Source organism: Lachnospira sp. CLA-JM-H23, assembly GCF_040096425.1.
Lineage (GTDB): Bacteria > Bacillota > Clostridia > Lachnospirales > Lachnospiraceae > Lachnospira > Lachnospira rogosae.
Map to the genome: position 1 here is coordinate 1 of NZ_JBBMET010000007.1, position 57,671 is coordinate 57,671.

At 35.3% G+C, this 57,671-nt stretch carries 46 protein-coding genes and 4 tRNA genes (1 of these 50 running past the window's edge); 34 read left to right on the plus strand and 16 right to left on the minus strand.

From position 1 onward, the window contains the following. Nucleotides 1–388: 388 nt before the first annotated feature. The 9 genes from WMO42_RS09720 to dnaA form a co-directional block, all read right to left on the minus strand. Nucleotides 389–476, minus strand: a tRNA-Ser gene (locus tag WMO42_RS09720). Nucleotides 477–581: 105 nt separating this feature from the next. Continuing rightward, complete coding sequence (locus tag WMO42_RS09725) at nucleotides 582–1,145, minus strand: Fe-S-containing hydro-lyase (RefSeq protein WP_082421671.1); 564 nt, start codon at nucleotides 1,143–1,145, stop codon at nucleotides 582–584. 129 nt (nucleotides 1,146–1,274) lie between these two features. Continuing rightward, a complete protein-coding gene (locus WMO42_RS09730; protein ID WP_055307004.1) occupies nucleotides 1,275–2,117 on the minus strand; it encodes a fumarate hydratase in 843 nt (280 codons plus the stop codon). 121 nt (nucleotides 2,118–2,238) lie between these two features. Next, a complete protein-coding gene (gyrA, locus tag WMO42_RS09735) occupies nucleotides 2,239–4,833 on the minus strand; it encodes a DNA gyrase subunit A (protein ID WP_055307003.1) in 2,595 nt (864 codons plus the stop codon). A gap of 45 nt (nucleotides 4,834–4,878) precedes the next feature. Next, complete coding sequence (gene gyrB / locus WMO42_RS09740) at nucleotides 4,879–6,801, minus strand: DNA topoisomerase (ATP-hydrolyzing) subunit B (RefSeq protein ID WP_349192175.1); 1,923 nt, start codon at nucleotides 6,799–6,801, stop codon at nucleotides 4,879–4,881. Between the two features lies 1 nt (nucleotide 6,802). Next, nucleotides 6,803–7,921 carry a DNA replication/repair protein RecF gene (gene recF, locus WMO42_RS09745; RefSeq protein WP_022501175.1) on the minus strand — a complete coding sequence of 373 codons (1,119 nt, stop codon included), beginning with the start codon at nucleotides 7,919–7,921 and terminating at the stop codon, nucleotides 6,803–6,805. A gap of 17 nt (nucleotides 7,922–7,938) precedes the next feature. After that, complete coding sequence (locus WMO42_RS09750; RefSeq protein ID WP_022501176.1) at nucleotides 7,939–8,157, minus strand: RNA-binding S4 domain-containing protein; 219 nt, start codon at nucleotides 8,155–8,157, stop codon at nucleotides 7,939–7,941. 27 nt (nucleotides 8,158–8,184) lie between these two features. Beyond that, nucleotides 8,185–9,288: a DNA polymerase III subunit beta gene (gene dnaN, locus WMO42_RS09755; protein ID WP_055307002.1), complete on the minus strand. Its 1,104-nt coding sequence runs from the start codon at nucleotides 9,286–9,288 to the stop codon at nucleotides 8,185–8,187. A 361-nt stretch (nucleotides 9,289–9,649) separates the two neighbouring features. Further along, the gene (dnaA, locus tag WMO42_RS09760) at nucleotides 9,650–11,002 is read right to left on the minus strand and encodes a chromosomal replication initiator protein DnaA (RefSeq protein WP_022501178.1); all 1,353 of its coding nucleotides are present in this window, start codon (nucleotides 11,000–11,002) and stop codon (nucleotides 9,650–9,652) included. Nucleotides 11,003–11,441: 439 nt separating this feature from the next. On the opposite strand from dnaA, the gene rpmH reads away from it, so the two are divergent. From rpmH to rsmG, 8 genes are all read left to right on the plus strand, one after another. After that, nucleotides 11,442–11,576: a 50S ribosomal protein L34 gene (rpmH, locus tag WMO42_RS09765; protein WP_022203928.1), complete on the plus strand. Its 135-nt coding sequence runs from the start codon at nucleotides 11,442–11,444 to the stop codon at nucleotides 11,574–11,576. A gap of 164 nt (nucleotides 11,577–11,740) precedes the next feature. Next, nucleotides 11,741–12,082, plus strand: coding sequence for a ribonuclease P protein component (gene rnpA / locus WMO42_RS09770; protein WP_055177335.1), 342 nt, complete (start codon nucleotides 11,741–11,743; stop codon nucleotides 12,080–12,082). A gap of 6 nt (nucleotides 12,083–12,088) precedes the next feature. Then, on the plus strand, nucleotides 12,089–12,334 hold the full coding sequence (gene yidD, locus WMO42_RS09775; RefSeq protein ID WP_055177337.1) for a membrane protein insertion efficiency factor YidD: 246 nt from the start codon (nucleotides 12,089–12,091) through the stop codon (nucleotides 12,332–12,334). Nucleotides 12,335–12,351: 17 nt separating this feature from the next. Then, nucleotides 12,352–13,587, plus strand: coding sequence for a YidC/Oxa1 family membrane protein insertase (gene yidC, locus WMO42_RS09780; RefSeq protein ID WP_055177340.1), 1,236 nt, complete (start codon nucleotides 12,352–12,354; stop codon nucleotides 13,585–13,587). 65 nt (nucleotides 13,588–13,652) lie between these two features. Then, on the plus strand, nucleotides 13,653–14,600 hold the full coding sequence (jag, locus tag WMO42_RS09785) for an RNA-binding cell elongation regulator Jag/EloR (RefSeq protein WP_349192177.1): 948 nt from the start codon (nucleotides 13,653–13,655) through the stop codon (nucleotides 14,598–14,600). A 100-nt stretch (nucleotides 14,601–14,700) separates the two neighbouring features. Continuing rightward, nucleotides 14,701–16,074: a tRNA uridine-5-carboxymethylaminomethyl(34) synthesis GTPase MnmE gene (gene mnmE / locus WMO42_RS09790; protein ID WP_116444301.1), complete on the plus strand. Its 1,374-nt coding sequence runs from the start codon at nucleotides 14,701–14,703 to the stop codon at nucleotides 16,072–16,074. Nucleotides 16,075–16,208: 134 nt separating this feature from the next. Beyond that, entirely contained in the window at nucleotides 16,209–18,095 is a 1,887-nt protein-coding gene (gene mnmG / locus WMO42_RS09795) for a tRNA uridine-5-carboxymethylaminomethyl(34) synthesis enzyme MnmG (RefSeq protein WP_022501184.1), read from the plus strand. A gap of 139 nt (nucleotides 18,096–18,234) precedes the next feature. Continuing rightward, nucleotides 18,235–18,954, plus strand: a complete 720-nt coding sequence (gene rsmG / locus WMO42_RS09800) for a 16S rRNA (guanine(527)-N(7))-methyltransferase RsmG (RefSeq protein WP_349192179.1) — start codon at nucleotides 18,235–18,237, stop codon at nucleotides 18,952–18,954. A gap of 426 nt (nucleotides 18,955–19,380) precedes the next feature. Here rsmG and WMO42_RS09805 read toward each other — a convergent pair whose 3' ends face one another. After that, a complete protein-coding gene (locus WMO42_RS09805; protein WP_055177354.1) occupies nucleotides 19,381–20,334 on the minus strand; it encodes an alpha/beta fold hydrolase in 954 nt (317 codons plus the stop codon). Between the two features lie 205 nt (nucleotides 20,335–20,539). Here WMO42_RS09805 and WMO42_RS09810 point away from each other — a divergent pair, with 205 nt between their 5' ends. From WMO42_RS09810 to WMO42_RS09860, 11 genes are all read left to right on the plus strand, one after another. Next, nucleotides 20,540–21,529: a sensor histidine kinase gene (locus WMO42_RS09810; RefSeq protein ID WP_349192181.1), complete on the plus strand. Its 990-nt coding sequence runs from the start codon at nucleotides 20,540–20,542 to the stop codon at nucleotides 21,527–21,529. Nucleotides 21,530–21,555: 26 nt separating this feature from the next. Continuing rightward, nucleotides 21,556–22,200, plus strand: coding sequence for a response regulator transcription factor (locus WMO42_RS09815; protein ID WP_055177360.1), 645 nt, complete (start codon nucleotides 21,556–21,558; stop codon nucleotides 22,198–22,200). A 744-nt stretch (nucleotides 22,201–22,944) separates the two neighbouring features. Further along, the gene (locus WMO42_RS09820) at nucleotides 22,945–23,724 is read left to right on the plus strand and encodes an AAA family ATPase (protein ID WP_349192183.1); all 780 of its coding nucleotides are present in this window, start codon (nucleotides 22,945–22,947) and stop codon (nucleotides 23,722–23,724) included. 1 nt (nucleotide 23,725) lies between these two features. Next, nucleotides 23,726–24,658: a ParB/RepB/Spo0J family partition protein gene (locus WMO42_RS09825; RefSeq protein WP_055306997.1), complete on the plus strand. Its 933-nt coding sequence runs from the start codon at nucleotides 23,726–23,728 to the stop codon at nucleotides 24,656–24,658. 388 nt (nucleotides 24,659–25,046) lie between these two features. Then, nucleotides 25,047–25,595, plus strand: coding sequence for a DUF4446 family protein (locus WMO42_RS09830; protein ID WP_349192185.1), 549 nt, complete (start codon nucleotides 25,047–25,049; stop codon nucleotides 25,593–25,595). A 151-nt stretch (nucleotides 25,596–25,746) separates the two neighbouring features. After that, entirely contained in the window at nucleotides 25,747–27,030 is a 1,284-nt protein-coding gene (gene serS, locus WMO42_RS09835) for a serine--tRNA ligase (RefSeq protein WP_090141293.1), read from the plus strand. Nucleotides 27,031–27,342: 312 nt separating this feature from the next. Next, nucleotides 27,343–28,740 (plus strand): HD domain-containing phosphohydrolase, encoded by a 1,398-nt coding sequence (locus tag WMO42_RS09840; RefSeq protein WP_055306995.1) that lies wholly within the window; start codon nucleotides 27,343–27,345, stop codon nucleotides 28,738–28,740. 20 nt (nucleotides 28,741–28,760) lie between these two features. Further along, on the plus strand, nucleotides 28,761–29,687 hold the full coding sequence (locus tag WMO42_RS09845) for a DUF3881 family protein (protein WP_022501194.1): 927 nt from the start codon (nucleotides 28,761–28,763) through the stop codon (nucleotides 29,685–29,687). A gap of 111 nt (nucleotides 29,688–29,798) precedes the next feature. Then, nucleotides 29,799–29,870: transfer RNA gene (locus WMO42_RS09850), tRNA-Arg, on the plus strand. Nucleotides 29,871–30,202: 332 nt separating this feature from the next. Further along, on the plus strand, nucleotides 30,203–31,921 hold the full coding sequence (locus WMO42_RS09855; RefSeq protein ID WP_349192187.1) for a methyl-accepting chemotaxis protein: 1,719 nt from the start codon (nucleotides 30,203–30,205) through the stop codon (nucleotides 31,919–31,921). Between the two features lie 126 nt (nucleotides 31,922–32,047). Beyond that, entirely contained in the window at nucleotides 32,048–32,671 is a 624-nt protein-coding gene (locus tag WMO42_RS09860; RefSeq protein WP_055177378.1) for a 2-dehydropantoate 2-reductase, read from the plus strand. 84 nt (nucleotides 32,672–32,755) lie between these two features. Here WMO42_RS09860 and WMO42_RS09865 read toward each other — a convergent pair whose 3' ends face one another. Next, nucleotides 32,756–34,096: a threonine/serine exporter family protein gene (locus tag WMO42_RS09865; protein WP_055177381.1), complete on the minus strand. Its 1,341-nt coding sequence runs from the start codon at nucleotides 34,094–34,096 to the stop codon at nucleotides 32,756–32,758. Beyond that, a complete protein-coding gene (locus WMO42_RS09870) occupies nucleotides 34,083–34,844 on the minus strand; it encodes a DUF4866 domain-containing protein (RefSeq protein WP_055177384.1) in 762 nt (253 codons plus the stop codon). The genes WMO42_RS09865 and WMO42_RS09870 overlap by 14 nt, the downstream gene beginning before the upstream one ends. 341 nt (nucleotides 34,845–35,185) lie before the next feature. Here WMO42_RS09870 and WMO42_RS09875 point away from each other — a divergent pair, with 341 nt between their 5' ends. From WMO42_RS09875 to WMO42_RS09885, 3 genes are all read left to right on the plus strand, one after another. Beyond that, nucleotides 35,186–36,247: an FIST N-terminal domain-containing protein gene (locus WMO42_RS09875; RefSeq protein ID WP_055177386.1), complete on the plus strand. Its 1,062-nt coding sequence runs from the start codon at nucleotides 35,186–35,188 to the stop codon at nucleotides 36,245–36,247. An 87-nt stretch (nucleotides 36,248–36,334) separates the two neighbouring features. Next, nucleotides 36,335–37,291: a methyl-accepting chemotaxis protein gene (locus WMO42_RS09880; RefSeq protein WP_055177388.1), complete on the plus strand. Its 957-nt coding sequence runs from the start codon at nucleotides 36,335–36,337 to the stop codon at nucleotides 37,289–37,291. Nucleotides 37,292–37,313: 22 nt separating this feature from the next. After that, a complete protein-coding gene (locus tag WMO42_RS09885) occupies nucleotides 37,314–38,288 on the plus strand; it encodes a 3'-5' exonuclease (protein WP_022503131.1) in 975 nt (324 codons plus the stop codon). A 183-nt stretch (nucleotides 38,289–38,471) separates the two neighbouring features. On the opposite strand, the gene WMO42_RS09890 is transcribed toward WMO42_RS09885, so the two are convergent. Continuing rightward, nucleotides 38,472–39,434, minus strand: a complete 963-nt coding sequence (locus tag WMO42_RS09890; protein WP_022503130.1) for a hypothetical protein — start codon at nucleotides 39,432–39,434, stop codon at nucleotides 38,472–38,474. A gap of 234 nt (nucleotides 39,435–39,668) precedes the next feature. On the opposite strand from WMO42_RS09890, the gene glgB reads away from it, so the two are divergent. From glgB to WMO42_RS09910, 4 genes are all read left to right on the plus strand, one after another. Beyond that, nucleotides 39,669–41,600, plus strand: coding sequence for a 1,4-alpha-glucan branching protein GlgB (gene glgB / locus WMO42_RS09895; protein WP_090141291.1), 1,932 nt, complete (start codon nucleotides 39,669–39,671; stop codon nucleotides 41,598–41,600). A 302-nt stretch (nucleotides 41,601–41,902) separates the two neighbouring features. Next, nucleotides 41,903–45,112, plus strand: coding sequence for a DUF6240 domain-containing protein (locus WMO42_RS09900; RefSeq protein ID WP_022503128.1), 3,210 nt, complete (start codon nucleotides 41,903–41,905; stop codon nucleotides 45,110–45,112). Nucleotides 45,113–45,224: 112 nt separating this feature from the next. Continuing rightward, nucleotides 45,225–46,805, plus strand: a complete 1,581-nt coding sequence (locus WMO42_RS09905) for a flagellin (RefSeq protein WP_022503127.1) — start codon at nucleotides 45,225–45,227, stop codon at nucleotides 46,803–46,805. Nucleotides 46,806–46,838: 33 nt separating this feature from the next. After that, complete coding sequence (locus WMO42_RS09910) at nucleotides 46,839–47,309, plus strand: flagellar protein FliS (RefSeq protein ID WP_349192189.1); 471 nt, start codon at nucleotides 46,839–46,841, stop codon at nucleotides 47,307–47,309. Nucleotides 47,310–47,566: 257 nt separating this feature from the next. On the opposite strand, the gene WMO42_RS09915 is transcribed toward WMO42_RS09910, so the two are convergent. After that, on the minus strand, nucleotides 47,567–49,072 hold the full coding sequence (locus tag WMO42_RS09915) for a D-alanyl-D-alanine carboxypeptidase family protein (protein WP_055177395.1): 1,506 nt from the start codon (nucleotides 49,070–49,072) through the stop codon (nucleotides 47,567–47,569). A gap of 288 nt (nucleotides 49,073–49,360) precedes the next feature. Here WMO42_RS09915 and trmB point away from each other — a divergent pair, with 288 nt between their 5' ends. Next, nucleotides 49,361–49,999 carry a tRNA (guanosine(46)-N7)-methyltransferase TrmB gene (gene trmB, locus WMO42_RS09920; protein ID WP_022503124.1) on the plus strand — a complete coding sequence of 213 codons (639 nt, stop codon included), beginning with the start codon at nucleotides 49,361–49,363 and terminating at the stop codon, nucleotides 49,997–49,999. 395 nt (nucleotides 50,000–50,394) lie between these two features. Here trmB and WMO42_RS09925 read toward each other — a convergent pair whose 3' ends face one another. Continuing rightward, nucleotides 50,395–51,666 (minus strand): AI-2E family transporter, encoded by a 1,272-nt coding sequence (locus tag WMO42_RS09925; protein ID WP_349192190.1) that lies wholly within the window; start codon nucleotides 51,664–51,666, stop codon nucleotides 50,395–50,397. Nucleotides 51,667–51,879: 213 nt separating this feature from the next. Between WMO42_RS09925 and WMO42_RS09930 the strand changes: the two genes are divergently transcribed. The 6 genes from WMO42_RS09930 (at nucleotide 51,880) to WMO42_RS09955 (ending at nucleotide 55,573) form a co-directional block, all read left to right on the plus strand. Further along, nucleotides 51,880–51,952: transfer RNA gene (locus WMO42_RS09930), tRNA-Lys, on the plus strand. 35 nt (nucleotides 51,953–51,987) lie between these two features. Continuing rightward, nucleotides 51,988–52,060: transfer RNA gene (locus tag WMO42_RS09935), tRNA-Lys, on the plus strand. A 388-nt stretch (nucleotides 52,061–52,448) separates the two neighbouring features. Beyond that, nucleotides 52,449–53,270: a C39 family peptidase gene (locus WMO42_RS09940; protein ID WP_349172626.1), complete on the plus strand. Its 822-nt coding sequence runs from the start codon at nucleotides 52,449–52,451 to the stop codon at nucleotides 53,268–53,270. A 171-nt stretch (nucleotides 53,271–53,441) separates the two neighbouring features. Then, a complete protein-coding gene (locus WMO42_RS09945) occupies nucleotides 53,442–53,651 on the plus strand; it encodes a hypothetical protein (RefSeq protein ID WP_349153912.1) in 210 nt (69 codons plus the stop codon). A 297-nt stretch (nucleotides 53,652–53,948) separates the two neighbouring features. Continuing rightward, complete coding sequence (locus tag WMO42_RS09950) at nucleotides 53,949–54,785, plus strand: DUF5685 family protein (RefSeq protein ID WP_349192192.1); 837 nt, start codon at nucleotides 53,949–53,951, stop codon at nucleotides 54,783–54,785. Next, nucleotides 54,782–55,573: a DnaJ domain-containing protein gene (locus WMO42_RS09955; RefSeq protein ID WP_022503119.1), complete on the plus strand. Its 792-nt coding sequence runs from the start codon at nucleotides 54,782–54,784 to the stop codon at nucleotides 55,571–55,573. The genes WMO42_RS09950 and WMO42_RS09955 overlap by 4 nt, the downstream gene beginning before the upstream one ends. On the opposite strand, the gene WMO42_RS09960 is transcribed toward WMO42_RS09955, so the two are convergent. Beyond that, the gene (locus tag WMO42_RS09960; RefSeq protein WP_349153914.1) at nucleotides 55,547–57,397 is read right to left on the minus strand and encodes a DUF885 domain-containing protein; all 1,851 of its coding nucleotides are present in this window, start codon (nucleotides 57,395–57,397) and stop codon (nucleotides 55,547–55,549) included. The two genes, WMO42_RS09955 and WMO42_RS09960, sit on opposite strands and share 27 nt — an antisense overlap. Before the next feature lie 203 nt (nucleotides 57,398–57,600). Here WMO42_RS09960 and metG point away from each other — a divergent pair, with 203 nt between their 5' ends. Then, on the plus strand, nucleotides 57,601–57,671 hold the 5' portion of the coding sequence (gene metG / locus WMO42_RS09965; RefSeq protein WP_055306988.1) for a methionine--tRNA ligase. It continues 1,936 nt past the right edge of the window; the window shows 71 of its 2,007 coding nt (coding positions 1–71); its start codon is at nucleotides 57,601–57,603; its stop codon lies beyond the right edge, outside the window.

The following is a 57,671-nucleotide window of genomic DNA, read 5'->3' on the forward strand; positions in this document are numbered from 1 at the left end:
GTCTTTCTGTTCAGTTATCAAAGTTCATTGCTTTCAAACTCAGTATTTATCTATGTTTGAGAAGCTTTTGTGTCGCTCATCTCTCGTGGCGACTTGATTATAATATCACTTGTTATTTACTTTGTCAACACTTTTTTACATTTTTTTGAATTTTATTTTAAATTGTTGTAAAAATAATTTAAAACTCACTCATTCTTCATATCAATGCTCTGATTGCAAACAATCAAGTCCATCAAAAACATTCAATAAAGATAATGTAAACTGCATTAACGCTTCTGGTTAAATATTAACCTTGCGAAGCTTTAAGTAAATAACTTTTCATAACCAGCTTAAGAAATCCCATAGAAAAAGCTCGCAACCATATGGTTGTGAGCTTGATCCTGCCAAGCGGAGAAAGAGGGATTTGAACCCTCGCGCCGGTTGCCCGACCTACACCCTTAGCAGGGGCGCCTCTTCAGCCTCTTGAGTATTTCTCCAGATTCCATATATAAACGATTATGAAATTATGCTTTGACGTACTCACGCGTCAATCGCATAGCTGATTATAGCAGAGCATATTATTGTTGTCAATACATTTTTTATTATTCTTTTCTATATTCTTTAATTGCTGTTTCATATAAGTTATTACCTTCGCTGTCTATTACTACGACAACAGGGAAATTCTCAACCTCCAGTTCTCTTATTGCCTCTGTTCCAAGGTCATCATATGCAATAACTGTTGATTTCTTAATACATTTGGAAAGGATAGCACCCGCTCCGCCAACTGCCGCAAAGTATACTGCCCCATTTCTTACAATTGCATCTATTACTGCCTTGCTTCTTTTGCCTTTGCCTATCATTCCCTTAAGTCCAAGGTCTAAAAGGTCTGGTGCATATTTATCCATACGACTTGCAGTTGTTGGACCTGCTGAACCTATTGGTCTTTGTTCTCTGGCTGGTGATGGTCCCATATAATATATTATGTTATTCTTCATATCTATTGGAAGCTGCTCTTTTCTTTCAAGAGCCTCTGCCATTCTCTTATGAGCTGCATCTCTTGCTGTATAGATAGTTCCTGTTATATATACATAATCTCCCGATTTAAGACTTCTTGCATCTTCATCACTTATTGGTGCATTAATATATTTATCCATATTAATCCTCATTTCTGTTATATTAGTCTTTATATACGATGTAAGGCTCACAATGTCAAAATATGTCTATGCCTGCATAAAATAATACTTCTACCTTTTAGATGTGCCTTACATCTATTATATATATTGTTATATAAGCTATTATATTACCCTATGTGCGTGTCTGTTTACGTGACAGCACATATTAACTGCTACTGGAAGACCAGCTATATGTGTTGGGTATGTTTCTATATTTATGGCAAGTGCTGTCTGTGTGCCGCCAAGTCCACCCGGTCCTATTCCTAACTTGTTAATCTTTTCAAGCATTTCCTTCTCAAGTTCATTGACATATGGTACTGGTGAAGGTTCTTCTACATTTCTTGTAAGTGCTTTCTTTGCAAGAAGTGCACACTGTTCAAATGTACCACCAATTCCAACTCCTACTACCATAGGAGGACAAGCGTTAGGACCTGCATCTTTTACTGCTGTTAATATAGCTTCCTTAACACCTTCTATTCCGTCAGCAGGCTTTAACATAAATACCCTGCTCATATTCTCACTTCCAAAGCCCTTAGGTGCAACAGTAATATCTACCTTATCACCTTGTACAATATTGTAATGAATAACTGCCGGTGTGTTGTCTTTGGTATTCTCTCTTATAATAGGGTCTGATACTACTGACTTTCTTAAATATCCGTCAACATATCCCTGACGTACTCCTTCGTTAATGGCATCTGTTATATTACCATTAGTAAAATGTACTTCCTGTCCGACATTTATAAATATAACTGCCATTCCTGTATCCTGACATATAGGAATCATATCATTGCCTGCTATATCAAGATTCTCATTGAGCTGGTTAAGAACCTTCTTTCCTAATGGTGATTCTTCTGTGGCAACTGCATTTTTAAATACATTTTTCATATCATCTGTCAAAAAATGATTGGCTTCTATACACATTTCTTTAATGTTCTGTGTGATTATATCCACATTTAACTCTCTCATATCCACATTCTCCTCTTAATAATTGGTCTGAATAGGCAAAAGCCACCAATTGTAATTGTATACAACTGATGGCTCTTAATTATAATTAATATTATTTATAACTATATTATTTATAATTATATTATTGCTGCTGGTCTTTTTCTGCCGCGTCTAGTAATCTGTAAATTGATTTATCCTGTATGTCCACAGCATCTTCTTGTGTATCTGTTGCAATATTTTCTTCAGAATAACCATTTTCATCACTGGCTTCACTGCCATTCTCATCAGATGGGTTCTTTCTTACTTTGGAAACTGTAGCAACTTTTACACCCTCATCAAGATTAATAAGCTTAACTCCTGATGTTATTCTTCCTAATGTAGATATATCCCTGCATGCAAGTCTGATTATAATTCCCTCAGTTGTAATAAGCATTACTTCTCTTGTATCGTCTACAGCCTTAGCACCTATAACATTACCTGTCTTTTCTGTTATCTTGTAACATTTAACACCTTTGCCACCACGATGCTGTACTGCATACTCATTAATATCAGTCTTCTTACCCATACCATTCTCAGATACGATAAGCATAGTATTACCCTGATTATTAAGCTGTACTCCTACCACTTCATCTGTATCCATAAGATTCATACCTATGACACCCATAGCTGACCTTCCTGTAGGTCTTACGTCTGTTGCCTTAAATCTTATGCACATACCAAGCTTAGTTACCATCATAACTTCTGTTGTATCATCAGTAAGTTTAACTTCAATAAGCTCATCATCATCTCTTAAAGTCATTGCCTGAATTCCATTCTTTCTTATGTTGGCAAATTCTTTGCAAGGTGTCTTCTTAACTATACCATTTTTAGTCGCCATAAACAGATAATCGTCATCTTTGATGTCTTCTATCTTAACTGGAACGACTGCTGTTATAGTTTCGCCCGGTGCAAGCTGTAACAGGTTGATTATAGCTGTTCCTCTGGAGGTTCTTCCTGCTTCTGGGATTTCATAAGCCTTTAACTTATATGCTCGTCCTGTATTAGTGAAAAATGTAAGTACATAGTGTGATGTTGTCATAAACAAATCTTCAATGTAATCTTCTTCAAGTGTCTGCATACCTTTAATTCCCTTGCCACCTCTGTGCTGGCTCTTGAAATTATCCGGTGTCATTCTCTTTACATATCCCATATTAGTACGTGCAATAACACAAGGCTCATCTGGTATAAGATCCTCCATAGAAATATCATACTCATCAAATCCTATAGATGTTCTTCTGTCATCTCCGTATTTGTCTGCTATTATTGATATCTCTGTCTTAATAACTGTAAGAAGCTTATTCTTATCAGCAAGGATTGCCTTATACTCATCAATCTTCTTCTGTAATTCAGCAAGTTCTGCTTCTATCTTGCTTCTTTCCAGACCTGTCAGGGCACGGAGTCTCATATCTACGATAGCCTGTGACTGTGCCTCTGTGAGATTGAACTCTTTCATCAGGCTTTCCCTGGCTGTCTGGACATTTTCCGAACCTCTGATTATTGAGATTACCCTGTCGATATTATCAAGTGCAATTATTAAACCTTCTAATATGTGAGCTCTCTCCTCAGCTTTGTTAAGGTCGTATTTTGTTCTTCTTGTAACAACATCTTCCTGATGCATAAGGTAATATTTAAGCATCTCGTAAAGATTAAGCACCTTAGGCTGGTTATCTACCAGGGCAAGCATAATAACGCCAAATGTATCCTGAAGCTGTGTATGCTTATATAACTGATTAAGAATAATATTAGGATTAACATCTCTTCTTAACTCTATAGCTATTCTCATACCCTCTCTGTCTGACTCATCTCTTAAATCTGTAATTCCGTCAATTCTCTTATCTCTTACAAGCTCAGCAATCTTCTCAATAAGTCTTGCCTTATTAACCATATATGGAAGTTCTGTAACAACAATTCTGTTCTTTCCATTAGTCATAGGCTCAATGTTAGTAACCGCTCTTACCTTAATCTTGGCTCTTCCTGTTCTGTAAGCTTCCTCTATTGCTGTCTTTCCTATAATTGTTCCGCCAGTAGGGAAATCAGGACCTTTGACAATCTCTAATATCTCCTCTAGCGAAGTATCTCTGTTATTCTCTATCTTATTATCAATTATCTTAACTACTGCACCTATTACTTCCCTTAAGTTATGTGGTGGAATATTAGTAGCCATACCAACAGCTATACCTGATGTTCCATTAACTAAAAGGTTAGGATATCTTGATGGAAGAACTGTAGGTTCTTTCTCTGTTTCATCAAAGTTAGGTATAAAATCTACTGTGTCTTTGTTAAGATCTGCTGTCATCTCCATAGAAATTCTGCTAAGTCTAGCTTCTGTATATCGCATCGCAGCAGCTCCATCTCCATCGACAGAACCAAAGTTACCATGTCCATCAACAAGTGGATATCTTGTATTAAAATCCTGGGCAAGCTTAACAAGTGCTTCATATATTGATGAATCACCATGTGGGTGGTATTTACCCATTGTATCACCTACGATACGGGCACACTTTCTATGTGGCTTATCAGGACCATTGTTAAGTTCAACCATAGAATACAATATTCTTCTCTGAACCGGCTTAAGACCATCTCTTACATCAGGCAATGCTCTTGAAGCTATAACGCTCATCGCATAGTCTATGTAATAATCTTTCATAGTCTTTTGCATATCTACTTCCTGAACTTTATCAAAGATATGTTCATCCATTAATATATTTCCTTTCTTTAACACATATAGTAAATATTATTCTGCCTAAATATCGAGATTTTTAACATATTTGGCATTAGTTTCTATAAATTCTCGTCTTGGTTCTACCTTATCACCCATAAGTGTTGAGAATGTAACATCAAGGTCTGCCTCGTCATCCTCTTTCATATCTACTCTTAATAATATTCTCTTATGAGGATCCATAGTTGTATCCCAGAGCTGTTCAGCATCCATTTCACCTAATCCCTTGTAACGCTGAACCTTGTTGTTCTGGTCACGTCCGATTTCAAGCATAATATTATTAAGTTCTTCATCACTGTAGGCATACCATACCTTCTTGTTCTTCTCAACCTTGTAAAGTGGTGGCTGTGCAAGGTATACATGTCCCTGTCTTATAAGCTCAGGCATAAATCTGTAGAAGAATGTAAGAAGCAGTGTTGCGATATGAGCACCATCAACATCGGCATCTGTCATAATAATAATCTTATGATATCTTAATTTGCTTATATCAAAATCTTCGTGTATGCCTGTACCAAAGGCTGTTATCATAGCCTTTATCTCTTCGTTGCCTAATATTCTGTCAAGTCTTGCCTTCTCAACATTTAAAATCTTACCTCTAAGTGGAAGGATTGCCTGTGTTGCACGGCTTCTTGCTGTCTTAGCTGAACCACCGGCTGAATCACCCTCAACGATGTATATCTCGCAGTTCTCAGGGTTCTTATCTGTACAATCTGCAAGCTTTCCTGGAAGTGATGTACTCTCAAGTGCTGTCTTTCTTCTTGTAAGATCTCTTGCTTTTCTTGCAGCCTCTCTTGCTCTTTGTGCAAGAAGTGACTTCTCACATATAGACTTGGCTACTGATGGATTCTGCTCTAAGAATATGCCAAGCTGTTCTGAAACAATGCTGTCAACGGCACTTCTTGCTATAGTATTACCAAGCTTCTGCTTAGTCTGTCCTTCAAACTGAGGGTCTTCAATCTTGACACTTACAATTGCTGTAAGTCCCTCTCTTATATCATCACCTGAAAGGCTCTGGTCGCTGTCTTTTAATATCTTATTCTTTCTTGCATAATCGTTGAAAGTCTTAGTCATAGCATTTCTAAAACCAGCAAGATGTGTACCACCATCAGGTGTCTTTATATTATTAACAAATGTGTCTACAACCTCGTTAAAGCCGTCATTATGCTGGAATGCTACTTCTACCTGTACGTTATCCTTAACACCCTCACAGTATATAACCTGACTATAGAGAGGCTCTTTGCTCTTGTTGATATACTCAACAAATTCCTTGATACCACCCTCATAATGGAAAGTTTCTTCCTGTTCAATACCTTCTCTTAAGTCAGTAAGAACAATCTTAATTCCTTTAGTTAGGAATGCCATCTCTCTTAATCTGTGCTTTAACACATCGTATTCAAATATTGTTGTTTCCTGAAAGATTTCTTTATCAGGTAAAAATGTAACCTTTGTTCCTGTCTGCTCTGCTGGACAATCACCGACAACTCTTAAATCAAAGCATACATTGCCTCTTTCATAGCGCTGTTCATATATATGTCCATTTCTCTTAACTTCAACTTCCATCCATTCTGACAATGCGTTAACTACTGATGCACCAACACCGTGAAGACCACCAGATACCTTGTATCCTCCACCACCGAACTTACCACCGGCGTGAAGCATAGTGTATACAACTTCAATGGCAGGCTTTCCTGTTTCGTGGTTGATATCTACAGGTACTCCTCTGCCATTATCTGTAACCGTTATTGAATTGTCTTTATTAATAAATACCTTAATAACATTACAGTATCCTGCAAGTGCCTCATCTACCGCATTATCTACTATTTCATAAACAAGATGGTGTAATCCTCTTGCAGATGTACTTCCTATGTACATACCAGGTCTTTTTCTAACGGCTTCAAGACCCTTTAATATCTGAATCTGATCTCCACCATAATTCTGCTCTGCCATATTACCTCATTTCTGCAGCCTCATCGCCGCACATTATGTGACTTACTGTTCCATTAGTTACTTTAAATACTTTATTAATATTAATTCTATTATTAATAAATTCGTCCAATCCTGTACAGGTGACTATTGTCTGTATATCTCCTATGCTGTTAAGCAGAAAATTCTGCCTGTTACTGTCAAGCTCAGACAATACATCATCTAACAGTAATATAGGTTTGTCCTTAATAATCTTCTTGACAAGCTCTATCTCTGATAACTTAAGTGATAAAGCTGCTGTACGCTGTTGTCCCTGAGAACCGTATTTCCTGACATCTTTTCCGTTAATGTTAAATACAAGGTCATCTTTGTGCGGCCCTGCACAGGAACATTTATACTTAATATCCTTCTTGCGATACTCTGATAAAGCACTGCCTAATTCATCTTCATTGACAAATGGCACATACTCTACAACAAGCTTTTCACTTCCACCTGTAAGCTTTGAATGTATTTCGCTAATAATAAGATTAAGTTCCCTTATGAACTTTTTTCTGCCTTCTATGATACATTTACCATATCGCTCAAACTGCATATCCCATATATCAAGTGAGCTTATCATCTCCTCTGACGGATTAAATGCCAGTTCTTTTAATAATTTATTTCGCTGTCCAAGTACTTTATTAAAATTAACAAGATTACTAAGATATATTTTATTAAGCTGGCTTAACTCCATATCCATAAAACGTCTTCTCTGCGAAGGTCCGTCCTTAATAATGTTAAGATCCTCAGGCGAAAAAAGCACAACATTAATTATACCAAATAAATCAACAGCTTTCTTTATAGGTATTCCATTAACAGCTATACCTTTTGGCTTATTGCTCTTTAAGTGCATATCAATACGGTAACTTATATCATTCTTAATTACATTAGCTTTAATATGTGACTCAGACTCTCCGAATTTGACTATATCTTTATCTTTGCTTCCCCTGTGTGACTTAGAAGTCGCACAGAAATATATAGATTCTAAAATATTAGTCTTACCCTGTGCGTTATCGCCATATATAATATTGACATTTTTATCAAAATTCATATTCAAAATATCATAATTACGGTAATTTTTTAAATCAAGAGACTCTATTATCACAATTACACCTGCTGTTATTAATTATTTTTAATTAGAAGCTTATTGCCCTCAAATTCTACTATTTCGCCGCCAACAAGCTTTTTGCCTCTCTGTGTCTCGACCTTTCCGTTCACTTTAACAAGTCCGTCCTGAATGACTATCTTGGCTTCAACTCCAGACTCAACAAAGCCTGCGGCTTTAATTGCCTGTCCTAATTTGATGAATTCATCACCATTTCTGATTGTTATTTCTTCCATAATACGCTCCATTTCTAATATTTACCATTAAGCTGTAAAGTTTACTGGAAGTATTAAATATATATAAGACTGTTCTTTATCTCTTATAAAGCAAGGTGCTTTAGGATTAACAAGATAAATATCAACTGTTTCATCATCAATAACTCTTAAAGCATCTAAGAGGAACTTAGGATTAAATCCAATCATTAGATCCTTACCCTCTTTCTCAATATCAATATCTTCGTTAAGAGTACCGATTGCTGAATTAACATTAACCTCTAATGAGCCATCTGTAATATTAATGATAATAGGCTTCTTCTCGCCCTCCTTAATAAGAAGATTAGCTCTGTCTATTGAATCAATAAATTCTTTCTTATTGATAACGACCTTAGTACCATAATCGCTTGAAAGCATCTGGTTAATCTTAAAATATTCTCCTTCAATAAGACGTGATACAACAGTTGTATTATCGAATTCAAATAAAATGTGGTTATTAGTAAAGTATACATTTACCATATTTTCTGCATCAGTAGATAATATCTTACTAATTTCCTGTAAAGTCTTGCCAGGAACAACTACTTTAACGTCATCTGCACGTCCTTCAAGATTGAAGTTTCTAATAGCGATACGGTGTCCATCAAGACCTACAACTTTAAGTACATTATCAGATACTTCAAAAAGTTCACCTGTCATCATCTTGTTGTTGTCGTTAGGTGCAGTAGAGAAAATAGTCTGATTAATTACTTCTCTTAAATTAAACTGGGAAATAGTTATCATTTTATCTTTCTCTATGATAGGTAAATAAGAAAAATCATCTCCGGATTTACCGGCAATATTAAATTTACTCTTCTCACAGGTAATTAAAGATGTGTAATTAGCATCTGTAGTAATAGTAATCTCACTATCTGGAAGTTTTCTTACGATTTCAGAAAATAGCTTAGCATCAATAGCAACTTTACCTTTTTCTATAATCTCGCCTTCAACGATAGTTTCTATACCAAGTTCCATATCGTTACCAGTAAATTTAATAACGTTAGTAGTAGCATCAATAAGAATACATTCAAGAATGTTCATAGTTGTTCTTGTAGGAACGGCTTTCATTACAATACCAACTGCCTTATTCAAATCACTCTTAGAAAATACAAGTTTCATAATTGTTCAAAACTCCTTTCGGTGCCGTAAAGTTAATAACAGGCACATATATAAATATATATAATTCAGTAGTAGTTATAGTAGGGGCTGTGAATATGTTAAAAAGTCATACAAACCCAGTAAATATCAGCATTACACCATAGGATAACCAAGTTATTAGTAACTGTATTGCGTGTTAAAAACAATAAAAAAATGTTGATAAAAAATAAAATGAAAAATTCAAAAAAAAGTTATTAAATTTAATCAACATAAAAAGCACAGGCTATAAACAACATATCAATAATAATATGTGGATAAATCCACAATATGTTGATAACCATGTGGATAACTATGCAAATACAGGTGTACAACTGTTAATAACTCATGAAGGATTTATCTTTTTAATGATAATATCTATGGTATTGCGCATAGAATCATTCTTGACAACTTCCTGAGCTATCTTTTCAGCTCCGTGGATAACTGTTGTATGGTCACGGTTACCGAGAGCCTTACCAACTGCCTGAAGTGGAGCTGTGGTCATCTGACGGCACAGATACATAGCAATCTGGCGTGGATGAACAATGTCAGCTGTACGCTTAGATGATAAAAGGTCATCATATTTGACATTAAAATGGTCTGCAACCGTCTGGATAATAAGTTCAGGGGTTATCTCTTTTTTCGCATCAGGTGAGATAAGATCCTTTAATGTCTGTTCTGCAAATTCCACAGTTATAGGCGTATGTGAAAGCTTAGAAAATGCTGAAAGTTTAGTTAATGCACCTTCAAGCTCCCTGATACTTGACTTGATATGGGTAGCTACATAATCAGAAACTTCATATGGAATATCAAGTCCTGAAATCTCTGCTTTCCTATTAATAATAGCCATCTTAGTTTCATATGTAGGGATCTGTATATCGACAGGAAGTCCCATTTCAAATCGTGTTCTTAATCTTTCGGAGAGAGTTTCCATTTCCTTAGGTGGCTTATCAGAAGATATAACAATCTGCTTGCCGTCCTGATAAAGGGAATTAAAAGTATGGAAGAACTCCTCCTGAGTAGATTCCTTACCTATAATGAACTGTATATCATCAATAAGAAGAACATCTATATTACGGTAACGGTTTCTGAATGCAGCATTGCCTTTTTCTGCATTCTCTTTATTACGGATTGCATCAATAAGTTCGTTAGTAAATGTTTCACTTGTTACATACAACACCTTCTTGGAAGGATTGTTTTCTATTATAAAATGTGCTATTGCCTGCATAAGATGCGTCTTACCAAGTCCAACACCTCCATATATAAACAGAGGGTTATATACTTCCCCCGGTGATTCAGCAACAGCTAAAGACGCCGCATGGGCAAGGTTATTGTTATTACCTACTACGAATGTTTCAAATGTGTAGTTAGGATTAAGATTAAGAGAAATATTCTTATTAGGAGAACTCTCCTGTGCTGTCTTTTTAGCAGTTTCTTCATTTAAAGTATCTTCTGAAATAATTCTTAATTTATAATCTTTTTTCATAATCTCACTAATGGTTACTTCGAGAAATTTAAGATACCTTTTTTCAACATAGTTAGCAGACATCTGTGTGTCTGAAAGAAGAGTTATTTCATTATCACTGACTGAAATAACCTGAAGCGGCTTAATAAATGTTGTAAAAGAAAGGTTCTGTATATCACATTCGTTCTTAAAGGTGTTAAGAATTAAATCCCAGTTATTAATAATTTCGTTCATATTATTCGCCTTTCTGGCAGTATTAGAATGATTACAACATTCCTTTATAATCATAAAGCATTTAAGTGTTTTTTTCAACAGAATTGTGGATAACTTTTAAAAAATAAGGTATTGTAAACATGCTGTGTATAAGTTTATGCAGTTGAAAAATGTCGAAAATACGCAATTTGTCAAGAAAATTATAGAGTTAACCACAATATCCATGAGAGTTATGCACAAGTTTTGCACAATATGTTGATAACTCGGTATAAGCTGTTGATATCTGTGTATAAATCCACATGATTAAAAAAACGTCAAAAAAAGTTATGTTTTGCTTGACTTTGCTATATATTGCGAATATAATTAGAACGATGTTTTAAAAAAAAGTGCTTAAGCACATTGAAACTTGAAGAATATTCTTACCATATATAATAATGGTAGTGAAGGAGGTGCATAGATTATGAAGATGACATTTCAGCCTAAGACAAGACAGAGATCTAAGGTTCACGGTTTTAGATCAAGAATGAGTACTCCAGGTGGAAGAAAAGTTTTAGCAGCAAGAAGAGCAAAGGGAAGAAAGAGACTTTCAGCTTAATTGATTTTACAGCAGATGAGTACGTCAGTATTCATCTGCTTTTTTCTTTATTATTATATTTATTGTAAATGAATTGCTTAAATGAGTTATTTATTAGAAATAATTCATTTATTGAAGATTAACCAGAATTTAATTTAAACAAATAATTATATGGTGGAGTGTTTATGAAGTACAAAGATTTTGAAACATTGAAGAAAAATGAAGATTTTAAAAAGGTATACAACAAAAGAAACTCTTACGCAAACAGAGAGTTAATTATGTATATCAGCAAGAACGGAACGGATACGAAAAGACTCGGTGTATCTGTGAGCAAGAAAGTCGGGAATAGTATTGTCCGACACAGACTGGCCAGATTAGTAAGAGAAGCCTTCAGGCTTAACACTAATCATATACCTGATGGCATAGATGTAGTAGTTGTTGTCAAGGCTGGTCTTAAAGACAAGGGTTATACAGAAACTTGTAAATCAATGATTCATCTTTTAAAGCTTCATAATATGTATAGGTAGATTATAATGGGAAAGAAGATAGTTATTAAACTTATTAGATTTTATCAACTGGTGCTGTCGCCATATAAAGGAAGAAGTTACTGTAATTATGTTCCTTCGTGTTCCCAGTATGCAGTAGAAGCTATAGATATGTATGGAGTTATATTAGGTGGATGGTTGGCATTTAAAAGAATATTAAGATGTAATCCTTTTCATAAGGGAGGATTTGATCCTGTACCTATTGGTAAATATAAAAGAAAAAGATTACATTAATAACCAGGAGGTTCGATTTGTTTAATGCAATTATTATGCCAATAGCTAAGGTGTTAGGTTATATATTTAACCTTTTATTTGAAGCTTTGAGCTTTTTACACATTGGAAATGTAGCTGTTGCAATCGTATTATTTACAATTATTGTTAAGCTTTGTATGCTTCCACTTAGTATTAAACAGCAGAAGCTTACTAAGCTTAATGCAGTAATGAGTCCGGAAATTAAGGCAATTAATGCCAAATATAAGGACAAAAGAGATGATCAGAATGCAATGATGAAGATGCAGGAAGAGACTAAGGCTGTATATGAGAAGTATGGCGTTTCACAGATGGGTGGATGCGTACAGATGCTTATACAGATGCCTATCCTTTTGGCATTATACCAGGTATTCAGATTTATCCCTCTTTATATTTCACAGTTAAAGAACTTATTTATAGCATTTCTTAAAGATAACGGCGGTATTATGGCTGTTGATGGTTATGCAGATACTATGAAGCAGTTCGGTGAGAATATAGACTGGACTAATGTTGATACAGCAATCACAGAGATTAATAAGTTCAGTGCTGATAAGTGGGAAGCTTTAAGAAATGCTTTCCCTGCATTTAGCGATACAATAGCTAACAGCCACTCAAGTCTTGAACATATGAATACATTTTTGGGTATTAATATGTCACAGGAACCAGGATTTGGATTTACACTTGCAATCCTTATACCTATCCTTGCTGGTGTAACACAGTTCATAAGTGTAAAGGTTGCTCAGTCTGGACAGAATACAGAAGTTGATGACGATAACCCAATGGCAGCATCAATGAAGATGACAATGTACATTATGCCATTGATGTCAGCATTTATCGCAATTTCAGTACCAGCAGGTCTTGGTCTTTACTGGATAGCTACAGCAGTTGTTCAGACAATTATTACTGTATTTATCAATCGTTACTATGACAAGCTTGGTGCGGACGAGATTGTAAAACGTAATGTAGAAAAGCGTAATAAGAAGCGTGCGAAGAAGGGTCTTCCACCAGAAAAGATAGCTAAAAATGCTACAACAAGCACTAAGAATATGTCTGCCAGCAGAGAAAAGGCTGTAAAGTCTTTAGAGCAGATTAAGGCTGAGAATGAAAAGAAGGTTCAGGAAATAAAAGAATCATCTAAGTATTATAAGACAGCTAAGCCAGGAAGCCTTGCAGAAAAGGCTGGAATGGTTGCCAAGTATAATGAGAAGAATACTAAGAATGGCGGCAAGAAGAATTAGTGTATACAGAGCAGATTAAAAAAGTAACAGACAATATTTTATAATTAGATAGTGAGGGCAAAACAATGGAATATATTGAAGTTACAGGTAGGACAATAGATGACGCACTTACTAATGCGTGTCTTAAGCTTGAAACAACAAGCGATAACATTGAATATGAAGTTATTGAAAAAGGAAGCAACGGTTTATTCGGTATTTTTAATTCAAAGCCAACAAAGATTAAGGCAAGAGTTAAGGCTGGTGTAGGTTCAGTAGATGATGAATTTAGCAAGTTAGAAGCTAAAGAAAAGAAGTCAATTGATGACACAATCAAGAGTGAGATTAAGGTCGAATCTAAGAAAGAAGTTGTTAAAGAGACAGAAAAGGCTGTTAAGAAAGAAACAGCTCCTAAGGCAGATAATTCAAAGGTAAGTGCAACACAGGCAGTTAATGCCAGTGAAGAAGATTTAGAAGAAAAAGCTAACAACAATGAACCAAGACCAGTATTATCTAATGAAGAAATCGAATCAAGAATAAGAACATTTCTTGGTGATATGTTCAGTGCAATGGATATTCCGGTTGAAGTAAAGATAACATTCGATACAGAAGAAGAATGTGTCAATGTTGAACTTATTGGCGAGAATATGGGACTTCTTATCGGTAAGAGAGGACAGACACTTGACTCAATCCAGTATCTTACAAGTCTTGTACTTAACAAGGGTAAAGAAAAGTATGTAAGAATTAAGGTTGATACAGAGAATTACAGACAGAGAAGAAAAGATACTCTTGAATCACTTGCAAAGAATATTGCATACAAGGTTAAGAGAAGCAGACGCTCAGTTGCACTTGAGCCAATGAACCCATATGAGAGAAGAATAATTCACTCAGCATTACAGGGTGATAAGTTCGTATCTACAAAGAGTGAAGGTGAAGAACCATTCAGACACGTCGTTGTATATCTTGACAGAGAGAAGGCTGGCAATAACAGATATTCAGAGCACAGATACTCAGATAACAATAGATATTCAAGATAATATGTTTTAATTTAAAGATTGCTGTGGTATTATTACAACAGCAATCTTTATTTTTAAATAGCAGGAAATTATTACGATAATTTAGAAGGGAATATGTAGTATGGAGCAGACAATAGCGGCAATATCGACAAGCACAATGTCTAGTGGCGGAATAAGCATAGTAAGAATAAGCGGAGAAAATGCAATAAGTGTTGCAGATACAATATTTGAAGCTAAGAATAATAAAAAGTTATCAAAAGCAGACAGCCACACAATTCACTATGGCGTGATAAAAGATGGTGATGAGGTGATTGATGAGGTGCTTGTATCAGTAATGAAAGCTCCTAATACATATACAAGAGAAGATGTGATAGAGATTAACTGTCACGGAGGAATACTTGTAACAAGAAAAGTATTAGATACAGTGTTAAAGAATGGTGCAAGACCTGCTGAGCCTGGTGAGTTTACTAAGAGGGCATTTCTTAATGGACGCATTGATTTATCTCAGGCGGAAGCGGTTATAGATATTATTAATGCAAGAAATGATTATGCACTTAAATCATCAGTTAATCAATTAGGCGGAAGATTATCAGAGAAAATCACAGCTATCAGGGAAGTAATACTTGATAATGTAGCATTTATTGAGTCTGCATTAGATGATCCAGAACATTTTGATATTAATGATAATGTTGATAAAATGACAAAAGATGTGGATAACTGTGTGGATAAGGTTGATAAATTGTTGAAAACTTCCGACAATGGCCGTATTATGCGGGATGGAATAAGGACAGTAATATTGGGGAAAACTAACGCGGGTAAGTCAAGCCTTTTAAATGCGCTTGCGAAAGAGGAACGTGCGATAGTTACAGATATAGAGGGAACAACAAGAGATGTTCTTGAAGAACAGATTAATCTGTCAGGAATTACGCTTAATCTTATTGATACAGCGGGAATAAGAAAGACAGATGATTATGTGGAGAATATAGGTGTTAATAAAGCTAAGAAATATGCCTCAGAGGCAGATTTGATTATATTTGTCATAGATGCTTCAAGACCACTGGATAATAATGATTACGAGATTATGGACCTTATTATGAATAAAAAGGTACTTGTATTATTGAATAAATCGGATATACAGGCGGTTGTCACCAAAGAAGATATATTGAAGCATTTGTCGTGTAATGTAATATCAGTATCAGCTAAAGAAGAAACTGGTATTGACGATCTGGAAAATGAAATTAAAAATATGTTCTTTAACGGCGAGATAGAAACTAACGAAGAAATATATATAACTAACCTCAGACATAAAAATCTTTTAAGAGAGGCGTTAGAAAGCCTTAAGCTTGTTAAAGGTGGAATAGAGGCAGGAGTAAGCGAAGATTTTTTAACTATTGATATGATGAATGCTTATGAGAAGCTTGGTCTTATCATTGGTGAGGAAGTCGAGGACGACCTTGCAGACAGGATATTCGAGAAGTTCTGTATGGGTAAATAGTGTCAGGTTGTATAAAGTGTAATTGATTATATAAAGTATATTTAATTATATTAAAGATATTGATAAATATATAAGTATATATATGTAAAGTTATTAAAGAAATGTAGTAAAAGTTACATAGAAAGGTTAAGGTTATGCCTAATATTAAAGAAACTTATGATGTAATAGTTGTTGGTGCGGGACATGCAGGATGCGAGGCAGCTCTTGCAAGTGCCAGACTTGGACTTGAAACAATTATATTTACTGTCAGTGTTGAGAGCATTGCAATGATGCCTTGTAATCCTAATATTGGAGGAAGTTCTAAAGGACATCTTGTAAGGGAGATAGACGCTCTCGGTGGTGAGATGGGTAAGAATATAGATGCAACATTTATTCAGTCAAAAATGCTTAATGCCTCAAAAGGCCCGGCAGTTCACTCATTGAGGGCACAGGCAGATAAGTCTGATTACAGCAGGCGGATGAGATGCGTGCTTGAGAATACAGATCATCTTCATATAAAGCAGGCAGAGGTGTCTGAGATAATAGTTGAGGACGGTGTTATAAAGGGCGTTAAGACTGTGTCGGGTGCTGTATATGAGGCTGAATCAGTTGTATTATGTACAGGTGTATATCTTAAGGCAAGGTGTATATACGGCGATGTAAGCTACCATACAGGTCCTAACGGACTTCAGGCGGCTAATCATTTAACAGATTCACTTATTAAAAATGGAATTGAGATAAGAAGATTTAAGACAGGTACACCAGCAAGAGTTGATAAGCGTTCAGTTGATTTTAGTAAGATGACAGAGCAATTTGGTGATAAGAGAGTAGTTCCATTTTCATTTGAAACAGACCCTGAGTCAGTTCAGAAGGAACAGGTAAGCTGCTGGCTTACTTACACTAATGAGGATACACATAAGATAATAAAAGATAATATTGACCGTTCACCTCTTTATTCAGGAGATATACAGGGAACAGGTCCTAGATACTGTCCATCTATTGAAGACAAGGTAGTAAGATTTGCTGATAAGGACAGACATCAGGTATTCATTGAGCCAGAAGGCTTATACACTAATGAAATGTATCTTGGCGGAATGAGCAGTTCAATGCCAGAGGACGTCCAGTATGCAATGTATAGAACCGTACCGGGGCTTGAAAATGTAAGAATTGTCCGTAATGCTTATGCTATTGAATATGATTGTATAAGTGCAATACAGCTCAAATCTTCACTTGAATTCAAGAAGATTAAAGGTTTATTTGCAGGTGGACAGTTTAATGGAAGTTCAGGTTATGAGGAAGCTGCAGCACAGGGGATAATAGCGGGTATTAATGCAGCACTATATGTTAAGGGAAAAGAACCTCTTATACTTGACCGTTCAGAAAGTTATATAGGTGTGCTTATAGATGACCTTGTAACTAAGGAATCATTTGAGCCATACAGAATGATGACTTCAAGAGCAGAATACAGGCTTTTATTAAGACAGGACAATGCTGATATAAGACTTAGCAAATATGGTTATGAAGTCGGACTTATATCTAAGGAAAGATATGACAAGCTTCAGTTAAAGATTAAGCTTATAGACGAGGAAATTGAGAGAGTAAAGGCTGTTAATATAGGAACCAGCAGTAATGTTCAGGACCTTTTAAGAGAAAATGGAAGCACTGAGCTTTTAACAGGTGTTACTCTTGCAGAATTAATTAAAAGACCGGAGCTTTCTTATGAAGTGCTTGCACCAATTGATAAAGACCGTACAGAGCTTCCTTGGGATGTTAAGGAGCAGGTTAATATTAATCTTAAGTATGAAGGTTATATAAGCCGTCAGATGCGTCAGGTAGAGCATTTTAAGAAGCTTGAGAAGAAGATAATACCAGACGGGCTTGATTATTATGCAATCAATGGATTAAGAAAAGAAGCTATGCAGAAGCTTGATAAGTTCAATCCAAGGTCAATAGGACAGGCATCAAGAATATCTGGTGTATCACCAGCAGATATATCGGTGCTTCTTGTGTATCTGGAGAGCTATAGAAGAAATAATAATTAATATAAAATATATTATACCAGGGGCAAAAGGTCTAAAACTATATGGGCTTGCTCATAGTTGGTGCTTTTTCCCTCAACATCAATATATATGATAGAAATTATTATATAGTAAAAAATGTTAGTGTATTAGAGGAGAAATTATGCCAAGTGCTATATTTAAAAGAAATTTAGAGAGCATAAATGTAGAATTATCGGATAAACAGATTGAACAGCTTGATAAGTATTATGAAATTCTAGTTGAGTGGAATAGTTTTATGAATCTAACGGGAATTACAGAATACGAGGAAGTTATGTTAAAGCATTACCTTGATAGTCTTGTATTAAGACTGCCTATAGATGGAAGTAACCTCAATATTAAGCTTATTGATGTGGGAACAGGGGCAGGATTTCCAGGACTTCCATTAAAGATAGCTTATCCTGATACAGAGGTTGTGCTATTTGATTCTCTTAATAAAAGAATTAAATTCCTTGATGAAGTTATCGCACAGTTAGGCTTAAAAGGAATAAGCACAGTTCACGGACGAGCTGAGGATGGTGGAAAGTCTAAAGAATTAAGAGAACAATTTGATGTCAGTGTATCAAGGGCAGTCGCTGATTTATCAGTGCTTGCAGAATATAATCTTCCATTTGTTAAGGTTGGTGGATATTTTGTTGCATACAAATCAGGTGAGATTGATGAGGAGCTTGAGAAGTCTAAGAAAGCTATATTAATACTTGGAGGGCAGATTGAGAAAGTTGACAAATTCAAATTGCCTGAAACGGATATTGAGAGGTCACTTGTATATATAAAGAAGGTTAAGAATACGCCTAAGAAATTCCCGAGAAAAGCGGGATTACCTGTTAAAGAGCCGATAGGGTGATTGAATTAAAATAATATTTTATTGTGGTAGTTTGTTATATAGAATAATACATATGTCCGATTTATTCAAAGTATTGATTAAGTAATAAGTTGTAGAGATAAAATATATTGTATGTCTGATTTATTCAATAACATATTATATATAAGATATTATATATAAAATATTATATATGAAAATACCTGTTAAAACAGTTAGGTGTGTTAGAAATTAGTTCTAATGTATATTTCTGTTTTAGCAGGTATTTTTATATATCTATGGCAGAAATTATTTAAGTTACTTAAACATAAATTTCATTTTCTTGCCAAACATATTTACAATAGTAGAAATTATTTAGGTTACTTAAACCATATTCATAAATTCAGACTGAGTGATATCTACAATAGTAGAAATTATCTTAAATATCAAAAATAGGTGTCACGCACCAATTTACATATCCAGGAAAATATCAGCCTGTTTGGCAAATTCTACAGGTTGTTCTATCTGTGGAAGATTCTTGCTGTTCTTAATCTCAACAACTTCTATTGCAGGGTTAAGATAAAGATACTCTGATACAGAAGTATCCTTGCTGTTCTCGCCAGTTATTATATATATGCAGTTATCAATATCAGATACGGCTTTGGCAATTGAGGCAGTAGTAAAATTGCATTCTGTGCTTGCAAAAAGAAATTTGCTTGAAGCTCCAGAAAGATGTGCATTTTCATAATAAGCATTAAGGTAATCAACAGGAACTATTCCGTTGTCGAATACATTTTTGGAAAGAATATTATTCAGGCGGTCTTTTCGCATACATATATTGTATATAGTAGTCCCAATTACAGGTATATCAAGAAGTCTGCGTCTTATGCCAGCACGTCTGCCAGGTACGGCTTTGGCTTTAGATACAGCCTTAGGACTTACAAGAATTATTTTATTATATAAATCTTTCTTGATATATACTGAACTTATGACCATAGGAGCGGAGTCGCCGGTTGCTATTATATCTGTCTTTTTGCCAATTACATTTGTTATAAAATCATTTAAAAGCTGTGTATACATATAAGTTGTATATGTTATCTGTGGTTTATCAGAATGTCCACAACCTAATAAATCAACAACATACAGATGATGTTTCTTGGATAAATAATGGACTGTATTATCCCATTCGTAGCCAGAGCTATAAGACTTCAAATCGTGAATTAAGAGGAGTGGAGGATTGTCGTAATTGCCATATGTGGAATATGCAATATTGCCAAATTTCCAGCTATAGGTGTGTTTAACAGTTTTGCCGGTATAATTATTAATTGTTGCTGATTCAAATATAAATTTATTAATAATGTGTGAGGTTGTTACAACGGCTGTTCCCATACCAACCGCAAGCCCCAGTTTCTGCCATTTATTCATATATTAATCTCCATTCATATTAATATTTTATGATATTATAATTATAATCCATATATAATTATGTGACAATATGCCTATTAAGGCAAATTAATGACCATTTAGGACTAGAATATTATATAAAAAGCTTTATTTTTAGTGACAAATAAGTTAAAATTTGTATAAAAGCTCGAAATTAACCGATTTAACTGATAGGCGGGTGTTACATATGTCAGAGAAGGCTGTTGAATACTTAAGTAAACAGATTGAAAATATAAATAATAAATTAAAAGAAATATCTGATGATATTCATTGCGTTGATATAGAGATTAATACTATTAATGATAAAATAATATTAATAGACAACAATACTGATAAGACAGAGGATATGTTTATATCATTTGGCAATGAGGTATTTGAGAGAAATCAGAATGAATTATTAAAGAGTAAAATTGATGATTTATTAAAACAAAAAGAGATATATCAAGAAAATTATAACCAATTATCCGTAAAAATGGAAGAAATGCAGGATGTTATCAACAATAATGATATTGAAACCATGGAAAATGTGGATAATAACAGTGATAGTACCAATATATTGTGGTTATTGGAGGCTGACAGAAAGAGAATATCAAGGGATATTCACGATACAGTCGTACAGAATTTGACAGCACTTATTCATAAACAGGAATTTGCTATTCAGATTGCTGATAGGGATTTGAATAGAGCTAAAATAGAAATGAATAATGTAAAGGGTATTGTCAAAGAAAGTATTAATGAGCTACGTAATATTATATACCAGTTAAGACCTATGGAACTTGATGACCTGGGATTTAACGAGGCATTAATGAATCTTCTTGATAAATTAGATGATAGTCATAAGGATATTATTATGCACTATACAATAGATTGCACAGATGATATATCGCACGTTGTGTGTATGTCAACTTTAAGGATAATTAATGAATTAACCAGTAACTCGTTTAAACACGCTGACTGCAATAATATATATATTGATATTGCAACAGATGATAATAAACTTACTATTAGTTATAAAGATGATGGATGTGGTTTCGATTTTGAACAGATTGGCAAGGTTAAATCTAATAATACAGGTTATGGAATAAGAATGCTTGTTGAAAGGGTTAATCTGCTAAGAGGTAGTATTAACTATAACAAAGATGAGAAAGAGTTTGTTATTAATATACCTTTGAAATAATAATTTTTGAGGAGAGAGAAAATAATATGTCTGTTAATATTTTACTTGCAGATGATCATAAGATGATTAGAGAAGGTTTGAAACAGCTTCTTGAAATGTATGATGATATTAAAGTTGTAGGAGAGGCTGGAGATGGATTTGAATGTCTTAATCTTGCAGATAAGACACATCCTGATGTAATACTTCTGGATATTAATATGCCTAATCTTGACGGACTTCAGGTGCTTAACATAATTAAAACTCAGAAAATGGATTGCAAGGTTATAGTTCTTACAATTCATAATGAAATTGAATATTTGATTAAGGCTATAGACTTTAATTGTGATGGGTATATACTTAAAGACTCAGATTTTGATACATTGAAAAATGCAATTATGACAGTATACGAAGGACAGACATACATAGAGCCAACACTTGTTCCATTACTAAATGTACGTTTGGCAGAGAGAGATTTGATGAAAGACAAATCAAAAGAACTTACAAGACGAGAAGTGGAAGTACTTAAAATGATTGCTTCTGGTTCATCAAATAAAGAAATAGCAAGTACATTAAGCATAAGTGAGAGAACTGTTAAAAATCACGTTTCTAATATATTTAAAAAGATTGATGTATCTGATAGAACGCAGGCGGCAGTGTTTGCAATTAAAAATGATATTATTAAGTTAAAGTGATAGATTGGTGCTGAATATAAAAGATAAGTGCTTATTATTTGTTGTTGGAGTTGAATTCATTAGTAACAATAATAATAATTATAGGATAACGTAATGAATTGAATATAGTAGATAGATTTAATTAATGGAGCAGGTGATATGTTTCACGTGAAACATATCACCTGCTTTTTGTTGTTTAGGTTGTGAAAGTATAAGCTATAAAATATAAAAGTATTGCTTGAAATATAGAATTTGAAAGTATTAGCTGCAAAAAATCAAGACGTAAAGTAGAGTGGAGAGTTGTATTAAATGGTTATATAAATATTGCATGTTGGTGAAAATAATAATGTAAACCGTAATAAAACGTGTAATATAATAAATAATAAATAAAAATATTTGTCAAATAAAATTCAAAAACTTTAATGGTATTCAAGAAAATGTGTGCAAGAAAATATAGATTGAAAGCTAGATACTTTCTATTTATATATTATATTGTACCATTTTATTGATTATAGTATGAATATTATAAAACAATATTAGTTGCATAATTAAAAATACATAAATTAGCAGATTATATTGAGGTTAATCTATTGAAAAAAATAGGTTTGAGTATTAAACTATAGATGTGTGACTATTAATTAAAATGAATGTTTCACATCAAAATGTTTATTATGTTTCACGTGAAACATTTTACACTTGCATTTCACATATAATGAATACATATCAATTAATTATAAGCACTATATTATTAATCGGAGGCTGATTATGGGGAGAGTAATAGCAATTGCTAACCAGAAGGGTGGTGTTGGTAAGACAACAACGGCAATTAATTTAACAGCTTGCCTTGCAGAGGCAGGACAAAAAGTTTTACTTATAGATATTGACCCACAGGGTAACGCAACAAGTGGAGTTGGAGTGGATAAGAATGAAGCAGACAAAACTGTATATGATGTAATTCTTAGAGAGTGTGATATATCCGAGGCAATAATTAAAGATGTATATGATAATATGGACTTACTTCCATCTAATATGAATTTAGCTGGAGCAGAGATTGACCTTATAGATGTTGAAGATAGAGAATATGTACTTAAAGAAGAAGTTGCAAAGATAAGAAAAAATTACGATTATATAATAATGGACTGTCCTCCATCTTTAAGTATGCTAACAGTAAATGCAATGACAGCTGCAGATACAGTGTTAGTACCAATACAATGCGAATACTATGCACTTGAAGGTTTGTCACAGTTAATCTATACAATTAATCTTGCTAAGAAAAAGTTAAATAAAAATCTTGAATTAGAAGGTGTTGTGTTTACAATGTATGACTCAAGAACTAATCTTTCATTGCAGGTTGTTGAAAATGTCAAGGATAATCTTAAACAGAATATATACAAGACAATTATTCCTAGAAATATAAGATTAGCAGAAGCTCCAAGTTATGGACAGCCAATAAATATATATGATACAAGATCAACAGGTGCAGAAAGTTATAGATTATTGGCACAGGAAGTTATGGAAAGAGATAAAGAAATAAAGGAGAAATAATATGCCAACAAAGTCAACTGGAACTAAAAGTTCTGCCAAAAGAAGTAAGACAAGTGGATTGGGAAGAGGGATTTCTAATTTAATACCTGAAGCACCTACAGAAGAAAATGTAGTTGTTAAAGAGGTAGTCAAAGAAGTTGTAAAGGAAGTACCAGCAGAAACTAAAGTGAAATTATCTTTGATAGAGCCTAATAAAGATCAGCCAAGAAAAGCATTTGATGAAGATGCGTTGATTGAATTATCAGAATCGATAAAACAGTACGGTGTATTACAGCCATTATTAGTTCAGAAGAAAGATAATTACTATGAGATTATAGCAGGTGAGAGAAGATGGAGAGCTGCTAAGCTTGCAGGTGTTAAGGAAGTACCAGTAATTATTAAAGACTATTCTTCACAGGAGATAGTGGAAATTGCTCTTATTGAAAATATTCAGAGAGAAGATCTTAACCCAATTGAAGAAGCTAAAGCATATCAAAGACTTATTAAAGATTATAGACTTAAACAAGATGAGGTTGCAGAAAAGGTTTCTAAGTCAAGAGCTGCAATTACTAACTCATTAAGATTATTAAAGCTTGATGAGAGAGTCCAGGATATGGTGATTGAAGGTAAAATCAGCAGCGGACACGCAAGAACAATTATAACAATCGAAGATAAAGATAAGCAGTATATGATTGCTCAGAAAATATTTGACGAGAAGTTAAGTGTGAGAGATGTAGAAAAATTAATGAAAGCACTTGAAGCACCAGAGAAACCAGAAAAGAAAGCTCCGAAGAATGATTTTGTCTATAGAGATTTAGAGCAGAAGATGAAGGCAATTATGGGAACTCAGGTTGTAATCAAGAATAAGAATAACAATAAAGGAAAAATAGAAATAGAATATTACTCTCAGGCAGAATTAGAGAGAATATACGAATTATTGCAGAAGATTAACTAAATAATACTTTCAAATATAATGAGCACAGAGTGCTCATCTTAAAAGTTCCTTGCGGAACTTTATATGTGCTGGAAAGCAGCACGAAAATTAAGAAATAATGAGCACAGAGTGCTCATCTTAAAAGTTCCTTGCGGAACTTTATATGTGCTGGAAAGCAGCACGAAAATTAAGAAATAATGATCACAGAGTGCTCATCTTAAAAGTTCCTTACGGAACTTTATATGTGCTGGAAAGCAGCACGAAAATTAAGAAATAATGATCACAGAGTGCTCATCTTAAAAGTTCCTTGCGGAACTTTATATGTGCTGGAAGGCAGCACGATATTTAAGATATAATACAAATATATTAAATATTAAAACGATAAATAATTAACGAAAGGAATAAAACAATGTTAGATGTATTTGGATTGTTTAGCGTACCAACATTATATGTGCTTATTGGAATAATCGTATTATTGATAGTGGCAATTATTCTTTCTATTGTAGCCATTGTGAAGTCATCGGCAATGAAGAAGAAGTACAACATTATGATGGAAGGCTCAGAAGGAAAGAGTATCGAGAAAATAATTAAAGAGTATACTGACGATGTGAAACTTTTAAAAGAAACATATGAGAACAATACAAAATCAATCAAAGATATATATGATAAGATGCAGTATACATTTCAGAAGGTTGGAATTGTTAAGTATGATGCTTTTCATGAAATGGGCGGCAAATTAAGTTTTGCAATATGTATGCTTGATAAAAATGATAATGGCTGTCTTGTTAATGTAATGCACAGCAATAACGGCTGTTTTGCGTATATTAAAGAGATTATTAATGGTGAGTCATTTATTGAATTAGGTGATGAGGAAGCCAATGCGTTAAAGCAGGCAGTTGCTGGAAGAATGGGTGATGTTGAGCTTAGCAGAGAAGTCAACGATATAGTTAATAATTAAAATGATGAAAATAATAATGGCAATACTAGAATAATAACGAATATAATAAAGTACATTAAAAGATACATAAATAAATATATAAAATGCTGGAAAATATATATAAAAAGGTGCATAATTAAAAGAGTATCAAATTCGTTATATGGAGGAAAAAATGTTAGATTTAAAATTTGTAAGAGAAAATCCAGATATTGTTAAACAGAATATAAAGAATAAATTTCAGGATAGAAAGTTACCTTTAGTTGATGAAGTTATTGAACTTGATGCACAGGCTCGTGCTACAAAGACAGAAGCTGATGAGTTAAGAGCTAACAGAAACAAGCTTTCTAAGCAGATTGGTGCTTTAATGGCACAGGGCAAGAAGGAAGAAGCAGAAACTGTTAAGGCTCAGGTTAATACTGATGCTGACAGATTAAAGGAACTAGAAGCAAAAGAAACAGAACTTAATGAAAAAGTTACTAAGATTATGATGACAATTCCTAACATTATTGATCCATCAGTACCAATAGGTAAAGATGACAGTGAAAATGTAGAGATTGAAAAGTTCGGTGAACCAGTAGTTCCAGATTTTGAAATACCTTATCATACAGAGATTATGCAGAAGTTTAATGGTATTGACCTTGATGCGGCTGGAAAGGTTGCAGGTAATGGTTTCTATTATCTTATGGGCGATATTGCAAGACTTCATTCAGCAGTAATTTCTTATGCAAGAGATTTTATGATTGACAGAGGTTTCACATATTGTATTCCTCCATATATGATAAGAAGTAATGTTGTTACAGGCGTTATGAGCTTTGATGAAATGGATGCAATGATGTACAAGATTGAAGGCGAAGACCTTTACCTTATAGGTACAAGTGAACATTCAATGATTGGTAAATTTATTGATACAATTACACCAGAGGAAGAGCTTCCAAAGACACTTACAAGCTATTCACCTTGTTTCAGAAAAGAAAAAGGTGCTCATGGTATTGAAGAGAGAGGTGTATATAGAATTCATCAGTTTGAGAAGCAGGAAATGATCGTTGTATGTAAGCCAGAAGACAGCAAAATGTGGTTTGATAAGTTATGGCAGAATACAGTTGATATGTTCCGTTCCCTTGATATACCGGTTAGAACACTTGAATGTTGTTCAGGTGATTTAGCTGATCTTAAGGTTAAGTCAATTGACGTAGAAGCTTGGTCACCAAGACAGAAGAAGTATTTCGAAGTTGGTTCATGCTCTAACTTAGGTGATGCTCAGGCAAGAAGATTAAAGATAAGAGTACAGGGTCCAGACAAGAACAAGTATTTTGCACACACATTGAATAACACTTGTGTTGCACCTCCAAGAATGTTAATCGCATTCCTTGAGAACAATCTTCAGGCTGATGGAAGCGTTAGAATTCCAAAGGCACTCCAGCCATATATGGGTGGAAAGACAGAACTTAGCAAGTAATTAAATATTAAGAAACAAAATATAATTTAACAAGAGATATAGTCTGACAAGACATTTGATTTAATAACATATTTGGTTTCACAAGGTATTTAATTTAATAAGTTAATTAGTTAAACACATTTAACATAATTGTTATCCTGCGTTGATGATGAATTATATGTACTGGAAAGTATGATATAGGTGCATATAATTTGTCGTCAATACAGGATATTTTTAATTGTTATATATTATTTGATATATAGATTAATTTGTGTTATCTTTATAATATTAGATGTTTATTATGATAGTTTAGATGCTGGAAATGGAGTATGTATGAAACAGGTTAAGGTAAAAAATCTTAAGGGAAATGAGATAACAGCCCTTCCTATAGTGACAGATAGTGGCACAGTACTTATACATGCAGATGTTGTATTGAATTCAGAATTGATTAACAGAATTAGGAATTTGGGAATACAAAGTCTAAGCATTAAAGAATATCCTGATGAAATAATTGACCCTGGTGAATATGGTCATATAATTATTGGAACAGATGATAAGCTGGGTGAAGACGATGACATTTATTCTGATAATAGTAATGGCACAGGGATAGATAATGATAATAATTACAATAAAGAAATAGAAAATGTAAGCGAAGATGGCATCAGTAACACCGATAATAATGGTGGTGAAAGTGATTATTATCAAGATAAAAGCAATAATAAAAATGACAGCGATAATGTGAATAATGACAGCCATAATGCAGAGAACTTACACGATAATGAATTGAATAAATCGGACATAGATAGTAATGAATCCAATAGCAAAGCTAAATCGCATAGTGGTAATAGTTATTACAGACATATCTATAAAGTTGAAGAAACGACTAATAATTCGAGGAAAGTTGTTAAAAATGTCCTTGAGAAACACATTTACAAGCATAATCAGGATTTGAAAATATTAGGTTTAGAGGCTGAACGAATTATTGAATCTGTGCTTTCAGAGCCAGAGGTTATTAACAATATAACAGAGATAAGAAATTTATCAACAGATATGTATACACACTGTATCAACGTGTGTTCATTATCTACAATTATGGCGTTAAGACTTAAAATGAGTGATAAGCAGGTTAAAAATGTATCCATGGGAGCGATGCTTCACGACATAGGTTTAAGATACATTAAGACACCATATATGAACACCAATGAAACATATATGAATACTAAAGATGCAATAGAATATAAGAAGCATACTATATTTGGGTATAGTTCTGTTCAGGACGAGGATTGGATACCGGATATAGCTAAAGAAATAATACTTTTACATCACGAAAGAATAGACGGCAAGGGATATCCATTTTCTCATAAAGGAGATAAACTGAAAATGGAAGTTAAGCTTGTATCTTTATGCGATGATTTTGACAGTCTTATAAGTGGTGTGGGTAATCCTAAGCTCAAGATATATGAGGCCATTGAGTATATTAAAGCTAATCAGGGATTGAAATATGATGCAACAATAGCAGAGAAGCTTCTTGAAACAGTAGCAGTATATCCTGTTGGAATTAAGGTTATTACAAGTGAGGGTGAAACGGGCATTGTTGTAAGGCAGAATAAGAAGTTTACTGACAGACCGGTAATTAAAATGTTAAAACATTCAGATGGATCTTTATATGAAGATGAGGTGGAAAAAGATCTTATGGAGTATCTTACACTGTTTATTGTAGATACTGAGTAATACAGGAATGAAGGATTGTTATGAATTTATATATAAAGGCTATAGGATTTGAGCAGGTGGATTCGGACTTTGAAGAGCAGATGATACACGCAGGTATTCTGGACAGTTTGGAGAAGGGGCTTGTTATAAAGAATAATGAGCTTAACCGTGGTGCGGTCATAGTAAGAATAAGCGAGTCTACAGGTTTGTACATATACGGAAGATTTAAAGATAAAGAATTCATATATGAATATTATTTTCCATTTGTTATTGGAAGAACAAGATGTGATAATGATGAGATTACAATAGAAAGACATCTGGATAAGGAATCCTATGCAGTTGTATGTGATGAATCAAAGACAGGTGTTACCCTTATATTTTATCTGCAAAATGTAATGGATTATCTGGATTACATTTGTGATGAAAAAGGTCTTAACCAGAAAGATTACGATATAGATTCGAGAAGCTATGTATATAAAATTCCAATAAAGAATAAAATGGTAAGCCTTACGGCATTGTCACTTGGCGGAATAATTATGCTTCCAACAAGAAATAATAAGTCAGATTCTGTCAGAATGAAGAAGGAGAAGGACGACAGACAAAGACTTATACAGGCGGCTAAGAAGGGTGACGAGTCGGCAATAGAGAGCCTGACAATAGAAGATATAGATACATACAATGAGCTTTCACACAGAATTGTAAAGGAAGATGTATTTTCAATAGTTGATTCTTCATTTATGCCTTGTGGTGTTGAGTGCGACCAGTATCAGGTAGTCGGCGAGATACTAGAGTTGTCTGAGGAGATTAATCATTACACCAAAGAGAAAATATATATAATGGTTATTGAATGTAACGACCTTAATATGACTGTTGCCATTAATCAGGCTCATCTGCTTGGCGAACCCGCTGTTGGCAGGAGATTTAAGGGGCAGATATGGCTGCAGGGAAGTGTTAAGTTTAATAATTAAAATATTTGCCTGAAATGGACAGATGTGATATAATTAAATAAGTGGCGTTAAGCTCACATAATAAAAATGGTTACCGTAGCCTGAAGGCTGAAAAGCCCTGATACGGAGCTTGTTCTCTTAGTTAAATGGATATAACGAGCGCCTCCTAAGCGCTAGTTGTGGGTTCGATTCCCGCAGGGAACATTAATTTCTTGCAACAATGATTGTGAAAATTCATTGTTGCATTTTTTATTTTATGGTGATTGTGAGCACCATAAAAATATATAAATGAGTAGTTGGAACACCGAAAAAATAAAAGGGGGCACAGGGAACTAAATCCATTCTTAAAAAATCATACAAAAACTACATCAATAAGTATAAATTTCTATTGCATTTAAAATTGAATTGTGATAGTTTTATCAATGTCTGATGGACAATAATTATGAGACTGGGTATATGAGGTTTTTACCCGGTTTTTTGTAATGTGATTCAGAAAAATTTATTAAACAAATAAAAACAAAAGAAAGGGAAATTATATGGCAAAGTTAAGAAAATGGATAGGTAATTTAAAAGTTTCAGCGAAATTGCAGGTATACCGGATGGCGGTATTAGTGATGACAGCTTTTTTTGTATTGGTGGCACTTGTATCAACATTAGTGATTCGTTCGACTATACATAGTATTACGGAAGTGTGGTCTCCTTCACTTGAGTGTCTGCAGGAATTACAAACAATAACTGCTAAATATAGAATCAAACAGTATCAGCATCTTGTAGAAACAGATACAGCAGCTATGGCAGCCTGTGAAAAAGAAACTAATGATATGGAGAATCAGATAAAGGATATATCTTCTAAGTTAGAGAAAATAATTAATTCAAATAAGAAAGCACAGGCAGGTAAAGCTGATTATGAAAAGGCAAGCTCTGCATGGGAGGATTACAGGTCAGCCTCAGATAAAATATATAAGCTTAGTAGAGAAGGCAAACAGGCTGATGCTGCTAATCTTATGATTGGAAGCATGTATGAAAGTAATAAGGAATTTGTAGAAAAGTTAAATTCAGTACGCGATGATTTTCAGGCGGAATTAGATACGGCAAAAGTAATTGCTAATATATGTACAATAATTATTTTTATTGTCATTATCATAACAGGATTAGCGATTGCAGTGATTGCAACAATTATAGGAAAGATAATATCAGACTCAATTACAGAACCAGTACGTCAGATTGATGAGGCAGTTGCCAGCCTTAGAAAGGGTGAGCTGTCTAACGTGGATATGCTTACATATGAATCTGATGATGAGTTTGGTGAAACAATTACAAAGCTTAAGGAAGCTATGAATATACTTTCAGATTATGTAAGCGAGATTTCACGGGAGGTTAAATTCATAGCACAGGGTGATTTAACAAGAAATGGTGATGATATTACACCGTTTCTGGGTGATTTTTCAGAATTAAAGGATTCGCTTCTGTATATTTTAAAGCGTTTTAACAGTACATTGTCAGAGATAAGCAGTATTGCAGAACAGGTTACACATAATGCGAAAGAAGTAGAAAGTGCATCGAAGTCGTTAGCAGATGGTGCAACAGAGCAGGCAGGAGTTATCCAGGAACTGAATGCAACGATAGATACAGTTGTTGACCTTGCAGTGGATACAGCAAGTGAAACAAAGAACGCATCTGAACGTGTAAAGGCTTCTGCAAACAAAGCAAACGAAGAAAAAGAAAAAATGAATGTTTTACTGACAGAGATGGAACATATTACAGATATATCCAAGGAAATAGGTAATATTATTACCGATATTGAAGATATTGCTTCCCAGACTAATCTGTTAGCACTTAATGCTTCTATTGAAGCTGCAAGGGCAGGTGAAGCAGGAAAGGGATTTGCGGTAGTTGCAGACCAGATTGGAAAGCTTGCAGCAGATAGTGCTAATTCAGCGGTTAATACAAGAGAATTAATTGATAAGACTTTAGTTGAAATTCAAAAAGGAAATGAAATTACAATAACAACAGCAGAAGCTTTTAACCAGATTATTTCAGATATGAATTCTTTTGCAGAAATGGCACAGAACACAATGGAGAAAGCTAACACTCAGGCAGAGTCATTAGAACAGATTGGACAGGGAATAGAACAGCTTTCAGGTGTGGTACAGGGTACTGCAGCATCTTCAGAAGAGAATACAGCAATAAGTATTAACCTCGCAGAGGGTGCAGATAAGATGAATGAACGCGTGAAAAGATTCAAGTTATTCTAAAAAGTATAGCTGGCTGCATGAGGGAATCTCTTTCTGACAATCAGAGAATATATCATCTGGTAGAAAAACATAATTAACTGAAGGAGATGAAGATGACGGTAAGTGCAGATGAAAGGAAAAATACTAATGAAAGTATATATAGATTTTGATGATGTATTATGTGAAACAGCAAAACATTTTACAAAACTTGCAAAAGAGTTATTCGGAATTGATGTGCCTTACCGTGAAGTGCAGTTTTTTAATCTGAAAAAGACTTTTGATTTGAGTGATGAACAGTATGAAGAGATGATGATAGCAGGGCATCTGCCAGAGAATCTGTTAAATTATGAGGAAACTACAGGGGCAGCAGATACTATTAATAAATGGGTTGATGAAGGCCACGAAATCTATATTATCACGGGAAGACCTTTTAATTCGTATGAGCCATCACGAAAATGGCTTGATGAACACAATCTTAAAAGAGTTCCATTATACTGTGTTGATAAATATGGTCGTGAAACCAGTAAACAGGACTATGCATATAATATGACTTTAGAGCAGCTTTATAATATGACATTTGATTTTGCAATAGAGGATTCGCCGTCAGCTTTTGAGCACGTTATGCATTTTGATAATTGTAAGGTGGCAGTGTTTAACCGCCCTTGGAACATACACGAAGAACTTCCTGATGACAGATTTGTGAGGTGCGAAGGGTGGAAAGAGATTGACAGGTTATTTGAGGAATATTTTAAGCAACAGACGGATAATTAATAATATGATAACAGCCACCAGTATAATAATATGTTTACCTGACAGGAGCATATTACAATAAAGCTGGCGGCTGTTATTATATTATTATGTACAATAACGGAAGGTGCGGTCAGTTATAATTCTTGCAAATATAAGTCCAAGTGGAAGTGCTATTATTATCATAACTGCGGAGGTGAACCACGAAACCGCTTCTGTCAGTGACATAATTCCAAAGTTATATATTGCACGGTACAGGTAAAGTCCAGGAACCATAATAACAATGGAAGGCACGGTTAATGATATACGTGGATAACCATTATATTTTTTTATAAATGAAGCAAGCAGTCCAGCAGTTACAGCTCCGATAAATGCGGCAGCGGCAGCAGGTATTGCAGTAAAGTCAACAAGTTCAAGACGGAGTGTGTTGGCAATAGCACCAATAACAGCAGTGGTTGCCGCCATTGGAATAGAGCTGTTAAACATAATTGAAAATCCAAATACACCGCAGAAGCTTGCAGTTAATCTTAAAATAAGATGAGTTATATTGCCAATATTCAGGCTGGAGAATTCCTCAGGTTGTAAATGAAGAATTAATGCCATAATCCACGCAAATACAGTTGCCACAAGAACTATGATTGCTGAATAAGTAAGTCTTTCAATACCTGAACGAATGTCAAGCTTGGCAAGGTCAATTCCACTTGTAATAAATGGAAATCCGGGTATTATAAAGAGCATAGAGCATATATATCCGGCTTCGTGTACTGACGGTATGTTAAACAGCAGAATGGCAAGTTTAAGCAGTATTGCATATATAAGACACGAAGCTGATATAGAAGCAGCTATATTTAAAAACAAAGTAAAATGGTGTTTAATAAGCTTGGTTCTTATCAGATTACCTGCACCGGCGGCGATAAAAGCGAAAAGCATTTCAATAGGTCCGCCACCAAGAAGAAATGTGAACGCACAGCACGCAAGAGCGGCGGCAAGTCCAAGCTTGACCGGTGAATACAGGGTATGTATCTGTTCAATTTCATCAAGACGTTTATGAATTATTTCACCGGTAAGATGAGCTTCTTCGTTTGGAAAGTTATCGACAAACTGCTCCATACGGTAAAGCTTTGATGTGTTGACACCTGTATTAGCTATGCTGAGTGACTGGGATACGCAGTCATTTCCATCAAAACAGTTAAATTCAATAGACATAAGTCCAACATCAACAGTACAGGTTACGCCAAGCTCCTTGGAAAGTCTGTTCATAGATGTACGCACACGCCACGCACCAGTACCACACGAGAGCATAATCAAGCCGACACGTCCGATAACAGAAGCCTTTTCGATAAGGTCAGCATCGGAAATCAGTGCATTGCTGTCAGCATTGGTATAGTCGTGCCAAGGTATCTCCATATGATTTTTTTCCATAATATCTATATAATTAGTCTTTGGCATATATAATCTCCTCAGCTTTCTTAACGTGATTTTCAAGATTTTTCAAAAAGATAGAATTAGGAAGGAATATTCCCAACTCATCAAAATGCTTGTTATTATCTATATATGAGTCCTGACCATAGAAGATATACGCCATAGGAAGATTTTTCTCAAGTTCAAGCATAAGGTCCCATACAGCACTGTAGGCTTCGGCTTCAGTTTCTTTAAGTTTTACTGTGTCAGGAAGCTCACGGATAAGCAGTATGCCTGTATTTTCTTCAATAATCTGCTGTTCAATAATAGATGGGTCATCGCCATATATATGACTGTATCTGTAGGCTTTGGCAAGAAAGATATTCTTATTATTATGAAGATTTTGGTAAATGTTATAAAAATGCTGATAGTCTTTTTCGTGAACAGTATTCTTATATTCTGGTAAGAGAATACCATTATCGTCAGTCATAATAATTGGATTTTGTTTTCCGTCAGCATTGAAGCGATATGGAATAAGAAAAGAATTTCTCAGTAAGTCAAACAGTGTGTTCTGGCTTATAGCCATAAGAAATGCAGATAAATCCTTGTTAGTGTAGCAGTTAAATAATGCCTCGGTAAATTGTAGTGGCGAAAGATCAGTACCAGAATCGTCATTGCAAAATAAATTATCACAGAATGTCTGAAAAAGCTTGTTATATGCCCACTTATCGCTTAAGATTTTATCAAATAAAACCTCAGCTTTTTCTTCTCGTGGAAATATTGTTTTTTCTATCATAAATATCCGACCTTTCTTATATTTTTATTTCGACAGTTATTATACTATCGAATCGGCAATAAGTGAAAAATATAAATAATATAATTGCCATAACATTATGGTATAACGAGCACAAAAGTGCTCATCTTAAAAGTTCCTTGCGGAACTTTATATGTGCTGAAAACCGCACAAAATTATGGCATAATAAAAAATATCGGGGAAGTCTAAGCTGACAAAGGAGAATGGTATATGTTTGCAGGAGTGTAATTCGTAAGTCTTAAAATCAAGATAGTTGAATTCTTAAATAAGCTGTACTATAATTACGCTAAAATATTATCAAAATTATTTGAAAGGTGAACAACGTGAAACAGATATACAGAGTAGATAAGAGTGGTAATCTCGCACAGGCTATAAGTGAGATTACTGCACCAAAATTATTATTATTGATGTCTAATAATGAGCAGTTTGAGCAGCATGTAGAAGAGCTGGAAAGACATTTTCCAGGTGTTCCAAGCATTGGCTGTATTGGAGGAAGCTACGGAGGACAGACAGTTGTAGCGGATAATGGCGTAGCAGTTATTGCTATGGAGGGGAATTTAAGTGTAGTGACTAATGTACTTGAGCAGGCTTCGACTATGCCTGTAAAGTATATTGGAAGACTTGAGGAAGATATAAATAAGGTTGCTGCATCAGAGAATAATACAATATGTATTGACTTTTGTTCAGGTAATGATGCGTGTGTGCTTACTACAATCTACAGCGTTCTTGGAAAGAAGCATATATCACTTGTAGGTGGAACTGGTGATGGAGGAAAAGTATCAGTTAATGGAAAGATCTATGCTGATGCTGATGCATATGCACTTATTCGTAATAATGATGGTAAGATTAAGGTTTATAAGGAAAATATATATAAGCAGGTTCCAGCTTGCCGTTTTATTGCATCTAAGACTGACCGAAGTAAGTATCTTATAGGAGAGCTTAATGGAAGACCAGCCAGAAAAGTATATCAGGATATATTAAATATTGGTGATAAGGAGATGGCGACACAGACATTTAAGAATCCATTAGGTAAGATGAATGGTCAGGATATATGTATAATATCTATTAAAGAAGTTGTTGGAGATAAGCTTGAGTGTTATCGCCAGGTTAATGATTCTGATGTTCTTACATTACTCGAATTACAGGATATATCCCATGTTGTTGAAAATACTATTAATCAGATAAAGAAAGATTTTACACACATATCAGGTGTATTTTCTATTAATTGTGTATTCAGATATTTACTCTTCTCACAGGAGCATTATTTTGAAACATATCTTAAGTCTATGTCCGTATTAGGAGACCACGCTGGTCTTATAGGTTATGGGGAGCATTACAACCAGCAGTTTGTTAACCAGACAATGACTTGTGTAGTATTTGAATAAATGTTACTGTTTAAAGTCCATTTTGCAAATGAAGTAAATTTAATACTCATAAAATGACAGCAAATATCGTAAAGAGGAGGATATTATATGTTTGGCAGAAAATTAAAAACACAGAAAGAAAATGTTATATCGGCACAAGAAGAAACTTTAGATATGCACCCAGTCATACACGTTGCAGACAGTATTATTGAATATCAGAAACAGCTTGCAGAGAGGGAAGTAGAATCACTTGATGAGATGGCAGATATACAGAAAGCATTTGTGCTTGCAACTAAAGAGAATGAAAGATTAAAAGACCAGGTACAGGAATTATCATCTGTATTTGCTGATGTAGGTCAGATTGCAACAAGCTTTGACGGTGTAAAAAATGAAATTGTTGACTCTGTAGGAGAGGCACAGAAAAAGGTAGATGAATTAAAGAATAGTTCAAAAGAAGTAAGCAGGAGTTTTGATGAGATAAAGAGTGCATTTGCAGGTGTTCAGGTATCTGTACAGCAGATTAAAGATTGTATGCAGCAGATTATAGCAATTGCGAATCAGACTAATATGCTTGCACTCAATGCTTCTATTGAGGCGGCAAGAGCAGGAGAGCAGGGAAGGGGCTTTGCGGTTGTTGCCAACGAGGTCAAGAACCTTGCAGAGGAGATAAAGACACTTGTAAGCACAGTTGAGGGAAGTATCTCTGAGGTAGAAAGGGGTACAACACAGCTTAATAATAATATTGAGGAATCACAGTCAGTATTTGGAAAGAATGTTGAAGATGCAGATGCAGCATATGGAGTATTTGAACAGATTATAAAAGCAGCAGATGCAGCTAAGGAGGTTCAGGAGGAGATAGGCGAGGTTACACAGTCTTCTGAAAAAAGACTTTCAGATGTTAAAGACTGCTTTGATGACCAGGAACAGCAGTTACAGAAGGTGCTTGCACATATTGAGCGTGCCAACGACTTAGGAACAACCAAGAGTTCTATGTTTGAGGATATGAATAACCTTGTATCCCAGCTTGCTCCTATTGCCAAAGATATACAAAATAAATATCAATAATTTACTGTGAAGGGAATTGGTTATGAATTATATAGTGTTAGACCTTGAATGGAATCAGAGCTACAGAGGAAAAGAATATTCTATAGAAGAAATGCCATTTGAGATTATACAGATAGGAGCTGTAAAGCTTGATGAACATAAGAATATAACCGGACGGTGGGAAAGAATAATCAGACCTGTAGAATATGTTAAACTTCACGGTAAAGTATCAGAAATGCTTGAAATTACTGAAGATGAACTCAAAATGGGAGATGATTTTGCAAGTGCGGCGAAAGAATTTCTTGAATGGTGTGGTGATGACTATGAATTTATAACCTGGGGAAGTTCAGATCTTACAGAGTTTCAAAGGAATATGAAGCATTTCGGGGTTGAGAACAATTTTCCATTTCCATTTATGTATTATGATCTGCAGAAGTTATACAGCAAGGTATACTCAGACGGCAAGACAAGAAGAAGTCTTAAGATGGCTATTGAGGAGCTTGGTTTCAGCGAGGATGCAGAGTATCATTCAGCAATTAATGATGCTGTATACACGGCAAGGATATTCCAGCAGATGGATTTTGACAGCGTAAAGGTGTATGAGAGCATTGACACATACAGAATACCTAAAGATAGAAAAACTGAGATATATGCCAACTTTGGGACATATGAGAAATATATTTCAAGAGGTTTTAAGACAAGGGATAATGCAGCTGATGACAGGGTTGCAAGGTCGTGCAGGTGTTATATATGTGGCAGGTCTATGAAAAGACTTATAAAATGGTTTGCGACAACTTCAAAGACATATTATTCAGTATTTGTGTGTGAAGAGCATGGCACATTTAAGGGAAAGCTTAAGGTTAAACATAATGATAACGGATTGTATTATGATGTAAGAATTGTTAAGCAGACAGATGAAAAAGGGGTTGATAAGATAATAGACAAGCAGGTTAAGGAACGCGAACACAGAAGACGTAAGAGATTGGAAGAACACAAAAGAAAGAAATTACTTAAATAATATTCTATTATGTCTGCCGTGTAAAATAACTAATTAAATATAAATAAAAAAGGCAGTAATCTTAATTATATATAATGCTTTGAAGGAAAGGATATTTCTGGGAATTATATATAATTAAGATTACTGCCTTTTTGAATATGACAGGATATCTGTTGAATGAAATTGCTGCATCAACAGATGCTGCTATATAACTGCATATATTATAGCTGCCGCAATAACAAGCTGTATTATTGCAAATCTGAATACGACCTGTGCATCAGACCAGCTCTTGTTCTTTCTCATATGGTCGTGGATAGGTGTTCTTATATTCTGCATAATCTTTATATGAAGAAATCTCATAAATGAAACCTTAATAAGACCAAGTCCGCCATCAATTATAAGAACTATGGCAAGTGGAATGTAAAGCAGAGGGCTGTGTAACTTAAGAAAAGCAAATGCTATAAATATTCCTATTGCCCTTGAGCCTGCATCGCCCATAAGCAGCTTGCTAGGTGATGCGTTAAACCACAGATAACCAAGAATACATACTACCATAATAAGTATTGTGTGGCGGAATGAGCTTTCAATGTCAAATATCATAAATAATACATAGGCAGATGAAAGTGTAATTGCCGAAAGAGTTCCACATAAGCCGTCAACACCATCTGAGCAGTTAGTTACATTTATGCTGACCCATATTAATATAACGATGAGAACACCGTATATGATTGGGTTAAGTGTAACTGTAAGCTTAAAGAGTGATATGTCAAATGTGTTAGGATTATAGTGGAGATATGTAACTGCCGCCATAACCGCAATTACGAAATCTATAATACCTTTTTTAAGCTCGCCCCAAGGTGATGACGAAGCATCATCAAGGTAACCTGAGAGCATTGCTGCAAGTACAAGTATAAGATAAATGATTATCTCAGAACTTAAATTGACAAATATCATACAGGTTATTGTAAATACGAGGATAAATATAATTCCTGCTCCTCTTGGCTTGCCGACTGACTTTGAGCCATTAATTGCGTAAGCTCTGCCGCCATCACGGGGAAGGATATTTTTACCCATATATATAGCAAGGCACGTTATTGCAAATGCAAATATTATGCTGGCAAAAGTCACAACATTAATATAATTCGGACTTATCAGATAATAAATCATAATTATGAATTCTCCTTTGATTATTAATAGTTTTATGATAAATTCCTATAATTATGATGTCAAGTGAAAGATAGAAGTAATTAATTGGATTATCAAAATATATGAGAAAGTTTATTATAAAAATGACCAATTGTCAAAAAATTAATAGTATTTAATTTAATGTTATGATAAAATAATGTTAATACAAAAGTATATGCGAAGTAATATTATTAATGTGGAAGGGCGGAGTAATATATGGCTGTGACAATTAATTATGAACAGATAAGAATAACTGAGTTAGACTCATATCTTTTTGGACAGGGAACACACTACGAGATATATAATAAAATGGGTGCACATATAGCGAAGAAAGATGGAAAGCCCGGAGTATATTTTGCGGTATGGGCACCAGCGGCGAAGGACGTGTACGTCATAGGTGAATTTAATGACTGGAAAGCCTATGGCTATGATATGAAGAAGATTTCAGATGGTGGAATATATGAGTTATTTATAGAGGGTGCCAAGGCTGGACAGATGTATAAGTACCTTATTATTTCACAGAGTGGTGAGGCTATTTACAAGGCTGACCCATATGCCAATGCGGCACAGTTAAGGCCAGAGACAGCATCAATTATTACTGACCTTAATGGATTTAAGTGGACAGACAGCGTATGGGTTGAACATAAGAAGAAAGAGAACCATTTAAAGTCAGCAATGTCTATATATGAATGTCATCTTGGTTCGTGGAAGAAGCAGGAAGATGGTACAGAGGACGGTTATATGAATTACCGTGATATAGCACCAGACCTTGCCAAGTATGTATCAGATATGGGATATACACATATAGAGCTTATGGGAATTGCAGAGTATCCATATGACGGCTCGTGGGGTTATCAGGTTACAGGATATTATGCACCAACAGCAAGATACGGAAGTCCTAAGGATTTTATGTATTTTGTGGATTATATGCACAGCAAGAATATTGGTGTAATACTTGACTGGGTACCAGCACATTTTCCAAAAGATGCACATGGGCTTGCGAACTTTGACGGAAGCTGTGTATATGAATATGCAGATCCAAGAAAGGGCGAACACCCTGATTGGGGAACTAAGGTATTTGATTACAGCAAGAATGAGGTATCGAATTTCCTTATTGCCAATGGAATGTTCTGGGTTGATAAGTTCCATATTGATGGCTTAAGAGTAGATGCAGTTGCTTCTATGCTTTATCTTGACTACGGAAGGACAGAAGGCAACTGGGTTCCTAACCAGTATGGCGGTAATGGTAATCTTGAAGCTATGAGTTTCCTTAAGCATTTTAATAGTATGATGAGAAAGAGATTTCCACAAGCGGTTACAATTGCAGAAGAGTCTACAGCGTGGCCAATGGTAAGTGGTGACCCTGATAACGGAGAATGTCTTGGATTTACATTCAAGTGGAATATGGGCTGGATGCACGATTTTCTTGAATATATGAAGCTTGACCCTTATTTTAGAAAGTTTAATCATGGTAAGATGACATTTTCTCTTATGTATGCTTACAGCGAGAATTTTATACTTGTATTATCGCACGATGAAGTTGTTCACCTGAAATGTTCTATGTTAGGCAAGATGCCTGGTGACAGAGAGGACAAGTTCGCTAATCTTAAGCTTGCATATGCTTATATGTGTGGACATCCGGGCAAGAAGCTTTTATTTATGGGACAGGAATTCGGACAGTGGAACGAGTGGAGTGAGAAGCGTTCTCTTGACTGGTATCTTCTTGAGGATGAGAGCCACAAGGAATTAAAGGATTTTACAAGTGCGTGCCTTAAGCTTAATAAGAATTACAGATGTTTATATGAAACTGATTATAATTCAGAAGGCTTTAGATGGATTAATGCCAATGACAAGGACAACAGTGTATTCTCATTTATAAGAATAAGTCCGGATAAGAAGAAGCATTTGTTATTCGTTCTTAATTTCACACCTGTTGAAAGACCAAGTCATAGAATTGGAGTGCCAATTAAGGGCAAATATAAGCTTGTATTAGGTGATGATATGAAGAACCAGCAGAAGATAATTGCAAGTAAGAAGGGTGAGTGTGATGGCTATGGTGAGTCACTTCTTGTGGATTTACATAGGTATGGAATAGCTGTGTATGAGTTCAATGGTGATGTGGAAGCACACAAGCCTACAATAATATAATAATAATATAAGAGATATATAAGAGCAGTTTAAATAGCAGTCTGATATATAAGTCAGATATCAGGTTGGCAGGATTTAAGTGAAGCAGGTATATAGTATTGATGTAATTATTAATGTGGTTGATTACATTTATGCTGTAATCTGCTTCATTTTGCTTATTTTTTTGGTGGAAGTAACCGAAATATAATACAGGTTATTTTATAATCAGGCGATAGAATTATCTAAGCAGGATATATAGGCTGTTATTAGGAAATGGAATAACCGGCTGTAGATTAGCCGCAGATAATGTATGGAGGATAAATATGTCTGTATCAATATACGCAGGTAATTTTAACAAGGATAATAATGTTAAAGAAACATCTATTAATTATAAGGAAAATGTAAGCAACAGGACTAATGGTGTCAATGGGATATTTAATGGTGTTGTTATGTCAGAGGGACAGGATAACAGCAGGCTGGCAGATAACACATATGAGTCGTTATTAAAGGAAGCTGATGATGTAAAACAGCAGATTATGAATTCTGCAAGTACAGCACAGATAAGCTTCAAGGCACTTGTTAAAAAGCTTTCTGGTATGGAAGCAGTCGATATAGCAGGTGATGGATTTAATATAACAGATGCCTCTAAGGATGATATGGTATCAATTATTGATAAGATTAGAATTGAGCTTGCAATGCACTCAGACAGCTATGTTGCATATGGAACTGGCGTAAGCTCTGATGCAATTGAGAGTGTTGCAGGGGCAGGTGCAGCTAATGAATTAAAGCAGAGATTAAGCGGTGCTGGAATAAGCGTTGATGACGATACTGTGCAGCAGGTACAATCAGCACTTGATGAGGCGGCTTCAATAACAGAGCTTTCAGAGAGTGCTAAGTATTATATGATTGCCAATGATATTGCACCAACTATTGACGGAATATATAAGGCAGAAAATGCTGTCAGTACAAGACCGGCTAACAGCGGATATGAGATTTCATTTAAGGAATTTAATGCTATGCGTCCACAGATTGAGTCGCTTATGAATAAAGCTGGGCTTGAAGTGAACTTAAGAAACCTTAATAATGCACAGGATTTGATTAATAATAATATACCAGTCACAGAAAAGACTTTAAAATATAAAGCTATTCTTGACGGACTTAATTTAAATGGTCTTGATACACAGGATGGACAGGATAGTGTATTATCAAAGATTGCTGACCAGCTTGCTATTGGTGAAGACCCTAAAGATACTCCACTTACAAACGATCCATCTATATGGGATAATGTAAAGAACGCAATAGTAACACTGGCTAATGCAAGCTATGATGATATTGTAAATGTTGTTTCATCTGGAAAAGCATTTACAATATCAAGTCTGAAGGTCGTAATGCAGGTAGGCTGGAGTGAAACAGCAGAAAGCCAGCAGGCTGTTAACAATCAGATGACTGTTAGTAACCAGATGTCAGGTGACTGGCAGGGTAATGTAAACAGTCAGATGTCAGGCGGCTGGCAGGGCAATGTTAATAACCAGTATGGTTATGTGCAGGATACGGGCTATAATCAGGGTGTATATAATAATCAGATGGGCGGTAATTATGCATACCAGCAGCCATATGGTTACAATGCACAGAAAGCTTATAACACACTTGTTGAGGCAAGGCTTTTACTTACAGCAGGTACAGGTGTAATTCTTGAAAAGAGTAATACATCACTTCTCTACACGCCTCTTGAACAGATTAACGAGCAGATTAAAGCTCTTGAAGCTAATGGAACATTATATGCTGGCAATACACAGATGTATAATGATGTCCTTGATGTAAGAAAGGCACTTTATGATATTGAGACTGCACCAGCACAGATGTATGAAAAGCTGATGAAGAGTGACCCATATAAGTTGAGTATTTCTATGGTATCAGGCATTGCGAGTGGAATGACAAGCCGTTATGCCAAGGCAATAGATACATATGAAACAACAGGTACTAAGGTAAGAGAAGACTTAGATGACTCTATTATTAAGGCTGTTAATAACAGTGCAGAGGGTATAATGGACGAACTCAATCTTGAGAATACTCAGGAGAACAGAGATGTTATTAAGCTTCTTGCTTCTAATAACATAGATATCAATAAGGAAAATGTTGAGAGGGCAAGAAGAATATATACAACCCTTAATAATCTTGTTGATAATATGAAGCCGGAAACTGTTGTTAAGATGATAGATGACGGAATCAACCCAATGAATACTGATATATGGACAGTTAATGATTATCTTAGCAGTATGAATCAGGGTGCTACTAAGGATAATGAGGAGAAATATTCAAAGTTCCTCTACAAGCTTGACAAGACAGGTGGAATTAACGAAACTAAGAAAAAGCAGTTCATCGGTATATACCAGATGATGAATATATTTACAAGAGATGCTGGTGTGTGTGCGGGTGCTCTTATGAAGCAGGGCAAAGAGATTACTATGGGTAATCTTATCAGTGCCTACACAAGCCGCAAGCACTCTGGAATAGATGTAACTATTGATGATTCAGTAGGTCTTGGAGATAAGGAAACTATCAGTTACTTTGAGTCATTATTTGCAAAGTCACAGAAGTTTATCACTCCTAATACATTGAAGAATTCGGACAATGAGTCACCAATTGAACATCAGAATGTTGAAGCATTTGCTAACGAACTTGCTGAACATTATGATGAAGCAGTGGAAAATGAACTTGACAGCAGTTACATAGAAGAAGTAACTAAGAAAGCAGAACAGGCTGATGCTGAGGTTGTAAGGGAGTTAAGAAGAGCTGGAATTAATGAGAACATTGGTAACATTAATGCGGTTAATGAACTTATGGCTACAGGACAGCTTATGGCTTACACAAGAAAGCACGGAAACCAGGGCAGTAAGTCAATATATGGAGAGAACATAATTGATAGCAATGACAAGCTTAAGGAAGTGTTAGACAGCAGGGATAAGCTTGAGGCTATGTATACTAACCTTGAAGAAGCTGCTGGTGATGAACTTGAAGAAGCTATAGAGAGCTCACTTACAGGAACTGCTGAAGACCCTGTTGATTATGATACATTTGAAGAATTAAGAATAAGCAACAGACAGATTAGATATATAAGCAATCTTGCAAGAAGAAATGATTACCGTGTCCCTTATGTTAAAAATGGACAGGCAGGTCTTATCAATCTTACATTTGTTGCAGATGATAATGACAAGGGAAAGATATCTATTAAGATGAATACAGCTTCGTGGGGTGAATTGTCAGTAGAGGCAAAGGTTACACAGTCAGACGTAAGTATGTATGTAAAGCAGGATTCAAGAATTGTGCTTTCCGAAGACAGAAGCATTTATAAGTATTTCCAGCAGATTGAGGGAGATCTTAAAGAACAGTTCGGTTATGACAATGTAAGAATTAATTGTGTAAGAGTTCCAGATGTTAAATATACTACATACGAGGACTCAGGAGCAAAGATTCCATCAGATCGTCTTTATAAGATCGCTTCAGCAATAACAGGAGTATTCTTTGGGGCATAAGAGCGGTTAAAGAATTACAGGATATGTCCGATATATAAAATGTATGATTTGACGAATTCAAAGGATAACGCCAGTAGATGTGGCGGGAATATAAAATCAGGAGAATAAAAGTATGAGAATTAATACTAACGTATCAGCCATTGTATCTAACAATGCGTTACAGAAGGCACAGGATGCACTTTCAAGCTCTATACAAAGACTTTCATCAGGATATAAGATTAACAGTTCAGCTGATGACCCGGCAGGCTGTGCTATTTCAGAGAAGATGAGAGTTCAGATAAGAGGTCTTGATCAGGCTAAGAATAATACAACAGATGGTATCTCTGTTATCAATACAGCAGAAGGTGCTATAGTAGAGATACAGTCTATGCTTACACGTCTTAAGGAACTTACAGTTCAGGCGGCTAACGATGTTAACTCTGATGATGAGCGTGAAGCTATCCAGCAGGAGATTGATAATGTTAATCAGGAAATAGACAGAATATCTGAGCAGACAGAATTCAATACACAGCCACTTATTAATGGTAATCTTTCAAGAAGAGTATATTCAGATTATCAGGGTGTGAACCAGCTTAAGATATCTGACAGTTTTACTGCTGGAATATATGGAGTTACAGTAACACAGGATGCAAGACAGGCAATAGCAGTAGGTGATACTATTACAATGTCAGGCACAGCTAAGGTAACTGCTGATCAGGCAGGAACAATATCTATTAATGGATATAACATTGATATTGTAGAAGGTGATACACTTGATACAATTATGGATAAGGTTATGGATGGTGCTAATATGGCGGGTGGAAGAGCATTTGCTGTATCAAGCCTTGCTAATGATACGAAGACTAACGGAAGTGATTATGCAGGATATAAGCCAGATACATCTTACACAGGCAACAGACTTGTTATAATGACAGAGCAGTATGGAAGAGATCAGCAGCTAGATGTAACATGCAGTAATAAAGACCTTGCTGCTATGCTTGGTATATCAGATGCTTACAATGAAGATGGTTCAGGCATACACGCAGAAGGTAGTGATGTTGTAGCTGAATTCGCTAATGAAGTTGATGATGCAGGCAACCCAACAGGTAAGAGAGTTGGATTTGAAGATTCAGCTATTATCTCAACCAAGGGTACTAAGATTACAGTTAAGGACGTTAATAATAAGGAATTCGTTATGGATGTTCCAGGTAATGTTGCAGGAACAACATTTAATGATACAACAGCAGCTAAGCAGAACGGAAAGTCACAGGCAGCAGGTGGAACAGCTACGGATATTAATCAGGAAGTGACTGATGTCGGAACTATGAGTATCCACGTTGGTGCTAATGAAAATCAGGTTATCGTTCTGGATATTCCTAAGATAACTACTTACACAATAGGTACAGATAATATCAATGTAATGACAAGCTACACAGCACAGCTTTCAATAGGGTATGTAGACGAAGCTATTAATTATGTCAACTCTGCACGTTCTAAGCTTGGTGCATATGAGAACAGATTTGACCATACTACTAAGAACCTTGAGGTTTCAAGTGAGAATGTTACTAAGGCTTTATCAGCTAAGATTGATACAGATATGGCTGAGGAGATGACAGAGTATACATCACAGACAGTTCTTACACAGGCAGCTACATCAATACTTTCACAGGCTAACCAAAGACCATCAGAAGTATTACAGCTTCTTCAGAACTAATCTGTCAGGGTGAATTGATTGGAGATGTGAAGTATGGATAGAGAAGCTATTAAGACATATTCATATAGAATATCGCAGGCGACACGTTCAGAGCTTGTAGTAATAGTGTACGACATAATAAGAGATTATCTTAAAGATGCAGTGTCAACATCAGATAATGCAGTATTTAAAGAGAAACTACACATGGCTATGAGAGGTATAGACCAGCTTATAACAGGTCTTGATATGCAGTATGAGCTTTCAGGTAATCTTTATGTACTCTATAACTATATGAAAAGAACTCTTATCGGTGCACAGGTTTCATATGATAAAAATGTTGTCAATTCAATATACGATATGATTGGACAGCTAAGACAGTCATTTTATGAAGTAAGCAGACATGATAATTCAGCACCGCTTATGAAGAATACAGAAAAGGTGTATTCCGGACTTACATATTCTAAATATGGTGCAGGCAATGAAACAGCAAGTGATACGCTTATTAACAGAGGATATATGGTATAATGAGCACAAAAGTGCTCATCTTAAAAGTTCCTAACGGAACTTTGTATGTGCTGAAAAGAAGCACGAAAATTATGGTATAATGAGCACAAAAGTGCTCATCTTAAAAGTTCCTAACGGAACTTTATATGTGCTGAAAAGCTGCACAAATAATATAATTAATTAAAATAAAAAGGGTTACTGCTTTGACCAAAAGACATTCAGATAATGATTGTCTTTTGGTCAAAGCAGTAACCCTTTTGTAGTATTTTGGTGATTTTCTAGAAACGGAGCTTGCGCTTAGAGTATTTACTACGTTTCTTAGAAAGTGAAGCATTGTTAATAATTGTAAATATAATAAGTATTACAGCTACAATTCCAGCTATAACCCATATATTAATCTTAATACAGCGTTTTGGTGATAACTGTGTTGAGTTGTTCTTGGCACTAAGGTATGGCAGAAGGCTTTCATTGGAATTATCACCGCCTGTTATGGAGAGTGTGGTAGAACCAACAACATTATCACCATAAAGATAATTAAGCTTAGCGGCAAGCCTGCCCTGCTCATTAGTTATATCGTAATTCTTATCAAGGCTCATTGTAACGCTTGAAGTTGAACCGCTGTTAGGAATTGTTATAAATGAGGCATTCATATTAAAGTTAAGTTTTGACTTATTAAATACATCTGATGAGTAGTAGTTATCAGTAGAGAATAACGAGCTTATCTGTGTGTCAGATGTAGTCGATTTCTTAAAGTTATTAAATCCCCAGTCAAATAATGAACGTGTATCTATAAATCTTGTAGAGTCATCTGGTGAACGGAATACAACGCATATAAGCCTCATTCCATCTTTTTCAGCAAATGTTACCAGAGTCATTAAAGATTCATCAGTAAATCCGGTCTTTCCACCTTTGCAGTATTCATAGTAGAACTCGCGTCCTTTAAGCATCTTATGACGGTGTTTTATTGTTCTGGGTGTAGATGTTACATTAGTGGCAGGAATTGTATAGCTTGAGGAAGTTGAGTCAATGTTTACAAACGAAGCGTTGTTATAACAGCCTCGTGCAATCATAGCCATATCGTAAGCACTTGTGTAGTGGTTAGGATTGTAAAGGCCACTGGCATTAGCAAAATGTGTTTCAATTGCACCAAGCTCACGAGCTTTATTATTCATCATATCCACAAACGCATCTATTGAGCCAGCGACTTTCTCAGCAAGTGCATATGCAACTTCATTGGCTGAATACAGAAGAAGTGCATATAAGGCCTGTTCAACAGTAAGTTCTTCCCCGGCCTTCATACCAAGGTTGGCATCTTCAATCGGATTAATTGAATTAGCTGCGGCAGTAGAAAATGTAAGTGTATCACTGAGATTACAGTTCTCAATAGTAAGAAGTCCTGTAAGGATTTTAGTTGTTGAAGCTGGATAGCACTTACGGTGTGCATCTTTTTCGTATAGTATAGAGCCTGTATCTGCATCGACTAATATTGCACTCTCACAGGTAATATCCGGAGCCTGTGGCCACGAAACAGAAGTGTCTGTTGATACCTCGTTAGATATAACAGAACTCTTGGCAGCAGTTGTTCCATTAGATATAACATAGCTGCTGGCGGCAGTTGTTCCGCTTGTTATTCCAGCTGCAAAAGCTGGTGTTACAGATGTTGCCACAATTGCTGTACAGGTAATAATGCTTGCAGTTCTTACAAGGCATTTTCTGAATTTATTAAATAGAACTGAACACTTATTAACAGAGTGTTTCGTTGTTTTATTAGAATTATTAAACATTACAATCTCCCATCGTTAATGATATTATGAAGTAAGTGTTAAAGGCACAAAATGCCATTTATTATACTGATATGTTCATATTATACATATTTGCTTGTAATATTAACATATTTATTAAGATTATGAAACTAAATTTGCAGGCGAATATTTAAAGCTGTGTGGAATGGGATTTTGGTGATGTTTTAATTTACCTTTGACATACTTATTATATTAAAGTAAAATATCTTGGTTTGATGTTATAAAAATGGTTGTAAGCTTATACAGTATAAAGAATGAATGGAGATTATTATGAGATTAAGAAATGTACCGGGTGCAAGAGAAGTTATGGTTGAGAACGAATATGTATTCACGGAACCAGAGGGAATGTGCGGAACCTGGAAAGAGGTATTTGGAAATGATAACCCTATACATATAGAGATTGGAATGGGAAAGGGAACATTTATAACAACTCTTGCAGGGATGAATCCAGATATTAATTATGTTGGAATAGAGAAGTATTCAAGCGTACTATTAAGAGCAGTTGAGAAGCAGGACGAATTACAGCTTCCTAACTTAAGATTTATAAGAATGGATGCAGAGAATATTAATGAAGTGTTTGGTGTTGATGAAGTGGATAGAATATATCTTAATTTCTCAGACCCATGGCCAAAGGACAGACATGCTAAGAGAAGACTTACATCAAGACAGTTCTTTGCAAGATATGACAAAATGCTTAAAAAAGAGGGCAGGGTTGAATTCAAGACAGACAATAGGGTACTGTTTGACTTTTCAGTTGAGGAAGTAAAGGAAGCTGGCTGGAATCTTGTAGAGTGTACTTATGACCTTCACAGTGACGAAAGGCTTAATGAAGGAAATGTTATGACAGAATACGAGAAGAAATTCTCAGATATGGGAAATCCTATATGCAAGCTTATTGCAGACAGATAAGATAGATTGAATTATTAATACATATCAGGCCGTTAATAAAATAGATTAAAATGTTATTGTAAGATAATTAAATGTATTAGTATCACATATGACTTTGTTGAATATTATATAGTAGAAACGTTTTTAACTAATATTTTAAGAATATATTATATTCAGGAAAGGAAATGGTATGGGATATCACAGACATTGTAACAGGTGTAATCCGATTAACAGACTTAATGAGTACATTTATTACCACAATAGATTAAACCGCAGGATTGTGCGTTTTAAGAGGTCGTGGGATGAAATATATAAAATAATAAATGGCTGCTGACCTTAAGATATATGTACTGGTAATACTGAAAAAATCAGTAATAAAGGTACATATCAAGGTCAGCAGCCATAATTTTTTGATTCTACATTTCATCAGGTGAGTCGTAAGGCTGGACACTGATATTACGTTTTTTGAGGAAATGCTCAACTACAAGGTTCGTAATATAGCATATAACTGCCATAACAGGAACACCGAGGAACATTCCTAATACGCCGAAAAGTGCTCCACCCACAACAATTGCGAATATAACCCACAGAGGCTTAAGTCCTGTGCTTTCGCCAAGTATCTTAGGACCAAGGAAAAGTCCGTCAAACTGTTGTATAACAAGTATCAGGATTGCAAAGAATATAACCTGGATAGGATTTACAATAACAATTATGATACCGCCCATAACACCACCGATGTAAGGTCCAAAGTAAGGAATCATATTAGTAATTCCAACGATAACGCTTATAAGCACCGTGTAAGGGAACTTGAATATAGTCATACATATAAAGCAGATGATACCGATTATTAATGAGTCAAGTGCCTTGCCATACATAAATTTTAAGAAAATAGTACCACTTTCCCTGCATATCTTTCTTGTAGTATCAGCCGCATTTTTCGGAAATACAGCATAAAGCACACGCTTAAAATTGTAGAATATATTCTTGTGGTCAGATATCATATACACAGAAACCATAATTGCAATTATGAGGTTGACCAGTCCCTTAACAATAGCCATAGATGTATTAACTACATATGGGAGCAGATTGGTAAGCATATCTGTAAGATATGATATAACCTTAGGGTAAAGGTTGTTTAATTTTTCATTAATGACTGCATAATCAATAAATCCCAGGTCAGCGTGTTTATCTTCAAATGAATTAACAAGGCCAGTGATATTGTTGTACCACACTGGAAGCTTGTCCACGATATCGGTAATGCTTGTATACAATTGAGGAATTATAAATACCATAAGGATTGTAATAATTCCGATTGCAATAATGTAAGTTATAAGTATCGAAAGATATTTAGAAAGCTTGTCCGACTTCAAATGGCATTTTTCCTTGAACAAATGTCTGTAGAAAAATCTTACAAGTGGGTATAATATAAATGCTATGAACGCACCAATTACAAATGGTGATATAACATTAAAAATGTATTTGATAATATTAAGTGTGTTATTAAACCCGCCAATAAGCTTGAATATAAGTATTGCACCAAGGACAAATAAGAGTCCGTATATTACAATAGTAAAATATCTGCTGTTGGGCTGGAACTTATTCTTGTATACAATGTGGTTGTCACCAGCGGAGTTATTATTATCAGGTGAATTAAAATAGCTTGTATCGTTATTATTGTCTTTATCCATACAAATCCTCGCAATCTTATTTAATTAAGGATATATCAAGAATATTGTACTCCATATAAGCGGTTAAAAAAACCCCATAATAGTTAAATATTATTAAAAATAATAAAAAAAATTATATTGTTTTTAAATAAATACAAAAAAAGGCTTGCTTTTTTGTTAATAACACGTTAATATATTTTTTGTTGTTACGGCAGTTGTAACATAATAATATATGCACCGCTAGCTCAGTTGGTAGAGCACCTGACTCTTAATCAGGGTGTCCAGGGTTCGAACCCCTGGCGGTGCACTTGTAAGTTTAATGCTTGCAATAATTTAATATACGCACCGCTAGCTCAGTTGGTAGAGCACCTGACTCTTAATCAGGGTGTCCAGGGTTCGAACCCCTGGCGGTGCATTTGTGAAAGTCTTTTGATTTAGTCGATGGAGCTAGGTTGAGGGGCTTTTTTTGTGCGTTGAATTTCTATGATTTGATATTTTTTCTGAATTTTTGAATTGATTCCTTTTTTTCTGAAAATTCCAGATATGGATTGTATAAATAGTATATTTAGTGTTACAATACAAGTGGGTACACATATGAAACTATTATTTGAGACAAATACGAAGGGGAAGATATAACACTAATATACCAGTGTTATGACTGCTAATCAGGTTAAAGACTGATAAGACGTTATGTAATATTAAGAAAGCATTTAGTTATTGGTATTACTGATATAGCTTATTTATCTGGAATGATTTTGTACGTAGTATTGTTATATTGATGTTGTGTCGGAAAAGAGGTTCATATGAAGAAAAAATGGAATAGACATAAGACACAAAGAGCACATAGAAGAGCATTGAAAAGAGCCGCCATAATTACAATGGCAGGGGCAGCGGTTATTATAGGGGCATATTCTTTAAAGGTATATGACTTCAGAATTAAATATACGCAGACAGCAGATTATATGAAGGGCAATGAAGAGAATGTAACAAAGGGAGTTGTCACATATGAAGAAGCAACTAATAGTAACCATACTACAGCGGCAGTAAGAAGTTCTTATAAGAGGCTTGATGTAGAATGTGTACTTCAAAATCCTGAACTTCCAACAGGCTGTGAGATAACAGCTTTGACGACAGTTCTTAATTATCTTGGCTATAATGTAGACAAGCTGACAATGGCAGATTATTACCTGGATAAAGGAAAGATGGGCGAGGTGTCGCCTTACAAAGCATTTGTCGGCAATCCAAGAGATGAAGATTCGTGTGGTGCGTTTGCACCAGTATTAGTCAATTCAGCGACAAAGTATCTGAAATCGCAAAGATCATATATGAATGTATACAATATAACGGGAGCAGAGTACAACGAGCTTCTTGATTATGTAGATGACGGACATCCGGTGTTAGTATGGGAGACAATGTATATGAAAGAGCCATATGAATCCTGTACATGGAATATAGACGGAGAGAATATTATGTGGCTTTCACGTGAGCACGCTATGGTGCTTATAGGCTATACACAGAGTACATATATTATGGCAGATCCGTTAAGGGGCATATGTGAATACGATAAAGAACTTGTAGAAACACGATATAAAAGTATGGGAAAGCAGGCAATAGTTATATATTAATGATTGATATGTGAAGTTTAATAATTAATATTTAAGATTGATAGTTGATATTTAATGTTAATAATTGATATATAAAGTGAGTGTGTCAGTCGTGTCAGCCATTTATTACCACATATACATTTTATAAATCATCACAGTCGGGGGAATACTTCCATTATGGAGGTGATGAGTGTGTACCCAGCGTATGATGGTGATAAAGATTATGATTATGACACAGCCCAATATACGTTTCCTCATAGAAAACGCACTTATAATGAGGAAGATAACAGCGAAGATTATTTTGAGAACGCGGTATATGAGGACAGTATGAACTTCTCATCTATGGCAGATTACGAAGACTTTCTTATATGGGGAACTGATAATAAAGACCAGTTCATATAAACAGATTATAAAAGATTTATTAATCTTTTAAGCTTCAATTGACTAGAGTTTTACAGATGTTATATGATAAGCGAAACGTAAGGAATTTATTGTCTGTGCGTTTCGCTTATTTTAACTTTATAGGAAATTGCATTTCCTATAAAGTTAAAACGCTTCGCGGGGATGCGACCCATGTGGAGATGAAGATGCACTTGCGTGCTCACATGGGCGCGCAAAGAGTCACAAAGTGACTCTTTGTTCTGTAATAGAATACAGAGCAAGCTGTAATTAACATTGTATGCAGAAATGAGGAGTAGTATGTACGGTTATGTTGTTGTTAATAAGCCTGAGCTTAAGATAAAAGAATATGATATGTATCGTTCATACTATTGCGGATTGTGTGAGGAGCTGCTTTCAGATTATGGTATTAATGGGCAGATATCCATAAGCTATGATATGACATTTCTGCTTGTACTGCTTACAGGGCTGTATGAACCGGATACAACATATAAGGAAGCAAGATGTATCGCACACCCTGTTCATAAGCACCCGGTAAGACGCAATAAGATTTCAGCATATGTTGCGGATATGAATGTCCTTATGACTTATTATAAATGCGTTGATGACTGGCAGGATGATAGGAAGCTTATGAAGAAGCTGCTTGCCTCGTCTTTGACTAATAAGGTTAAGAGGATTGAGAAAGCATATCCCCCAAAAGCACGCATTATTAAGGCGGCACTTGATAGAATGAGTGAGCTTGAGAATAATAATGAGAGCAATATTGACCTGCTTGCAGAACAATTTGGCATAATAATGGCACAGATTTTGTGTATGAAAAATGATGAGTGGTACGATACATTAAAAGTGATGGGTAATTCACTTGGAAGATTTATATATATTCTTGATGCGTATGATGACCTTTTGGAAGATAAGAAGAAGGGCAGATACAATGCACTCAGGACGTATGAGAATAATAAGGATTTTGATATATTTATAGAAAATGTGTTAAAATCACATATGGCACAATTTGCCGCAGGCTTTGAGAGCCTTCCTATTATTGAGAATGTCGATTTATTAAGAAATGTAATATATTCAGGAGTCTTTACAAGATTCGGGATTGCTAAGAATAAAAGAGAACAAGTGGAGGAAGTATGACCGATCCGTATTCAGTGTTAGGTGTATCAAGAGATGCAACTGACGAAGAGATTAAAAAAGCATATAGAACATTAAGCAGAAAGTATCACCCTGATGCGAATATCAATAATCCTAATAAGGATAAGGCAGAGGAAATGTTTAAGACAATCCAGCAGGCTTATAACCAGATTATGAAGGAAAAGCAGGGTGGATATACATCATCAGCTTACAGTCAGAACAGAGGTGGCACAGGAAGCTATGGCTATGACGGTGATTATCAGAATAACCGTAATGGACAGAGCGGCAATGGTTATGATGATTTTGGCGGCTTCTGGGGCTTTGGACCATTTGGCTTTGGCGGATATTATGGAGGGGGTTCTAATTCCGGATATTCAGGTGGTGCTTCTAATATGAATGGCAATGATGATACGACAGTTCATTTAAGAGCGGCGGCTAACTATATTAACAATGGTGGATATGATGAGGCACTTAACGTGCTTTCTGCTATTCAGGACAAAGATGCCAGATGGTACTATTATAGTGCTATGGCTAACTCAGGCAAAGGCAATCAGGCAACAGCGATGGAACACGCCAGAAGAGCAGTAGAACTCGATCCTGACAATATGCAGTATCGTATGTTCTACCAGCGTATGAATAGTGGCGGTGAATGGTATTCAGGAAGACAGCAGACATATCAGAATCCAGCAGGTGGAATGGGAAGCTGGTGTATGAAACTTATATTTATCAACCTTATGTGTAACTGCTGTCTTGGCGGAGGCGGCTTATGCTGCCCGGGAAGATACTACTAAGCGGTTCTCCCAGTTCTTTAAGTAATCAAATAGAATATCAATATGAACAGGTCCGGTTTCAAGAATATAACGGTGGAATTCTTTTAAGGAGAAGTTATCACCGAGATCTTTCTGGGCCTGTTTTTTTAGTTCCTCAAAACCTAAAAATCCAAGAACATATTTGCAGTAATTAGCAGGATTAGCAATAAATGCTGTATACATCTCGTGTGCAGCTTCGGCACTGCTAAATCCATAATCGGTAAGGAATGAGGAAAGCTGTGCTTCAGTCCAGCCGTAATAATTCACTCCGATATCGCCCTTGGCATAGAGGCAGAGTATAAGTGCATAATTGCACTGGACCAATGAATTAAGCAGAGTATTATCGCCAGCATATTCATATGAATGAACTTCAACATAGGAAGCCCAGCCCTCAATATAGCCGCCAGGTTTAATGACATTTCTTATCAAAGAAGGGCTTGTTGAGGCAAAATACTGTGTCTGGTATAAATGTCCCGGATACCCCTCGTGTGCCAGCGTAGGATACAAATCACTGCTGTCAGTGCCGGCTGAATTAATGTATATAGAGTTAATGTCAAGATTATCAATCTGTGGCATAAAGTACATAGCAGGGCTTGCATAGTCATTAAGTGCTTCAGATACATAATTAATATTATAATTGACATCATTTAAGGCAGGATAATCATCAGTTATCTTCTTTTTTAAATCCTCAATAATCTGGTCTGGTTTATCAATTCCAAAAGAAAATGTGCCAAACTGGCTGTTAAGTGATGGATCTTTTCTTAAAAGCTTCTGCATAACAATTGAATAGCTTCTTATATAGGAGTCAAGCAAATCATTGTATTCGTCAATTGATTTACTCCAGCCAAGACAGTTTTCAAGAAGTCCCTCAAAGTATCTTGCACCATTAGGGTAATTGCATATTCCACCAGAATACTGGTTAGTTCCCTTGAATGAAGCAAGAGTCGTTATAAGTGCGTTATAACCTGGAATTACATGGTTAATAACGGCATCTTCGTTCTGCTTCTTGTATACATTTTTCTCATCATCAGTAAGGAAAATGAGGTCGTCAACACGGGAGTTAAAAGTACCAATAAACATACCTTCAGCATCACCGGCGGAATCAGCGATAGATTTGCAGGAGCTTATGACCTCATCAAGAAGGTCATCGCTTAGGGTATATCCCCTGACGCTTCTTAATGCCTCGAATTCCAGCAGATTATTAAAATATCCATCCACATCACTTAGGAGCTGTATATATTCTTCAACGTCCTTTTTCTCCATAAATGTATATTCGGAAAAAAGGAGCGGAAGCTGTATCTGTATGCCGATTGTAGGAGTGAGGTCGGTGTTAAGAAGATACAGGTCGCTGTAATTAAGGGTTGTATACAGATATTTGTTTAATAGGTCATAGGTTATCTGCTGGCTCTTGGAAAGTGAAGCCTTGTCAAAAGCGTTGAGCTTTGTTATGTAGTCTGTTATATCTGATGTATCATCAATATTATCAATATCAATACGTCCGAGTGTTATATCGTAATCATCAATTCCATATTCGCAAGGATTTTCCAAAAGTGCGTGCAGTGAGAGTGAGTCGCTTGAGGCAAGCTCACGAAAAAGGCTGTCGGTAAAAGCATTAAAGCTTTCGTTATCAGCTGCATTGTATTGCTCATCAGCATTGTTATAACGTGAAGCAGACCCGCCAAATGGAGTGCAGGCACTAAATGAACAGGCTGTGATTACTACTGCACCTGTTATGGCAGCAGCTTTTTTAAAGAAAGAATAAATGTTAGTTTTATGTTTTATGTAACTGGATTTTAATGTCAGCATATAATAATCCTCATTTCTGCGGACATACCGCGTAGTCAGATTCGGGAAGGTGCATATAAGCCCCTGGTACAACATTTTCTTAATCATACACTAGATTATATGTATAATAAATGTTTTTCATTAAAGAATATTTGTTTATTCGTTTGACATATTCTAAAAAGCTGGCTATCATATATAGAATAATGATAACGGAGGTTACGGATATGCCACAGAATAAAGGTCCATTTTATATGACAACAGCTATCGCATATACATCAGGAAAGCCACATATTGG

Coding starts and splice junctions, on each gene's coding strand:
- WMO42_RS09725 (WP_082421671.1), bottom strand. CDS start 1,145: ATGAGGATTAATATGGATAAATATATTAATGCACCAATAAGTGATGAA.
- WMO42_RS09730 (WP_055307004.1), bottom strand. CDS start 2,117: ATGAGAGAGTTAAATGTGGATATAATCACACAGAACATTAAAGAAATG.
- gyrA (WP_055307003.1), bottom strand. CDS start 4,833: ATGGATGAACATATCTTTGATAAAGTTCAGGAAGTAGATATGCAAAAG.
- gyrB (WP_349192175.1), bottom strand. CDS start 6,801: ATGGCAGAGCAGAATTATGGTGGAGATCAGATTCAGATATTAAAGGGT.
- WMO42_RS09750 (WP_022501176.1), bottom strand. CDS start 8,157: ATGGAAGAAATAACAATCAGAAATGGTGATGAATTCATCAAATTAGGA.
- dnaN (WP_055307002.1), bottom strand. CDS start 9,288: ATGAAACTTGTATTTTCTAAGAGTGATTTGAATAAGGCAGTTGGTATT.
- dnaA (WP_022501178.1), bottom strand. CDS start 11,002: ATGAACGAAATTATTAATAACTGGGATTTAATTCTTAACACCTTTAAG.
- rpmH (WP_022203928.1), top strand. CDS start 11,442: ATGAAGATGACATTTCAGCCTAAGACAAGACAGAGATCTAAGGTTCAC.
- rnpA (WP_055177335.1), top strand. CDS start 11,741: ATGAAGTACAAAGATTTTGAAACATTGAAGAAAAATGAAGATTTTAAA.
- yidD (WP_055177337.1), top strand. CDS start 12,089: ATGGGAAAGAAGATAGTTATTAAACTTATTAGATTTTATCAACTGGTG.
- jag (WP_349192177.1), top strand. CDS start 13,653: ATGGAATATATTGAAGTTACAGGTAGGACAATAGATGACGCACTTACT.
- mnmE (WP_116444301.1), top strand. CDS start 14,701: ATGGAGCAGACAATAGCGGCAATATCGACAAGCACAATGTCTAGTGGC.
- mnmG (WP_022501184.1), top strand. CDS start 16,209: ATGCCTAATATTAAAGAAACTTATGATGTAATAGTTGTTGGTGCGGGA.
- rsmG (WP_349192179.1), top strand. CDS start 18,235: ATGCCAAGTGCTATATTTAAAAGAAATTTAGAGAGCATAAATGTAGAA.
- WMO42_RS09805 (WP_055177354.1), bottom strand. CDS start 20,334: ATGAATAAATGGCAGAAACTGGGGCTTGCGGTTGGTATGGGAACAGCC.
- WMO42_RS09810 (WP_349192181.1), top strand. CDS start 20,540: ATGTCAGAGAAGGCTGTTGAATACTTAAGTAAACAGATTGAAAATATA.
- WMO42_RS09815 (WP_055177360.1), top strand. CDS start 21,556: ATGTCTGTTAATATTTTACTTGCAGATGATCATAAGATGATTAGAGAA.
- WMO42_RS09820 (WP_349192183.1), top strand. CDS start 22,945: ATGGGGAGAGTAATAGCAATTGCTAACCAGAAGGGTGGTGTTGGTAAG.
- WMO42_RS09825 (WP_055306997.1), top strand. CDS start 23,726: ATGCCAACAAAGTCAACTGGAACTAAAAGTTCTGCCAAAAGAAGTAAG.
- WMO42_RS09830 (WP_349192185.1), top strand. CDS start 25,047: ATGTTAGATGTATTTGGATTGTTTAGCGTACCAACATTATATGTGCTT.
- serS (WP_090141293.1), top strand. CDS start 25,747: ATGTTAGATTTAAAATTTGTAAGAGAAAATCCAGATATTGTTAAACAG.
- WMO42_RS09840 (WP_055306995.1), top strand. CDS start 27,343: ATGAAACAGGTTAAGGTAAAAAATCTTAAGGGAAATGAGATAACAGCC.
- WMO42_RS09845 (WP_022501194.1), top strand. CDS start 28,761: ATGAATTTATATATAAAGGCTATAGGATTTGAGCAGGTGGATTCGGAC.
- WMO42_RS09855 (WP_349192187.1), top strand. CDS start 30,203: ATGGCAAAGTTAAGAAAATGGATAGGTAATTTAAAAGTTTCAGCGAAA.
- WMO42_RS09860 (WP_055177378.1), top strand. CDS start 32,048: ATGAAAGTATATATAGATTTTGATGATGTATTATGTGAAACAGCAAAA.
- WMO42_RS09865 (WP_055177381.1), bottom strand. CDS start 34,096: ATGCCAAAGACTAATTATATAGATATTATGGAAAAAAATCATATGGAG.
- WMO42_RS09870 (WP_055177384.1), bottom strand. CDS start 34,844: ATGATAGAAAAAACAATATTTCCACGAGAAGAAAAAGCTGAGGTTTTA.
- WMO42_RS09880 (WP_055177388.1), top strand. CDS start 36,335: ATGTTTGGCAGAAAATTAAAAACACAGAAAGAAAATGTTATATCGGCA.
- WMO42_RS09885 (WP_022503131.1), top strand. CDS start 37,314: ATGAATTATATAGTGTTAGACCTTGAATGGAATCAGAGCTACAGAGGA.
- WMO42_RS09890 (WP_022503130.1), bottom strand. CDS start 39,434: ATGATTTATTATCTGATAAGTCCGAATTATATTAATGTTGTGACTTTT.
- glgB (WP_090141291.1), top strand. CDS start 39,669: ATGGCTGTGACAATTAATTATGAACAGATAAGAATAACTGAGTTAGAC.
- WMO42_RS09900 (WP_022503128.1), top strand. CDS start 41,903: ATGTCTGTATCAATATACGCAGGTAATTTTAACAAGGATAATAATGTT.
- WMO42_RS09905 (WP_022503127.1), top strand. CDS start 45,225: ATGAGAATTAATACTAACGTATCAGCCATTGTATCTAACAATGCGTTA.
- WMO42_RS09910 (WP_349192189.1), top strand. CDS start 46,839: ATGGATAGAGAAGCTATTAAGACATATTCATATAGAATATCGCAGGCG.
- WMO42_RS09915 (WP_055177395.1), bottom strand. CDS start 49,072: ATGTTTAATAATTCTAATAAAACAACGAAACACTCTGTTAATAAGTGT.
- trmB (WP_022503124.1), top strand. CDS start 49,361: ATGAGATTAAGAAATGTACCGGGTGCAAGAGAAGTTATGGTTGAGAAC.
- WMO42_RS09925 (WP_349192190.1), bottom strand. CDS start 51,666: ATGGATAAAGACAATAATAACGATACAAGCTATTTTAATTCACCTGAT.
- WMO42_RS09940 (WP_349172626.1), top strand. CDS start 52,449: ATGAAGAAAAAATGGAATAGACATAAGACACAAAGAGCACATAGAAGA.
- WMO42_RS09950 (WP_349192192.1), top strand. CDS start 53,949: ATGTACGGTTATGTTGTTGTTAATAAGCCTGAGCTTAAGATAAAAGAA.
- WMO42_RS09955 (WP_022503119.1), top strand. CDS start 54,782: ATGACCGATCCGTATTCAGTGTTAGGTGTATCAAGAGATGCAACTGAC.
- WMO42_RS09960 (WP_349153914.1), bottom strand. CDS start 57,397: ATGCTGACATTAAAATCCAGTTACATAAAACATAAAACTAACATTTAT.